Raw genomic sequence first — 54,347 nt, forward strand, 5'->3', positions numbered from 1 at the left:
CTGCGGCCCATCGACCTGGAGGCGCTGCCCCGGATCGACGACGCCCTGGAGGCGGTGGCCGCCGACGCCAGTCCGGCCACCGTCGAGGCGGTTCCCGCCTGGGTGCCCGAGACGCACTGGTGGTGGTGGGAACCGGCCCGACAGCGCGGTGAGGAGACCCCTTCGCACACCCGCGCCGACAGCGGCACCCTGGACGCCGTCACGGACTGACCGGCGGTTCCCTCAGGGAGTCGAACCCGCCCCGGGCCGGGACCAGGTGCACCTCTCCGGGCCGTGCGGTGTCCACCGTCTCCTGGAGGTGCAGCATGAGCAGGTCGAAGGCCTCGACCAGGCCGCCGTCGCGCCGGGTGCCGAACGCGGTCACCGCGTCCTCGACCAGGTCGCGCAGGAGTGCCGTCAGGGCGGGCGGGTCCAGGTGCAGCACCAGGGACTCCTCCAGTTCCCGGCCCCGGAAGCAGACGATCCGTACCCCGCGCTCGCCGGGCAGCACCTCGGCCCGTCCGGCGGCCCGGTAGGTCACCGGAGCGCCGATGCCGCTGGGCCGGACCACGGTCTCGGCGCCCTCGCTCAACTCTCTGACCAGCAGGTTCCAGGTCTCGCGCTCGTCCATGCCCCCATGGTCACCCCTGAGGCCGTGTGACGCCAGAGGCGGGCGGGGTTCGTTTCTCAGCGCACGCCCCGAACGCCCCAGACGGCGGCCGCTCCCAGCAGGGAGACGATCCCGCAGATCGTGTACAGCACCGGGTAGCCGCCGAAGTGGACGACCACCGGACCGGCGAGCGCGGGGGCCACCACCTGCGGGCCGGTGCTCGCGATGTTGACGATGCCGAGGTCCTTGGCCCGTCCCTCGGCGGTCGGGAGCACCTCGGTGACCAGCGCGTTGTCCACCGAGAGGAAGACGCCGAACCCCACGCCGAGGACCACCGCGCACACCAGCACGGTGCCCCAGGTGGGGGAGAGGGCCAGCGCGAACGCGGGCAGTCCCATCACGGCCCCGGCGAGGGCGACCAGGCCGCGGCGCCGCCCGATCCGATCCGAGACCATCCCGGCGGCCACGGTGGTGGCCACGACCGCCGTCGTGTACACGAGGATGAGCGTGAGCAGCCCGTCCGTGGCGGAGGAGCCGGGGAACAGCTCCTCGTAGCCCACGGCGTCGCGCAGGAAGTAGAGCAGGTAGAGGACGAACATAGCGTTGCCGGTGCCGATGAGGAACCGGGTGAGGAAGGCCCACGCGAAGTCCGGGTGGCGGCGGGGGGAGACCCACAGGCTCCGGACGAGGTCGCGCCAGGGCGGTCGGGCCGCACGCGGCAGCGGGGGGTCGGGGGAGAGCAGGGCGAAGGGCAGCGCGCACACGAGGGTGAGCACGCCCAGGAGCGTGTACCCGGGCGAGATCTCGGTGACGACCACGGTGACCAGGAGGACGGCCGCTACCACCCCCGCCGACTGGGGGATGCCGATCCATCCGGAGACCGCCCCGCGCTGGCGTCGGGGCACGTGGTCCGGGACGGCGGCGAGCAGGGTGGCGTTCAGGCACGACAGCGCGGTCTGCACGAACGCCCAGCCCAGCAGGACGCCGCCGACGCTCTCCTGGGCGCCGAGGACGACCAGCCCGACACCGCCGAGCAGGGCACCGGCCAGGACCCAGGGCCGTCGGCGGCCCAGGGGGCCGGTGGTGCGGTCCGACAGCGCTCCGGCCAGCGGGGTGGCGACCATGGCCATGGCCGCGCCGATCCCGGTGACCCAGGCCAGGGCGGTCTCCTTGTCGGTGGGGCTGACCCGGCTGATCTGTTCGGGCAGCAGGACCTGGAGGGGGCCGAAGAAGGCCATCCACATGCCGAGGTTGGCCAGGCTGATCCCGGCCACCCACAGGGCGCGGACGTCGCGTGTGGGTTCGGCGAGGGCGCGGGGCGGCGCCGGGGGTGTGCGCACAGTGTGACCCACCTAACATGAGGTTGGTTCATGTTAGTCCGGTCTGGTCGGCGGGGGAAGGACGCGGGGCGATCCCCTGGCAACTAGTCAAGTTTGACTAGTACTGTGGGGGGATGACGGAGACCATGCGCCCCAACGAGACCACCGTGCCCGGCCTGCACACCCACGACCCCCAGGCCACGCTCGAGTTCTACGAGTCACTCGGCTTCGAGGTCACCTGGAAGCAACTGAAGCCCTACGTCTTCCTGGCGTTCCGGTGGAGCGGGTTCGAGCTCAACTACAGCGCCGCGCCCAAGAACCTCGACATCGCGGAGGAGAACACCGGCGGAGCGCTGGTGATGGTCGACGCCGTGGCCCCCTACCACGAGGCCGTCACCGCGGCCATGCGCGCGGCCCACGGCAAGGTGCTCTCCCGGGGTCTGCCGCGTGTCACGCGGCTGCGGCCCGGCGCCAGCCGCTTCACCCTCATGGACCCCTCCGGGAACAGCCTCATCTTCATCCGGCGCGACGAGCCCGAGGGCCTGGACTACGGCGGCTCGCCCGAACTGGAGGGCGTCGCCAAGGCACGTGACCAGGCGCGGATCTACCGCGAGTTCAAGAACGACGACCGCGCCGCCTACCGCCACCTGAAGTCCGCCCTGCGCAGGCACGCCGCGACCGCCACCGCCGTGGACCGGGCCCTGGCCCACGCCACCCTGGTCGAACTGTCGCTGGCCCTGGACGACCCGGACCAGGCACGGACCTGGCGGGCCGAGCTCGCGGCGGTGGAGCTCACGGAGGAGGAGCGCCAGCGGGTCGAACGGGAACTGGACCACGCGCTGCACCTGGAGGAGTGGCGGGACGGCGACGGCCCCCGGGGGTGAGGACGGGGCACCCGGCACCGGGGGTCAGCCCCCGGTGTCGGGCGCCAGCACCCCCGCGAAGGGGGTGCCCCCCTCACCGGAGAACGTGTACGCGCCGCCCTCGATCCGCGCGACCAGCCCCCGGGTCCACGCGGTCTCGGAGTCCGAGGTGTGCACCCACAGGTCCATGACCTCGCCGATGTGCCCCAGCGGTTCCGGGCCCCGGTCGGGGTCGTAGTACCGCACCACCTCGGACCGCCAGCGCTCGAGCCCCGCCAGCCGCCTTCGCAGCAGGACGAGGACCTCCTCCCGGGGCAGGTTCACGGCGAAGCCCAGCCCCGCGGCGAGCACGTCCGGCCGGGTGTCGTGCGACGACAGCGCGGAACGGAGCAGGGCGAAGTACGCGTCGGCGCCACGACCGGTGATCTCGTACTCCACCCGGGGCGGCCCCCCGGCGGTGGACGGCGCGACCTCGTGCGCCACCAGCAGTCCCTGCCGGGCCATCTGCTTGAGCGCGTGGTAGACCGATCCGGGCTTGGCGTTCGACCACTCGTGCGCGCCCCACGCCTCCAGGTCGTTGCGGACCTGGTAGCCGTGGGCCCGCCCGTGGAGCCGGACCGCCCCGAGCACCAGCAAGCGGATGGCCGACATTCCCGCACCCTTCACCCCGTGTGGTCAACGCCGACCAGCCTACGGGGTGAGGGGAGGGGTGGGCCGGTCAGGCCTCCCGGCCGGCGGCCAGCTGCTCCTCCTGGCGCCGGTGCTCGGCGCCCAGCGCGATCGGCGCGCCCAGCCACTCGTCACGCAGGCCGAACGCGTCGACGAGCTGAACCGCGTACGGACGCAGCCCCCGGCACAGGTCGTTCACGGCGGAGGTGACCGCCTTGGTACGGGCCGTGGAGAGCCGCTCGTGCTCCAGGAACCACGCCCGGTCCTCCTCGATCACCGACAGCACGTACAGGTCGCACAGCCGGTTGAGCAGCTTGGCCGTGGACTGGTCGCCGCAGCGGTCGATGCCCGCCACGAACGCCTCCAGCACGATCCGGTCCATGTGCGCCCGACCGGCCGCGAGCACGTGGTCCTGGGCCGCGTTGAACGCCTCGAACGCGTCGCCGCCGTCCTTTCCGGCCCGCCGCAGCCGTCCCGCGAGACCCTCGATGACGTGCTTCTCGCGGTCCTCCAGCAGCTCCAGGTGCCAACCCCGGTTGTACAGGCTCCCCTCCCGGCCCGGTGACGCGGCGACCAGCCTGTCGATCAGCGGGATCGCGGCGGTGCGCTCGATGACCGTCTCGAACACCTTCCCCGCCATGAACCGGGCCAGGCCCAGCTGGTCGAGGTCGCCGAAGGAGTCCTTGAAGTTGGTCAGCAGCGCCTTGGTGAGCTGCTGCAACAGGACCGTGTTGTCGCCCTCGAACGTGGTGAAGATGTCCGAGTCCGCCTTGAGCTGCGGAATGCGGTTCTCCGACAGGTAGCCGGCGCCGCCACACGCCTCGCGGCAGGTCTGGATGGTCTCGGTGGCGTGCCAGGTGGCGACGGCCTTGAGCCCGGCGGCCCGCGACTCCAGCTCGCGCTGGGCGTGCTCGTCGCGCTCCGCGGACCGCGACAGCTCGTGCAGGCGGGTGACCAGCTCCTCCTGGGCGAAGTGCAGGCCGTAGGTGCGGGCCAGCGCGGGCAGGAGCTTGCGCTGGTGCGCCAGGTAGTCGAGCACGCGCACCTCCCGCTCCGGCTGGGAGTCCGTGGCCGGACGGGTGAACTGGCGGCGGGTGTCGGCGTAGCGGATCGCGATCCCCAGCGACGCCTTCGTGGCGGTGCCCGCGCCGCCCGCCACACTGATGCGGCCCCGGATCAGCGTGCCCAGCATGGTGAAGAACCGGCGGTTGGGGTTCTCGACGGGACTGGAGTAGGTGCCGTCCGCGGCCACGTCGCCGTACCGGTTGAGCAGGTCGGTGCGGGGCACGCGCACCCCGTCGAACCACAGGCGGCCGTTGTCCACACCGTTGAGTCCGGCCTTGGGGCCGCAGTCCTCGATGGTCACCCCGGGCATCGGAGCGCCCCCGGCGTCCCGGATCGGCACCATCAGCGCGTGCACGCCGTGCTCGTCGAGCCCGCCCCCGGAGTTGGGGGTGCGCAGCTGGGCGAAGACCACGGCCATGCGGCCGTCGCGCGCGGCGTTGCCGATGTAGTCCTTGCGCGCGGCCTCGTCGGGGGTGTGGACCACGAACTCCCCGGCCTCGGGGTCGTAGGTGGCGGTGGTGCGCAGCCGCTGCACGTCCGAGCCGTGTCCGGTCTCGGTCATCGCGAAGCAGCCGGGCAGCGCCACCGTCATGACGTCGGGCAGGTACCGGCGGTGGTGGGATTCGGTGCCCAGGGCCCGGATGGCGCCGCCGAACAGGCCGAACTGCACACCCATCTTCACCATGAGCGACATGTCCGCGACGAGCATCTCGAAGGCCACCACCGAGGCGCCGATGTCGTCGGTGCCCCCCACGGACTCGGGGAAGCCGTAGGCGGGCACGCCGGTCTCGGCCAGCGCCATGAGCTGGCGGAGGGTGCGGGCGCGGTGGTCCTCCACCGACAGGCCGTACACCGGGGCGAACTCCTCGCCGCGGATGACGTCGCGGGCGCGCTCGCGTACGTGGGCCCACCGCCCGTCGAGCAGGCCGCGCAGTTCGGCCTCGTCCAGCTTCAACAGAGCCTGTTCGCTCATGTGCTCCCCCTGTGGTCGTCGTTGACGCGACCCTCACCTGTTACCACTCCGCGCCGGAGGGCTGCCGAGTACACGCCCGGGTCACGGGTGTGTGGGTCCCAACGTAGGGGGTGGCAGGCGGAACTTCCCCTTCGACTGTTTGTGGTCGAACGAGAACGGTATTCACTGACCAGGACGGAGGTGGTGGAGTGAGGGAAAGGGAAGCGGGTGTGGTGGACGGTCACGACCGGGGGCGGCCGCCCCTCGGGCGCGTCCTGGTGGCGGGGTGGTTCTCCTTCCTGCACGGGGAGGCCACAGCGGGCGACGTCGGCGCTGCCGAGGCGGTGGGCGCCGCGCTGCGGTCGGCCGGAATCGGGCACGACGTCGCGTGGAGCCCCGTCTTCAGACCCGGGGGCCTCTCCTTGAACGAGGCGGAGCGGCGTGACTACTCCGCGCTGGTCTTCGTCTGCGGGCCGGTCAGCGGTGAGCAGGTACGCGACCTGCACCGGCGGTTCCCGCGGTGCCGACGCGTCGCGGTGGGCGTCTCCGTGGTGGACCCGGGCGATCCCGCCTTCCTCGGCTTCGACACGGTCCTGCCCCGGGACGGAACGGGGGCACGGCCCGAGCGCGATCTGGCGCCCGGCGCTCCGAGGAGGGGGCGGGAGCTTCCGGTCGTCGGGGTGATCCTCGCGCCGGGGCAGCCCGAGTACGGTGCCCGCGCGGCTCATGACCGGGTCCACCACACCTTGGGCGCGTGGTTGGTCTCCAAGGACTGCGCCCGTGTGTCCCTCGACACCCGACTCGACCGAGCCGACTGGAGGCACTGCGCGGACCCCCGTCAGTTCGACGGCCTGGTGCGCCGCACCGACCTCGTGGTGACCACTCGCCTGCACGGTCTCGCCCTTGCCCTGCGCAACGGTGTGCCCGCGCTCGCGGTGGACCCCGTCGTCCACGGGGCGAAGGTCGCGGCGCAGGGCTGGGCCTGGGACTGGCCGGTGCTGACGGTCGCGGACCACGTCCGGGGCCCGGACCCCGCTTCGCTGGACCGGTGGTGGGAGTGGTGTCTGGAAGAGGGGCGTGTCGAAGCCGGACTCAGGGCGGCGGACACGGTCTCGCCGCTGGGGGGCCGACTGGTGGAGGTTCTCCGTGGAGAGGGGACCGTCCTCGGCGGGAGTTGAACGGTCCGCGTGCGCACGCCGTGCCGGAGTCCCGGCATACGTCGACCGGAGGCGGTCAGACGGCGATGCCGGGCAGGGGGGCGGGTACGGCGGTGGGGGCCGGCGCGGCGTCGACACCGTTCAGCAGGGTGTCCAGGGAGAGGCCGAGGGTGGCCGCGACGGCCGCGACGGTGAAGAAGGCCGGGGTGGGGATGCGGCCGCCCTCGATCTTGCGCAGGGTCTCCACGGAGATCCCCGCGTGGCGGGCCACGTCCACCATGGTGCGGTCGCCGCGCGCCTCGCGCAGGAGGGCGCCCAGGGCGCGGCCGCGTGCGATCTGCTCTTCGGACAGCGGTTCTCGAACCATGCGCCGAGTCTATCCCGCCCGCTCGGAGTCGTATTGAAATACCGGTATAGTCATTCGCACACCGTCCCGGAAACACCGTCCCGGAAAGGGAAACACGTGGTCGAGATCAAGACCCCCGAGGAGATCGCCCTCATGCGCGAGGCCGGACGCGTCGTCGCCCGAGCGCTCGCCGCCGGCCGCGCGGCCGCCGCACCGGGCCGCACCACCGCCGACCTCGACCGCGCCGCCGCCGAGGTGATCACCGAAGCGGGCGCCGAGCCGCTCTTCCTGGGCTACCAACCGGCGTGGGCGCCCACGCCCTTCCCCGGGGTGGCCTGCGTGAGCGTCAACGACGAGATCGTCCACGGGGTCCCCGGCGACCGGGTCCTGCGCGACGGCGACCTGGTCAGCCTGGACTGCGGGGCGCGGCTGCGCGGCTGGTCCGCCGACGCCGCCGTCAGCTTCGTGGTGGGCGAGGCCGACCCGGCCGACCTCGCGCTGATCACCGCCACCGAGGCAGCCCTGGCCCGGGGCATCGCCGCCGCGCGGCCCGGCGACCGCGTGGGCGACATCGGACACGCCATCGCGACCGAGGCCCGCGCCGCCGGGTACGGGCTCACCGCCGACCACGGCGGACACGGCATCGGACGCACCATGCACGAGGCGCCCGACATCGCCAACGACGGACGCCCCGGCCGTGGGTACCGGCTGACCCCGGGGCTGGTCGTGGCGATCGAACCCATGCTGGTCCGCGGCGGCTCCGACGGCTACGCGCACGGCGACGACGGATGGACCGTGCTCAGCGACGACGGCACCAGGGCCGCCCACTGCGAACACACCGTGGCCGTCACCGAGGACGGTCCGGTGGTACTCACCCTTCCCTGAGGGCCGGTGGGGGTTCGCCCGAAACCCCCACCGGCCGCCCCGCGCGGGGTCACACCAGGCCGGGGAGCTTCAGCTCCAGGGTCCCGCCGTCGGCGTCCAACACCGCCGGAACCCCCAACGGCACGGTGAGCTGTGCGGCGCAGTGCCCGAAGTCCAGACCCCACAGCACCGGGACCCCCAACGGCTCCAGACGGTCCCGCATCAGCTCGGCGACGACCTTCAGGTCGGGCGGACAGTCCGTCCACGTACCCAGGGCCACCCCGGCCACACCGTCCATCCACCCGGTCCGCAGCAGGTGGGTGAGCATCCGGTCCAACCGGGCCGCGTCCTCGTTGACGTCCTCCAGCACCAGGATGCCGCCCGCCGCCGACAACCGGCTGTGCGGCGTGGCCAGACCGTCGTTGAGCAGGCTCAGGTTCCCGCCGAAGGTCACCCCCGACGCCCGGCCCGGCACCAGGGCCCGCGTGTCCGGCGACGTCAGCAGCGTGCGCAGCTCCGGGGAGAACAACGTGGTGCGCAGCTCCCGCTGCGCCACGTCGTCACCCACGAAGTAGCGGGTCCCCGCCACCGGGCCGTGCACCGTCGCCACACCCAGTTCCACGGCGAACGCCTCGTGCAGCGCGGTGATGTCGCTGAACCCGACCAACGCCTTGGGCGCGGCCCCCCGCATCGCCCCGAAGTCCAGGTGGTCCAGCATCCGGTGCGCGCCGTCACCGCCGCGCGCGCAGAACACCGCTCGTACACCGGGATCACACCACGCCGCCTGGAGGTCCCCGGCCCGGTCCCGGTCCTCACCCGCCAGGTACGGCAGCACCGGATGGCGGTCGCGCACGTGCGGGGCCAGCTCGACCTCCAGACCCCACCCGCGCAGCACCTCCACCGCCGCGTCCAGCTGCTGCTCCGGAACCGGGCTGCACGGAGCGACCAGGCGCACCCGGTCACCCACCCGCAGCCTCGGCGGGCGGGTCAGAGCCCGCGCCCTCCGGGACTCCTCCAGGGGCTCGGGGCCCCCGCCGCGCACCTCGGTCACCGACTCACCCACGTTGGTCCCCATCCCCTCGTCCGTGCCCGCTCACGCGCGCAGGAAGCTGTCCAGCACGCGCACTCCGAACCGGAGCCCCTCCAACGGCACCCGCTCGTCCACCCCGTGCAGCAGGCCCGGGTAGTCGACGCCCCCGGGCAGCCGCATGGGGGAGAAGCCGTAGCAGTCGATCCCCAGCCGCGCGAACACCTTCGCGTCCGTCCCCCCGCCCAGACACACCGGCACCACCAGACCCTCCGGATCGTGCGCCAGGACCGCCGCGCGCAACGCGTCGAAGGCGGGCGAGTCCACCGGGGCCTCCACCGGCGGAGAACCGTGCGCGTACTCCCACTCCACACGGTCGCCGGTCAGCGCGTCCATCGTCTCCTCGAACCGCTCCCGGCCCCCGGGAAGGACGCGGCCGTCCACACCCGCCGTCGCCGTACCCGGCACCACGTTCACCTTGTACCCGGCCGAGAGCATCGTCGGGGCGGCGCTGTTGCGCACCGTCGCCGACACCAGCGGCGCGGCCGTGCCGAACTTCGCCACCAGGGCGTCCACGGCCTCGTTGGTCGCGGTGTCGCCCGGTACGCGCTCCACCCCCAGCGCCCGCGCGATCGCGTCGATCGCCTCCTCGGTGACCGGGGTCAGGTGCAGCGGCCAACGGTGCTGGTCGACACGGGCCACCGCCGCCGCCAGCGCGCCCACCGCGTTGTCGCGCGGCGGCCGCGAACCGTGCCCGGCCGTCCCGTGGGCGCGCAGCGTCAGCCAGGCGCTGCCCCGCTCGGCCGCGCCGATCGGGTACAGCCGCACCGGGTCGCCCCCGGTGGTCCGCGCATGCACGGTGTGTCCACCGCCCTCGCCGATCGCCACCGCGCAGCCCTCGAACAGGTCGGCGTGGCCGCGCACCAGGTAGTCGGCACCGTAGGCGGCACTGTCCTCCTCGTCCGCCACGAACGCCAGCACGATGTCGCGTCGGGGACGCAGGCCCGTCCGCGCCCAGTACCGGACCACGGCGGTCACCATTCCCACCGTGTTCTTCATGTCCACCGCGCCTCGTCCCCACAGCGAGGGGACACCGGTCACCGGACAGTCCGCGATCTCCCCGGCGAACGGCGGGAACGTCCAGTCGTGCCCGTCCGCGGGCACCACGTCCAGGTGCCCGTGTACCAGCAGGGCCCGCGCGTCCGGATCGGTCCCGGGCACGCGCACCACCACGTTCGCGCGCCGGTCGGCGGACTCGAGGACCACCGGCGACAGCCCGGCCTCCCCGAGGGCCTCGGCCGCGAACTCGGCGGAGGCGCGCTCGTCGCCCACGCCCCGTCCGTGGTTGGTGGAGTCCCGCCGGATCAGTTCCCGGGTCAGGTGGACGGCGTCCTCTCCCGCCTCGGACAGCGCGGTCTCTCTGTCCGTCAGGGAGGTGTTGGTGTGGCCCACGGGCTCGGCCTCTCTCAGGGTGCGGGGGTCGTTCACTTCAGTCAGTTCTACCGGCTCGCGATCCCTCGCGAGCGCAAGTCACCCGTAGTCCTTCTCCATGGCGTTCGAGATCAGGGTGCAGACGGCCTTGAACGTCCGGATCATCTCGTAGGCGTCGGGCGACGTGTACTCGACCCGTCGCGGGGTCGTACGCGTCACCCCGGGCACGATCGCGGCCGCCTGCGCCAGCTGCGCGGAGTCGACCTCGACCTCCAGCGTCTTGGGCGAGCGCTCCACCGACTCGCCCCGCCCCGCCAGGGCCACCGCGCCCCGTGCCGCCTCCCGGATGTCCGCGGCCGTCCGCGCGGGCGGACGGCACCGGGCAGCGTACCGGCTCACGTGGTCCTTGACCGCCACCGTCGGAGCCGAGGGCGCGTACCGGGCCGCGTCCGCGCACGCCAGGTCGTCGCCGGTCACCAGGATCACGGGGGTGCCGTACTCCGCGACGACCGCCGCGTTCAGGTAGCCCTCGCTCGCCACGTGGCCGTCCAGCCACACCCCGGTGAGCGCGTTCGGCAGGTAGGTGTGGGCGAGCACGCCGTCCTCGCCCGCCGCGCAGTGGTATCCGAGGAAGACGATCCCGTCGACGTCTCCCGACTGGACGCCCTCCACCATGGAGAGCTCCTTGTGGCGCCCGGTGATCATCGTGGCCCGCTCGTCCAACCGCTCCAGGAGAAGGTTGCGCATGGTGGAGTGGGCCTCGTTGACGAGCACCTCGGTGGCGCCGCCCTCGAACAACCCGCCGATCGCGGCGTTGACGTCGCTGGTGAACAGGGAACGGCAGCGCTGCCACTGCTCGGTCCCGGGCTCGCAGTCGGCGGGCCAGGTGACGCCGGTGGCGCCCTCCATGTCCGCGGAGATGAGGATCTTCATCCAGCAGACCCTAGCCTTCCGCCCCGGAGAAGGGGAGCCCCTGTGCGGCCCCGCTGGAGGGGCACCGCCCGGTTCGGGTGGCGCTCGCGCGCGCCGTACCCCGCGAACGTCAGCGTGCGCGCCCGACAATTCCTCCCATGATCGGATGAAACGCCCGGGTGCCGTCCCCGCGGGGATTCCGTCACGGCCTGACCGGGTGCACGGGTCCGCCTCCGCGTGTGGGTCCGCCTGGTGGCCCGCCTACGGAACCACCCACCTCCCGTCGGCGGGCCAGCGCCCCACACGCGGAGTCGCGCGCGTCTCCAACGCCAGCCCGGCCGCCTCGCGAACCTTGTGGTCCGGGTCCCGGGTCATGCGGGACAGGAGCGCGTCCACCCCGGGGACGGTCCAGTCCGCGATGGTCTCGGCGAGGGTGGCGCGCACCAGGGGCTCGGGGTGGCCGGTCAGGGAGGCTATCCGGTCGAGGGGCCCGCGCCGCCGCCTCCCGATCAGGGCCAGGGCCTCGCGCAGCGCGGCCGTGTCCCGGCGTTCGCAGGCGTCGGCGACGAGGTCGATCGGCAGGGGGGCGTCGCGCGGATGGGGGCGGGTCTCGGCCAGTCGGCGGACCTCTCGGATGCGGTGGACCTCGCCGCGGCCCACCCGTCGAGGTATGAAGACCTCCCAACCCCGGGGCTCGGGGAGTCCGGCGACGATGCGAACGGCCTCCGCCGCCCCCACGCGTCGGGGCCCGTCGCTGTCATCGTAGTGACCCACGGTGACCGGTTGCTCGTCGGCCAGGGTCAGGTACACACCGACCAGGCCGCGTGGGCCGTGGTGGCCGGTCAGCTCGCGCAGCCACTGGTGGGTCACGGTGTAGGACGGGAGCACGGGGAAGCAGTACACCCCGGGTGTGCCTCCGGGCCCTGTGGCGGTGTCCGGACCGGACCTCCGGACCCGGGAGATGTTGGCGCGGGGGGTCAGGTGGACGAACATCGCCATGGCTTGGTTCCTGTGTGTAGATGGGACGTGACGGTGGGTTGATGGTGTCGGGGATCAGTCAATCCACAACAGCGCTCCTGACGCAGGGGTTTTCCGGGTTTTCCTCGCCCGTTCGGTGCCGAATCCGTGGTGCGGCCCGGTGTCCGGCGCTCACCGGTGCGGTCCCCCGTGAGGCGGGGTCCGGCTCGTGGGGGGCAGGGTGCCGTTCCGGGCCGTCGGCTCCGTGGGCGCCGCGCGAGTGAGGGCCCCGGCGCCCGTCGGTGGCCAGGGCCCTGGGGAAAGGGAGCATCAGGTGGTCGACCGGTCGCCCCGGACGCGAACGTGGTGCACCCGGGGTCGCCGATGCCGGGGTGTCCGAGTTCGCGGTGGCGCGAATCCCGCACAGCATAGGATGCCGTGTCGTCACTGTGTGTTCCCGATTCGACACACGCAACTCGGGGACTGCCCCGGTCGACCTGGCCGCCCTGACCGCCCCGGCGGGACTCGACCCGCGTGCGTTCGCGCGGTTCGTCGGCGCCACCGTCCGTTGTCGCACCGACCCCGCCCCGCTGTCGCGGTGGAAACCGCCCGCGGGATACCAGCACAACGTGTCTCCGAACATGAGGAATTCACTGTTCCTTTGCGGGTGATGATCCGATGATTTCCGTCGGGACCGAGTTGTTCCGGAGCCACCGTCTTCTGCTCCGATATGGCCCGTGGTGTGCGGAACTCCGGACTGTTAGCCTTGTGGGCGACCGGCCGCAGGGAGAATGCCCATGGATATCAACAAGGTTTTGAAGCTTAAAAAAATTCGCGTGGTGGGAAAGGAAGGTCGTGAGGAATGGAGGGAACTTGACCTCCGGGGTCAGGTTCGCGTGGTGGAGGCGCTGGAGAACGTCAGTGAGCGGGGGAGTGTCGACTGGTGGTTCAACTACTACAGCTTGAACACCAAGCCCAGGACTCCGGAGTGGATCGCTCGGCTGGTAGGCCGGGCCTTCTTCTTCGAGCCGGTTCCGGGAGAGCCCGGAAAATGTGTGGTGGCGGCTGTGCGGAAGAGCCGGGACCCTTCCGCGCCACCGGAGTTCGACATCCTGGGGATCGCGGACGCGGAGAACGTCTTCTCCGACGGGAGCGGGCGGATGCCCGCAATGATGAGAAGGCTTCTCCGAACCCCCGAGGCCTGGGGGGCGGGGGCCAGTGCTCGGGGAGGGGTCAAGGACTGGGTCAACGAGGATTTCTTCCCCTACCGGAATTTCACCACCGTGGAGCAGGCGAAACGGGAGGGAGGGCGTGAAAGTGTCCTGGCCAGATCCAGGCACGCCTTGGGGGGCCGCAGGTACGGCGGAAGAGAGGCCGAAGCCGCTGCGGAGGCACTCACCCGAACGATCGAGATCCTGTACAGCGTGGCGGGTGACATGCATCGCATGCAGCCGACGGTACTCCGTGAGTACTTCGCGAAGGCTGACAAGGCGTACCACGCGCTCCCTCGGCACCATGGTGAGGTGCTCGAGAACGCCGATCTCGTGGTGGCGAAGGCCCGGCGCGACTACGTGGCCTTGAGGAACCAGGTGCACCTCCTGGTGGACAAACTGCCGCCCCTCGGGGGCAGGGTGAAGCCTCCCCGACCCGTGAGCCCCCGGGACCCCGGCTTCCGGAGGACCGCGGCGGAGTTCGCGAATGCCTCGAGGTACTGGAGCTACGACATGACGAGGCAGCTGAACCTGGCGCTGGGACAGTGCTGCCCCGACGCGACCGCTCTGGAGGAGGTGGGGGTCGACGGCGCGTCGGTCGAGCGCGCCTTCGAAAAGTTGGGCGGGTCCATGCAGAAAAGGGTCCTCTCCCGCCACCAGGATCTCTTCGTGCCCGCCCTCCAGGAGGCCCAGAAGGCGTCACCGGACCCGCAGGGCGCCCCCCAGCGGGTCGCTGACCACCTGAGGGACGACCGCGGGAATCCGTCGGTCCGTGTCCCGACGGGACTGCTCAGGGTGCACACCTTCCCGGAGTCGGGCTTCGCCATGGTGACCGCGAGGACCCTGGAACGCCTCCCCGGCGACGACGTGTCCGGGGAGGGGGCGCGCTACAGGTCGGTGCTGGTGGACGTGATCCCGATGCGGGCCAAGGAGCTCGGCGACACGGGACCGGCCCTGCGGTGGGCCGAGCGCGCGCTGATCGCGGACGCCAAGCGGCAGGGCGTGCGTCTGGACCAGATCACCGACCCGGAGTACTGCCCCTACCTCGTGACCCCGGCGGTCGACCCGACCACGGGCCGCGTCTGGCCCGCCAGCCGCCGGGCGCCCAGTCCCGAGTTCACGGTTCGGACCGAGGAGGTGGAGGCCCGAAGGGTCAACCAGCAGGAGCGGAGGGAGAACCTCCCCGCTCGGAAGGAAGAGGAGAAAAGGCGTAGGCAGTTGGAACAGATGGCCGAGTGGGCGCGCCCTTCCCCTCGGGACCGGATCTACTTGGACACGAAGAAATCCGGGGCGGACCATCAGCTGAGCGGGCCCGGCTGACCAGGACGGCACTCACCGCGTGGAGTCGGTGGTGACCAGCGCGCTCGAACAACGCCGCCCTCCTCTCTGGTCGGTGGTGTGCTCGCATCGCGCGCCCGCGCGCGGCGATTCCCCTACACGGCGAGCCCTCCTCATGCGGGGCCGCGTTCGGAAGGAGAGGTCAGAGTGACCGTTCGCTACTCACATGAGGACAACGTACTTCGTATCCGGGAATTCCGGGCGACAGTCGGCCGTATCTACCGTGATGCGCCGGCCATGGTCCCGGTGGAGGGAGTCGCCGGGCTCTTCTCGAAAACCGATTCCATCTACCGCTCCTTTGCGTCACATCCTGGTCTGAGTTCAGCGGAAGCGGAGGAGCTGGAAGGGTTCCGGGAAGAATACGAGAAGATGAGGATGATGGTGCATCATCTTGTGACTCCGTTACCTCGTTTTGCTGGACAGAAGTTGAAAAAGCCCGATGAGTACTCGATCGTCGGTGTTCCCCAAGAGGAGATCTCTGCCTACCAAGAGCGCTCGAGGGACAGGACGACTCAGCCCATTTCGCCGAGTGTCTATCACGGTAGTCTGGGGAGATTCGTTCCCCACAGGGGGTTCCTTAATGGCATGGGAATCGAGCCCGACTCGGTGCTCCGGGAGTACGGGCGCCGTGGCGGAGGCGACGAATCACCCCTGTCACCCGCGCGTTTCGGCACGCTTCTCGCGGCACTCCTGCACGCTCGGAGCGACCACCAAGCGGAACATCCTCCCGAGTATCTGGTCGATGATCGTAGGAACCCGAAGGTCCGCTTCCCGGACGGGATGCTCGCTCTGCGACGTCTACCCGAATCGAACTACGGGGTGGTCACGTGGCAGATGCCTGAAGAACTCCCCGGTGACGTGTTCCTGCCGCCCGCCGACGGCTCGGGCCATCGGAGCGCGCTGGTGGGACTCGTCGAGCTCGGGCCGGACGGTGAGGTTCTCCATCCCCACCGACTCCTGCGTCAGGCCGAGCGTGTGGTGATCGAAGAGGCTGGGCGGCAGGGGCTGCCACCCCAGGATCTCGTGAAACCGGGGAGCGGCTTCCGCCTCGTCCGCGACTCCCAGGAACAGGACGTGGGCCGAAACTCCGAGGCCAAAGCCCCCGTCAGCGCTCCAGCGCACGGGAAGACGGGGCTTGGGGGACAGTTGGCCAAGCTCGCGTCGGGAGGCAGGAGTAGGAACGCGGTTACCGGGACTCCGAACGCGCACGACCGCGAACCGGGTTCCTGATGAGTCCGGTCGTCTGACGGTGTGCGGGCCCCGTGTACCCGGGCCGCCCGACCGGCGTACGGTCGACCGACCCGGGCTGTGCCTACGGCAGGGTGAGGATCTCCGCGCCGGAGTCGGTGATGACCAGCGTGTGCTCGAACTGCGCGGTCCACTTCCGGTCGGCGGTGACGGCGGTCCACCCGTCGTCCCACATGTCGTACTCCACACCGCCCAGGGTGATCATGGGTTCGATCGTGAAGGTCATGCCCGGCTCCATCACCGTGGTGGCGCGCGGGTCGTCGTAGTGCGGCACCACCAGACCGGAGTGGAACTCCGGGCCCACGCCGTGGCCGGTGAAGTCCCGCACGACCCCGTAGCCGAACCGCTTCGCGTACGACTCGATGACCCGCCCGATCACGTTGAGCTGGCGCCCAGGGCGGCAGGCCCTGATGGCGCGCGTCGTGGCCTCACGGGTGCGCTCGACGAGGAGGCGGTTCTCCTCGGAGACGTCACCGGAGAGGAACGTGGCGTTGGTGTCGCCGTGCACGCCGTCCTTGTAGGCGGTGATGTCGATGTTCACGATGTCGCCGTCGCGGACCACCGTGTCGTCGGGGATGCCGTGGCAGATGACCTCGTTGAGCGAGGAGCACAACGACTTCGGGTAACCCTTGTACCCCAGGGTGCTGGGGTAGGCGCCGTGGTCCAGCAGGAACTCGTGGCCGATCCGGTCGAGTTCGTCCGTGGTCACTCCGGGCTGGACGTTCTTGCCGACCTCTTCCAGGGCCTGGGCGGCGATGCGCCCCGCGACCCTGATCCGCTCGATGGTCTCCGGGGTCTGGATGTCGCCCAGGACACCCTCCACCGGACGCTTCTGACCCACGTACTCCGGCCGGACGATGTGCGAGGGGACCGAACGTTGGGGCGAGATGCGCCCAGGAACCAGCGGAGTAGTCATGAGCACTGATTGTAGTTCGTGGGCGGGGGTGAGGAGCGCCCGGTGGAGGGTAGGTGCCCCTCGTACCCGGAACGACGAGAGGTGGTTGGTCGTGAGCGACGCCCAGCAGGACGGTTGGTGGTACTGCCTCCGCCACCGCGCGGTGGAACACGGCGCGGGATGTCCCAACTCCGAGCGGCTCGGACCCTACGACGACGAGGCCACGGCGGCGCGGGCGCTGCGCATCGCGGCCGAACGCAACGAGGCCTGGGACGAGCAGGACGAGAACGAGGGCAACGGCTGACGGGCGCGACACTGTGCGGGCCTGACACCTGACGGGACGCGGGGCCGGGCACACCGGCCCTGCGCGTTCCCCCTCGGGGCCCGTTCTGACAGGATCGGCCCATGAGCGAACACGACACCGACACTCGGCAGGGCGCGGACACCACCATCGCGGTTCTGGGCGGGACCGGAGACCAGGGGCGCGGGCTGGCCCGGCGCTTCGCGCTGTCCGGGCTCACCGTCCTCGTGGGTTCACGGAGCGCCGAGCGCGCGGCCGGGGTGGCGCAGGGCCTCGTGGAGGCCGAGTCGACCCGGGTCGACGTGCGGGGGCTGGCCAACACGGACGCGGCCGAGCGCGCGGACGTCGTGATCGTGGCCGTGCCGTGGGAGGGTCACCGCGAGCTCCTGGTGTCGCTGGCCGACCGCCTGGCGGGCAAGATCGTGGTGGACTGTGTGAACCCGCTGGGCTTCGACAAGAAGGGCCCCTTCGCCCTGGACGTCCCCGAGGGCAGCGCAGCCCAGCAGGCCGCCGAGGTCCTGCCGGGCAGCCGGGTCACCGCCGCGTTCCACCACGTGTCCGCGAAGCTCCTCCTGGACCCGGAGGTCGAGAGGATCGACCTGGACGTGCTGGTGTTGGGTGAGGACCGCGAGGCCACGGACACCGTGCGCGCGCTCGCGGAGCGCATCCCCGGGGTGCGGGGCGTGTTCGGCGGGCGTCTGCGCAATGCCCACCAGGTCGAGGCCCTCACCGCCAACCTGATCGCGGTCAACCGGCGCTACAAGACGCACGCCGGTCTGCGCATCACCGGCCTGTGACCCGTCGGGCCGTCAGGCGGCCCACTCCTTGACCTTCTCGATGAGCCGGGCGGGGTTCTCGCCGACCGGGGTCACGTTGAGCTGGGTGACTCCGGCGGCGCGGAAGGCCTCCACGCGTTCGCGCACGTGGGACTCGGGGCCGACGAGGTTGGTCAGTTCCACGAACTCGTCCGGGACCGCGGCGGCGGCCTCGTCCTTCTTCCCGGCCAGGTACAGGTCCTGGATTCTCTCCGCGGCCTCCTCGTAGCCGTACCTTCGGGCCACCGTGTTGTAGAAGTTCTTTCCCTTGGCGCCCATGCCTCCGACGTACAGGGCGATGAGGGGCCGTGTGAGGTCGGCGAGCGCGCGGGTCCCCTCGTCCTCGCCGATGGCCAGGAGCCCGCCCGCGGAGATCTCCAGTTCGCCCAGTCCGGGGTCACGGTTCGCCCTTCCCCTGGCCAGGGACGCGCCCCACACGGTCTCGGCCTTCTCCGGGATGAACAGGTGCGGCAGCCACCCGTCGGCGATCTCGGCGGTCATCTCCACGTTCCTCTCGCCGAGTGAGGCGACGTGGATGGGGATGCGCGGCCGCACCGGGTGGTTGATGATCTTCAGCGGTTTGCCCAGGCCGGTGCCCAGCTCGGGGGGCAGCGGAAGCTGGAAGACCCCTCCGTCGTGGGTGAGGCGCTCCTCGCGGGCCCACACCTTGCGGCAGATCTCGATGGTCTCGCGGGTGCGGGCGAGCGGCTTGGTGTAGGGGATTCCGTGGAAGCCCTCGATCACCTGCGGACCGCTGGCGCCCAGGCCGAGGACGGCGCGCCCGTCGGAGAGGTAGTCGAGCCCGGCGGCGGTCATCGCGACCAGGGCGGGGGTGCGGGTGTACATCGGCAGGATGGCCGAGCCGATGGTGACCCGTTCGGTGCGGGCGGCCAGGTATCCCATGAGGGTGGGGCTGTCGTACCCGTAGGCCTCGGCGACCCACACCGTGTCCAGCCCGGCCCTCTCCAGTTCGACCACCTGCTCGACGGCGTCCTTGGGCTCACCCGCGTACTGGAGCGGCATCGCGATGCGCATGTGCTGTCCTCCCGGCGGGCCGGAACCGGCCCGCGTCGGTGCTCGGTGTGCGGACACTGTACTACCGAGCCCCGTTCGGTTTCTGGCTGCTCCCCGGGGTCCCGACCCGGCGCCCGGCCCCACACTCCTGCCCAGCGCGTCGTGGCCGACACCTCCCAGTGCCGCCCACCGGTCGTCTCCTGTCCGCCACCTCATGCCCAACATCTCTTGGCCAAGACATCTTGCCCAAGAGATGTTGGGCCTCTAGGGTGCGGGTATGAACCCCAACGCGGACGAACACGACGACACCCCCCGATCCCACGGCGGGGGCGTTCCGGACCCCTTCGAGAACGCCGCCGTCCTGGACGCCCGCTCCCTGCGGGGCCTGGCCCACCCCCTGCGCATGCGCGTCTACCAGCTGCTCCAGAAGTCCCCCGCCACCGGCAAGGCCGTCGCCGAGAGGCTGGGCGTCTCCTCGGCCTCGGCCAGTTACCACCTGCGCCAGCTGGAGGCCTACGGGTTCATCAGCGAGGACCCGGCGCTGGGTACCAGTCGCGAGCGCTGGTGGCGCGCGGACCACAGCGGCTTCCGCCTCCCGGAGCGCCTGGACACGGAGGCCCCCGAACTCACCACCGCGCTGCGGCACGCCATCGCCGCGGGGTGGACCGAACGCCTGCGCGCGGCGGTCAACGAGTGGTCGGCCCAGCCCGAGGGGTGGCGCGAGGCCCAGCTCATGTCGGACCGCACGCTGCGCCTGACCCTCGGACAGATGGAACGCCTGCGCGCGGAGCTGGTCGAGGTGCTCGACCGGCACACGGCCGAGGGCGGAACGGGTGAGGCGGGGGAGCGCACGGTCCGCGTCCAGTTGGCCGCCTTTCCCGGAGCCGACCCGGACCCGGCCTCGGACGAGGCCGTACCCGAGGACGTCGCCACGACCTCGGACGAGGCGCCGCCCTCCGGCGCCTCACGGGCCCTGTGACGGGTCCGGCTCCAGGAGTGCGGTCCGTGACCCCGGCCCCCTGATCCCGCCCGCGCCGGGTCCCCTTCCCCCACCGACCCCGTAGCGCCCCGCATCCCCGCATCCCCTCCCCGAGGAGTCCCCGTGAGACCGGTCGCCGCGCTCGTCGCCTCCGAGACGTTCGCCTACACGGGAACGAGGCTGGCCATGATCGCCCTGCCGTGGTTCGTGCTGGAGACCACCGGAAGCCCCGCCCACATGGGCCTGGTCACCCTCTTCGAGCTGGGCGCCTACACCCTGGCCCGGCTGTTCGTCGGCCCGCTCCTCGACCGGGTGGGACAGCGGTCGGTCAGCGTCAGGGTGGACCTGCTGGCCGCCGCCGCGCTCGCGGTGGTGCCCCTTCTCTTCTCCGCCGGGCTGCTGCCCTTCCCGGTCCTGCTGCTCCTGGTCACCGTGATCGGGCTGGCCACCGGCCCTTCGGAGGCGGCCAAGGTCTCGCTGTCACCGTTCGTGGCGGCCGCCTCCGGCGTGCGGCTGGAACGCGTCACCGGGCTCACCGGGACGGTCGACCGGCTCTCCATGACGGTGGGTCCGGTCGCGGCCGGCGCGGTGGTGGCCGCCCTGGGCGCGCTCACGGCCCTGTACGTGAACGCGGCGCTCATGGTGCTGGCCGCCCTCGTGACGCTCCTCCTCCTGCCCCGTGACGTGGAGGAGCGGGGGAGGAGCGGTGCGGACCCCGAGGAGGGCGACGGCTACCTGACCCGGTTGCACGCGGGCTGGCGGGTGGTCTGGGGCGACCTGCCGCTGCGCACCCTGGTCGTGATGATCATGGTGACCAACGTCGTGGACGTGGCGGTCATGAGCCTGGCCCTGCCGGTGTGGGCGTCCGAGGGAGGCTGGGGTCCGCAGGCGGTGGGGCTGGTGGCGGGGGCCCTGGGCGGAGCGTCGGTCCTGGGGTCCCTGCTGGCGGTGGCGGTCGGCCACCGCCTGCCCCGCCGCGCCGTCTTCCTCGCCGCGATGGTGCTGGGCGGTCCGCCCCGCTTCCTCGTCCTGGCCCTGGACGTCCCGCTCTGGGCGGTCGTGGCGGTGTGGGCGGTCTCCGGGGTCGGCGGCGGGCTGATCAACCCGATCCTGTCCGCCGTGATCTTCGAGCGCCTGCCCGCGCGCCTGGTCGGCCGGGGCACGTCCATGGTCGGGGCGCTCACCCGGGTCGGTGCCCCGGTGGCGGCCCCGGGCATCGGAGTGCTGATCGGCCTGTACGGGGTGGCCCCCGTGCTGGTCGGCGGGGCGGTCCTCTACCTGGCGGCGGTGTGCCTACCCGCCTTCGGGCGGGCGGCGCGGGGGATGGAGCGGCCTCCGGCGCGACCGGAGACCGCCCCGTCACCGGATCAGCTGGCGTAGGTGTGCTCCTCGGCGGGGAAGCTCCCGCCGACGACCTCGGACGCGTAGTCGGTGGCGGCCTCGCGTAGCGTCTCGGCCAGGTTGGCGTAGGTCTTGACGAACTTCGCCACCCGGGGGCTCAGCCCGGCCATGTCCTGCCACACGAGCACCTGGGCGTCGGTGGACGGTCCGGCGCCGATCCCGATGGTCGGGATCTCCAGCTGCTCGGTCACCTCGGCGGCCAGGTCGGCCGGTACGGCCTCCAGCACCACCGAGAACGCGCCCGCGCGCTCCAGCTCCTTGGCGTCCTTGAGCAGGCTCGCGGCGGCCTCGCCCCGGCCCTGCACCCGGTAACCGCCCAGAGTGTTGACGGACTGAGGGGTGAGGCCGACGTGCCCCATGACCGGGACGCCCGCCGAGGTGAGCAGCTCCACCTGGGGTGCGACGGCGTGGCCGCCCTCCAGCTTCACCGCCTGGGCGTTGCCCTCCTTCATGAACCGGGAGGCCGCCTCCAGCGCCTGCTGGGGGGAGCCCTGGTAGGAGCCGAAGGGCAGGTCGGCCACGACCAGCGCACGCTTGGTGGAGCGGGTGACGGCGGCGGTGAGCGGGATCAGCTCGTCCACCGTCACCGGGACGGTCGAGTCGTAGCCGTAGACGACGTTGGCGGCGGAGTCGCCGACGAGCAGGACGGGGATGCCCGCCTCGTCGAAGATGCGGGAGGTGAGGGCGTCGTAGGCGGTCAGCATGGGCCACCGCTCGCCGCGCCGCTTGGCCAGGGCCAGGTCGCGGATGGTGACACGCCGGTTGGTGACCCCGCCGTACAGGGCGCTGCCGGCGGAGGGGGTCTGGGCTGTGGTGCTCATGGTGGTTCTTCCTCCGTTGTCTCGAAGCACCCGCTGGGGGTGTCCCCGGACCTGTGGACGAAAACTGGTGTCGTGCGCTCGCGCGCGGTTCCCCGAAGGGAGAGGCTCCTCGGAGGGAACGGTGTGCCGGGGCGGGATGTTCCCCGTCCCGTCCCCGCCCGCCGTGTCCCTGTCCACCCGGCGGGGCCGGTGCGGTGGGAGCGGTGGCGCGGGGCGCACGCAAGCATCATCGCACGGGACGGCCGCGGCGTCCTCCCCCGGGAGTGGACTGTTTCCGGCCCCCGTTTTCCGTACCCGTTCGGCCGGTCCGCTGCGGTTCGCCCGGCGGCTCCGGCCACGGGTGGTTAGCATGACCGCGTCACCGGGCGGAGCGGCGGAAGAGGGTGTTCGTGGACCAGCAGACAGCGTATCGGCGCAGGTGGGGCGGGCTGGCGGTCCTCATCATCTGCCTGCTGGTGATCGTGGCCGACAACACGATCCTGAACGTCGCCCTCAAGACCCTCTCCGACCCGCAGCGGGGGGTGGGCGCCAGCCAGGCCCAGCTGGCGTGGGCGATCAACGCCTACACACTGGTCTTCGCCGGCCTGCTGTTCACCTCCGGTGTGCTCGGAGACCGGTGGGGGAGGCGGCGGATGTTGGTGGCCGGGTTGACGGTGTTCGGTGCCGCGTCAGCGCTGACCGCCTACTCGCAGAACCCGGAGCAGCTCGTCGCCGCGCGCGCGGCCATGGGGTTCGGTGCCGCCATGGTCATGCCGCAGACCCTGTCGGTGATCACCAACGTGTTCCCGCCGGAGGAGCGGGCGCGCGCGATCGGGCTCTGGGCGGGAGCGGTGGGCCTGGCGATGGCGATCGGGCCGTCGGCGGGCGGTCTCCTGTTGGAGAACTTCTGGTGGGGTTCGATCTTCCTGGTCAACGTGCCCTTCGTACTCCTCGGGCTGGCGCTGATGTTCGTGCTCATCCCGGAGTCGAGGAACGAGGACGCGGGTCGGCCGGACGTGCTGGGCGTGCTGCTGTCCATCCCGGGCCTGGTCCTGGTCGTGTACGGGATCATCACGGCGGGGCAGCGGGCCTCGCTGTCGGACTGGGACGTGTACGGCGCGCTTCTGCTGGGCGTCGCGATCCTGGCGCTGTTCGTCTTCCACGAGTCGCGCACCACCGACCCCTCGCTGGACGTGCGGTTCTTCCGCGACCCGCGATTCAGCGTGTCCGTCGCCACGATCATGGTGCTGTTCTTCAGCATGGCGGGGATCATCTTCTTCCTCAGCTTCTACTGGCAGAGCGTGCGCGAGTTCCCGCCGTTCGTCGCGGGCCTGCTGGTGCTGCCCGCCGCTCTGGGGCAGATGATCTTCGCCCCGCTCAGCCCCACCCTGGTCCGGCTGGTGGGGCCCCGGGCCCTCGCCCTGGCGGGGGTGGCGACCGTGTGCTGCAGTTTCGCCTTCTACACCCAGATCCGGGTGGACACTCCGCTGTACATGATCATCACGTTCTTCTTCCTCCAGACCTCCGCGATGGCCGTGGTCCTCACCCCCGCCACCAACGCGATCATGTCGTCCGTGCCGCCGGGGAAGGCCGGAGCGGGCTCGGCGGTGCAGAACACCGCGCGCCAGATCGCCACCGCCATGGGGGTGGCGGTCCTGGGAGCGGTCATCTCGATCCGCTACCGGGCGGACATGGAGGGCGACCTGAACGCGGTGGCGGAACGGTCCCACGACGTGAGCCCGAAGGACGTGCAGACGGCCGCCGAGTCCATCGAGGCGACCATGACGCTGGTCCAGCGACTGGGTCCGGCGGGCGAGGCGCTGGTCGCCCCGGCCAAGGAGGCCTTCGTGGCGGGTCTGCACCTGGCCGCTCTGGTCTCGTTGTGCTTCGGACTGCTCGGCCTGGTCGTGGTGTGGGTATGGATGCCCGGGGACCCTCCCAGCCACGAGGAGGACGACCGGGAGGCGCGCACCTCCTAGGCCTTTGGGCACGGCTGACGCGTCAGCGGCCATACTGGGCGATATGCAGGTCCACGAGCCCTCTCCCGTCTTCGTCGGTCGCGACCACCACCTGTCCCTCCTCGCCCGGGAGGCCCGCCGCAGCGTCTCCGAGGGAGCCCGCACCGTCCTGGTCTGCGGCGGCGCCGGGGTCGGCAAGTCCCGTCTGCTCACCGAGCACCTGCGACGGGTTCCCGACGCCCCCGCCGCCGTGGGCGGCTGTCTGGAGCTGGGGGCGGAGGGCCTGCCCTTCGCCCCCTTCACCGCCCTGCTGCGCGATCTCGTCCGCTCGGGCGGGCCCGCCGCCGACCCCACCGGCGACCTCGTACGGCTGCTGCCCGAGCTCGGGGGAGCGGCCGGGATGGCGGGCGAGGGCCGCGCCCGCCTGTTCGAGGCGGTCCTCACCTTCCTGGAGGGGCGTGCCGCCCCCGCCGGGCTCACCCTGGTGATCGAGGACCTGCACTGGGCGGACGCCTCCACCCGCGACCTGCTCGTCTTCCTGCTGCGCAACCTCGGCTCCGCCCCCGTCCACCTGCTCGTCAGCGTCCGCACCGACGACCTGCACCGCACACACCCGCTGCGTGGCCTGCTCCCCGAACTCGAACGTCAGCCCGGGGTGGGCCGCCTGGACCTGGAACCGCTCTCCCGCGACGAGGTCGGGGCCCAGGCCGCCGCCCTGCGCGGCCGGCCCCTCGACTCCGCCGACCTCGACCTGTTGTACGAGCGCAGCGGCGGCAATCCGCTCTTCGTGGAGTCGTTCCTCGCGGCCGGGCAGGACCCCGCCGGGGCTCCCCTGCCCGACGGTCCCCGGGACCTGCTGCTCTCCTCGGTCGACCCCCTGCCCGAACCCACCCGCCGCGTCCTGGGCCTGGCGGCCGCCGCCGGTACCCGGGTCCGGCACACGCTCCTGGCCAGCGTGGCCCACCGCGCCGGGACCGGCGAGGAGGAGCTCGACACGGCCCTGCGCCCGGCCGTCGACGCCCAGGTCCTGCGCCTGACGGCGGACGGCTACGCGTTCCGGCACGCGCTGCTCGCCGAGGCGCTGCTGGCCGATCTCATGCCGGGCGAACGCGTGCGCGCCCACCGCCGCTACGCGGAGGCGCTCCAGGAGGGGGTGGAGCGCATGCCCGAGAGCGAGCGCGCCCTCCAGCTCGCCCACCACGCGCACTGCGCGCACGACCAGCCCCTGGCCCTGGCAGCCGCCTGGGAGGCGGCCGAGCACGCCGCCGCCGTGGACGCCTACCCCGAACACCTGGCCCTGCTCGAAAGAGTGCTGGAACTGTGGGACCAGGTGCCCGACGCCGCCGAGCGGGTGGGACTCCCCAGGGACCAGGTCCTGGTCCGGGCCTCCCGGGTGTCCCTGGTCGCCGGTTCACCGCGTCGCGCCGTCGGCTACGCCACCGAGGGGCTGGACGAGCTGGGGGTCACGGGGTTCCACGACCCCCTGGGGGCGCGCAGGGAGAGCCACGAACGCGTCTCCCGGCTGCGGCACGCCCGAGGGCGTGCGCTCAAGGAGATGGGCCGCGACGGCGCCATGGAGGACCTGGCCGACGCCCTCGTGCTGCTCGCCCACGACCACCCCGAAGAGACGGCGGTGGGCTCGACCCTGGCCGCCACCCTGATGATGCGCGGGCACCACGACGAGGCGGCCCGGATGTCCCGCCGGGTCCTGGGCAACGCGCGTGAGCGCGGCGACCGTAGAAGCGAGGCGGACGCGCTCATCACCCTGGGCAGCCTCAGCGGACCGCTCGACGTCGAGGAGGGCCTGGAACTGTTCGCCGAGGGCATCGCCCTGGCCCGGGAGGTCGGGGACGTCCCGACCGAGATCCGCGGGCTGATCAACCTCAGCGGTCACCTCAAGAACCTCGACCGGCTGGAGGAGAGCGCCCGGGTCTCCCAGGAGGGGATGCGGCGCTGCCGGGCGTTCGGGCTGACCCGCACCCAGGGCGGGGCGTTCGCGTGCGGGCTGGCGGTCACCCGGTTCTACCAGGGGCGGCTCTCCGAGAGCGAGGAGCTGTTGGCCGGGATCACGGAGGACGGTGTGACGTGGGCGCGGGCCCTCACCCTGCGCATGCACCTGGAGCTGTACCGCTGGCGCCCGCAGGCGCTCCGAGCCACCGTCGACGAGTTCCGCCGGGTACTGCCCGAGCACGTGAGCTCGCCGGTGGAGTACCTGCCGGTGTACGTGGTGCTCCAGCAGCTGGCCGTGCACGAGGGCCGCCTCCTGGACGCCGGACGGCTCACCCGGGACCTGCTCGTCAGGGCCGTGTCGGACCGCTCGCCCTCGCCCATCGCCCACGGCCTGTACCGGTCCACCGTGGTCGGGCACGCGTCGGTCGCCGCCCGGCTGGCCCGGGAACCGGGCGAGGAGGAGCGGCGGCTGGCCGAGGAGATCGGCGCACTCCAGCGGAGGCTGCCCAGGGACCCGGAAGGCACCGAGACCAACCCGGCGCGGTGGGCGGCCGAGGCCTGCCGCGCCGAGGACCCGGAGGAGTCCCTGGCCCTGTTCGAGGCGGCCGTGGAGGCGGTCGCGCCCACCGGTCACGTCGTCGTCGCAGGCGAGTACCGGCTGGGCGCGGCGGAGGCGGCCCTGCGGGCGGGGCGCCGCGACCGCGCCGCCGAACACACGGCCGCCGTCCACCGTCAGGCGGTCCGGCACGGCATCACCCTGTTCGAGCGGCGGACCCGCGCGCTGCGGGTCCGGCACGGCCTGCCCGATCCCGACGCGCCCGGAGCGGCGGGCCCCGCCACGGAACCGGCCGCGCTCCCCGTGGGGGCGCAGAGGTGCCCGACCCCGGACGCCGGGCCCTCGTCGCCGCTCACCCCGCGCGAGCTGGAGGTGCTCGCCGAGGTGGCCCGGGGGTCGAGCAACGGTGAGGTGGGGAGGGCGCTGTTCATCTCGGCGAAGACGGTGAGCGTGCACGTCACCAACCTCATGGCCAAACTCGGGGTGCGCAACCGCACCGCCGCCGTGGCGCGGGGGCGCGAACTGGGTCTGTGCTGACCCGGACCACTGCCCTGCGCCGGGGCATACTGGGCGTATGTCCCCCTCCCTCTCCGCCTTCGTCGGCCGCCGACCGCACCTGGACCGCCTCCTGTCCGAGGCGGCCCGGGCTCGGGAAGGCGCCGCGCGCACCACCCTGGTGGTGGGCGACGCCGGGATCGGCAAGACCCGGCTCATCGCGGAGTACCTGGAGCGCGCCCCGCTGGGCCTGGGCGCGGTCGGGGGCTGCCTGGAGATGGGGACCGAGGGGGTCGCCTTCGCCCCCTTCGCGGCCGTGCTGCGCCATCTGGTCCGCGACACCGGGGCCCGGCGCGCGGCCGGCGGCGAGCTGGCCCGGCTGGTCCCGGGCCTGGGCCCGGCCCCCGAGGCCACCGAGGACAGCCGGGCCCGGTTGTTCGAGGCGGTGCTGACCTTCCTGGAGGGGCGCGCGGAACCGGACGGCCTCAGCCTGGTGGTCGAGGACCTGCACTGGGCGGACGCCTCCACCCGCGACCTGCTCGTCTTCCTCCTGCGCAACCTCGGCTCCGTCCCCCTCCACCTGGTGGTGTCCGTACGCGCCGACGATTTGCACCGCACACACCCGCTGCGGCGCCTGCTCCCCGAGATCGAACGCCTGCCGGGGGTGGGGCGGCTCGACCTCGCGCCGCTCACCCGGGACGAGGTCGCCGCCCAGGCCGCCGCGCTGGGCCGTCTCGACTCCGGCACCGACCCGGACCTGCTGCACGCGCGCAGCGGCGGCAACCCCCTGTTCGTGGAATCACTGCTCGCCGACCCGGGACCCCTGGGCACGGCCCTGCCGGACGGTCCCCGCGAACTCCTGCTGCGTGCGGTCGAGGCCCTGCCCGAGGCCACCCGCACCGTCCTGGGACTGGCCTCCGCCGCGGGGGTGCGTGTGGAACACGACCTGCTCGCCGCCGTCGCCTCCGGTACGGGGATCGGCGGCGCCGACCTCGACCGCGCCCTGCGCCCCGCCGTCGACGCCCGGGTGCTCCGCGCGACCGGCACCGGGTACGCCTTCCGGCACGCGCTCCTGGCCGAGGCGGTCTACGCGGACCTGCTGCCCGGGGAACGCGTCCGGGCGCACCGCGCCTACGTCGACGTCCTCGCCCGGACCGGGTCCGGCGCGGTCTCCGGCGAGGCCGCGGCCCAACTCGCGCGGCACGCCCACGCCGTCCACGACCACCCCCGGGCGCTCACCGCCGCCCGGGCCGCGGCCGAACACGCCGAGGCCACCGCGGCCCACCCCGAACTCCTGGCCCTGCTCGAACGCGTGCTGGAGCTGTGGGAGCTGGTCCCCGACGCCGAGGAGATCCTCGGGCTGACGCACGGGGAGCTCCTGCGCCGCGCCAGCCAGTCCGCGCACGTCTCGGGGAGTCTGCGCCGCGCCGTCGCGCACGCCACCGCCGGGCTGCGCGTCACCGATCCGGACACGCACCCCGATCTGGTCGGGGAGTTGCTCATGGTGCGGGGGAGGATTCGCAACGACGAGGGGCGCGCCGACGCGCTGGACGACCTCCGCGCGGCCTCCCGGTACCTGGACCACGACCACCCCCGGCGCCCCGCCCTGGACGCCACCAGCGCGACCGTCCTCATGCGGCTGGGCCGGTTCGACGAGGCCGAACACGCGGCGCGGGTGGCGCTGGTCTCGGCCCGGCGCACCGGTGACCGGGCCAGCGAGGCGGACGCCCTGATGACCCTGGCCAACCTGCTCGGCGAGGTCAGCGGGGTGGTGGACGACCCCATCGGATGGCGGCCCGCCCGGAGTCGCTCACGCGGGACGGCGGACGGGGACGTCGAGGGGGAGGCGGTCCTGGCCATGCTGCGCCGGGCGATCGACCTCGCCCAGCGGTCGGGCCTGGTGCGCCTCGAGGTGCGGGCCTGGCGCAACCTGGCCGCCCACCTCGACAACGAGCTGCGGCTGGAGGAGGCGCTCCGGGCGGCCCAGCGGGGCCGGGAACGCTGCGCCGAACTCGGGGTGTCGCGCAGTCAGGGGGTGGGCTGCGGCGCGATGGCGGCCGCCCTGCTCTGCGCCCTGGGACGCCTGGACGAGGCCGAGGAGCTCCTGGACCGGCTCCCCCACGGGGAGTCCCGCCAGCAGGCCTACCGGCTGAGCCTGGTCGCCCAGCACCACGTCATCCAGGGGCGCTGGGAGCGCGCGGAGGAGGCCCTGGAGGAGTTCACCCGGTTCCTGCCCCGGGAGACCGCCTCACCGGTCGACTACCTCAACCACTACTACACGCGGTTCGCCCTGCTGCTCTTCCGGGGGGAGCTGGTCGAGGCCGCCCGGGTGGTGGAACGCGCGCACGACGACATCGGGATGCTGGACCCCGGACGGTTCCCCTTCAACGGGCTCTCGGCCGTGGGCAACCTGGTGTTCCGGCTGCGCCGCGCGGGCGGCCCCGAGGCGCGGCGGTGGGCCGACCTGCTCTCCGCCCGGTTGAGGACGGCCCTGGAACACGATCGCGGCCGGGTCTCCCCGCTGGAGGCGCTGGGCCGACGACTGACCGAGGGGTACCTGGCCGAGGACCCCGCCGAGGCGCTGGCGCACCTGACCGAGGCGGCGCGCGTCTGTGAACGCGCGGGTGACCGGGGGCTCCGCCTGCGGTCGCTGATCACCGCCGTGCAGGTGGCCTTCGACCTGGACGACCCCGCCCGGGCCGGGGCGCTGCTGGAGCGCGCGGAGTCGCTCCTGGGCCGGGGGACGGCGCTGGCGCTGCGCCGGGAGGTCGAGGACCTGCGCCGGACCGTGGCGGAGGCCGTGTCCGCGCCCCCGGCCACGCCCGCGGGCCTGACTCGGCGTGAGGTGGAGGTGGTGGCGGAGGTGGCCAAGGGCGCGAGCAACCGTGAGGTGGGGGAGGCGTTGTTCATCTCGGCGAAGACGGTGAGTGTGCACCTGAGCAACGCGATGGGCAAGCTGGGGGTGGCCAACCGGACGGCGGCGGTGGCGCGGGCCAGGGAACTCGGTCTGCTCTGACCGGGGCATACTGGGGCGCATGTCCCCCTCAGCGCTCGTCGGCCGCCGACACCAGGTCGACCACCTCCTCTCCGACGCCGCCCGGGCCCGCTCCGAGGGGGCCCGAACGGTCCTGCTCTGCGGTGACGCGGGGATCGGCAAGTCACGGCTCCTGGAGGAGTACCTGGAGCGCACGCCCCTGCGCCACCGGGCCCTGGGCGCCTGCCTGGAACTGGGGGCCGAGGGCATCGCCTTCGCGCCCTTCACCGCGCTCTTGCGCCAGCTGGTCAGGGAGGGCGGCCCGCTCCCGGCCGCCGGGAGCGAGCTCGGCCGCCTCCTGCCCGGTCAGGTGGCCGACCCCGCCGGGCGTGCGGGCTCCGGCGACCACGACCGGGCCCGGTTGTTCGAGGCGGTGCTGACCTTCCTGGAGGAGCGCGCGGAACCGGACGGCCTCAGCCTGGTGGTCGAGGACCTGCACTGGGCGGACGCCTCCACCCGCGACCTGCTCGTCTTTCTCCTGCGCAACCTCGGCTCCGCCCCGGTGCACCTGGTGGTCTCGGTACGCTCCGACGACCTGCACCGCGCCCACCCCCTGCGCCGCGCCCTGCCCGAACTGGAGCGGCTGCCCCGGGTCACCCGGCTGGACCTGGCCCCGCTCGACCGGGAGGCCGTCGCCGCGCAGGCCGCCGCGCTCAGCGGGTCGGTGCCCGACTCCGACGCCCTGGAGCTCCTGTTGGAGCGCAGCGGCGGCAACCCCCTGTTCGTGGAGTCCTTCCTCGCGGCGCCCGACGGCGGGGTCCCCGACGGCCCCCGCGAACTCCTCATGCGCCGTGTCGAGCCCCTCACCGCCATCACCCGTAAGGTCCTCGGGCTGGCTTCGGTGGCCGGGGACCGGGTCGACCACGCACTGCTCGCCGAGGTGGCGGAGGCCTCCGGAGTCGGTGAGGACGACCTCGACGAGGCGCTGCGCGAGGCGGTCGACGCCCGGGTGCTGGGCGCCACCGACACCGGGTACGTGTTCCGGCACGCACTGCTCGCCGAGGCGGTCAAGGGTGACCTGCTTCCGGGACAGAGGGTGCGGGCCCACCGGCGCTACGCGACCGCCCTGGAGGCCGGGGTGCCGGGACCGGCCGGGACCGAGGCCGTCGTCCAGCTCGCCCACCACGCCTACTCCGCGCACGACCACCCCCGGGCGCTGACCGCCGCCTGGGAGGCGGCGCGGTACGCGCGGGTCGCCAGCGCCCACCCCGAGCGGCTGGCGCTGCTCGAACGCGTGCTGGAGCTGTGGGAGCTGCTGCCCGACCCCTCCGGGCTGATCGGCCGCACCCACGGGGAACTCCTGCTCACGGTGTGCGGTGCCGCGCAGGTCGCGGGGGACCACCGCCGGGCGGTCGAACACGCCGGTGAGGCCCTGGCCGACCTGGACCCCGCGGCCGAACCCGAGCTGGTCGCCCGCCTCCTGGTCACGCGCGGGCTCTCCTACAAGGAGCTGGGGCGGATCGAGGCGCTGGACGACCTGAGGGCCGCCGCCGCCCTGGTTCCCGACGACCACCCGGAGCGGGCCGTGGTGAGCGCGACGACGGCGGCGGTGCTCATGCTGCGGGGCAGCGACGCCGGAGCGGAGCGGTTCGCCCGCGCCGCCATCGACCAGGCACGGGCCAGCGGGGACCGGGCCAGCGAGGCCGACGCGCTCGTCACCCTGGGCAGCCTGCTCCACCACACGGGGTCGGAGGAGGCCCTGGAGCTCCTGCGCGAGGGGGTCCGGATCGCGCGGGAACGCGGCTACGTGCAGGTGGAGATGCGCGGACTGAACAACCTCGGCAGCAACCACAGCAGCCGGTTCGAGTACGAGGAGTGGCGGGCCAGCTCGGAGGAGGCCCTGGCCCGCAGTGCCGAGCTGGGGTTGGCCCGCAGCCAGGGGAGCTGGCTGGTCAACGGTCTGGTCAGCGCGCTCATGAACCTGGGGCGGCTGGACGAGGCGAGGGAGAGACTGCACGCGTCCGCGGTGGGCCGCGATCTGGCCGGTGCGCGGCGTCAGAGCGTGGTCGCCCAACTCGCCGCCCTGGAGGGCGACTGGGAGACCAGCCGACGCGCCCTGGAGGAGTTCGCCAGGCTGCTGCCCCGGGAGACCGCCACCTGGGTGGAGTACATGCCGCCCTACTACACGCGCGTCCTGCTCCTGCTCTTCGGGCCGGGGGAGCACTGGGTGGAGGCGGCCCGGACGGTCCTGGAGGGGGAGCGCGAGATCGGCATGCTCTCGCGGGTCCGGTTCAGCGCCGGCGGGCTGTCCATGATGGCGATGGCGGTGTGGCGGCTGCGCCGCCGGGCCGGAGAAGGGGACCGGGAGGTGGCCGAGGAGCTGGCGGCGGCGCTCCGCTCCGCGCTGGAACGGGACGACTGGCCGACCTCGCCGGAGGGCGCCCTGAACCGCCACGCCAGCCTGGGCTTCCTGGAGGAGGATTCCGAGCGGGCGCTGGAGCACTGGGAACGGGCCCTGCCGCTGGCGGAACGGGCCCTGGGGCTGAACCGGGGGCACTGCCTGTTCGGGGCCTTCTGGGCCGCGCACGACGGCGGCGACAGCGCGCGCGCGCCCGTGACCTGCTGCGCCGGGCGGAGGCCGGGCTGGCCGAGTTCGACGTGTACACCGTCCGCGTCCTGGTGGAGGAGATGCGCGCCGCCCTCGGTTCGGGGCCCTCAGCGGTCCCGCCCGCGGGTCTGACACCGCGTGAGGTGGAGGTGCTGGTGGAGGTGGCCCGGGGGGCCAGCAACCGTGAGGTGGGGGAGGCGCTGTTCATCTCCGCGAAGACGGTGAGCGTGCACCTGAGCAACGCGATGGGCAAGCTGGGAGCGGCCAACCGGACGGCGGCGGTGGCCCGGGGCCGCGAACTCGGCCTGCTCTGATCCGGACCGAGCCCGACCGGTCGTCCCGGAGCCCGGCCGCGCGACGCACCGGTCAGGGGGTCGGCGGCTCGACCGCGCCCTGGGTGTCGCCGTGCATGGCCGCGTACACGAGCTCGGCGTACCCCTCCAGGGCGTCGGCGCACGCGCGCAGCCGCTCGGCGGCCTCCCGGGCCTCGGGCAGGGCGAGGACGTCGCGCCGTCGGAGGTCGCGGAACCAGCTGCGCGGGCGTTCCAGGCTCTGTTCCCCCTCCAGTTTGGCGGAGGTGGACTTCTCCTTGGTGATCTCCTTCGCGATCTCGGCCTCGAACCGGCCGCAGTCGGTGGCGAACGGTCGCGCAGCCCGTCGTCGGACGCGGGAACGACCGGGGCCGGATCACCGCACGCGACGGGGGCGCGGCCGGACTCGGCTCGGCCGCGGCCGCCCTGGTCGTGCTGGCCCTGGCCCCGAACCGGTGACGCTGACCGTGGCGGCCGTGGCCATCGGACTCAAGGTCGGGACCGTCACCCCGCTCGCCTTCGCGCACCTGGCCGAGAACACGCCGGAGGAGCGGCTGGGCCGCACGATGGGCAACGCCGAGCTCGGCAGGGAGGTCGGGGACGCCGGAGGGCCGCTCGCCGTCGGCGCGATCGCGGCCGCCACGAGTCTGCCGATCGCACTCACGGCGCTCGCGGCGGCCGGTCTGGCCAGCGGAGTCCTCGGGAGGGTGGCGCTCCGGGACGACGGACGGGTCAGGCCCGCGAACCCGCCCGGCTGATCCGCGCCAGGGAGGCCTCGACGTCGACCCGCTCGGTCGGCCGGTTGTAGGGGAGCTTCGAGAGCAGGTGGGCCATCGCGCAGGTGTTCGTGATCCCGGCGAAGGCCAGCCCGGCGCCCACGAACGCCGCCACGAACACGGCGGGGGTCCACACCAGGCTCAACAGCGCCGCCACCAGGACGACCGTGCCGGCGACCAGGCGCACCTGGCGGTCCAGGGCCCAGCGCTCGGGCCCGTGCACCGAGGGCCCGTCTGCGGCCGCCCAGGCGTTCATCCCGCCGGTGAGCACCACGGCGTCGTCCAGCCCGGCGGCGGCCAGCCTCAGCCGGGCCCGTTCCGCCCGGGGGCCGGACTGGCACACCAGCACGATCGGCTCCGAGGCGTCCCGGGCCACGCGCCCGGCGTGGTGGTCCAGCTCGCCCAGCGGGAGGTTGACCGCCCCGGGGATGTGCGCGCCCTCGAACTCGGCCGGGGTGCGCACGTCCACCAGGAGCGGGGCGGACCCGCTGTCGAGCCGGGCTCTGACGGTGGCTGCGTCGACGGAAACGCTCATGGGTGTCTGACTCCAGAAGGGGAGAAGGGATGTCGACAGGTATGGTAGGAATTATACCCCCCGGGGTACGTGACGCGCTTGTCACCGATTCCGGGAATATCCCCCTCTGTGGAGTTGGATGCGAGCTGATCCTGGTCAGAGCGTCGGCAGGTACCTCTGGAGCTCGTACGGAGTCACCTGGCGGCGGTAGGAGTTCCACTCCGCCTTCTTGTTGCGCAGGAAGAAGTCGAAGACGTGCTCGCCCAGCGTCTCGGCGACCAGCTCACTGTTCTCCATCAGACGCAGCGCCTCGTCCAGGCTCTGCGGGAGCGGCCTGATCCCCAGGGCGCGGCGCTCCGCGTCGGTCAGCGCCCACACGTCGTCCTCGGCGCCCGGCGGCAGCTCGTAGCCCTCCTCGATCCCCTTCAGCCCGGCCGCCAGGATGACCGCGTACGCCAGGTACGGGTTGGCGGAACTGTCCAGCGAACGGATCTCGATCCGGCTGGAGTTCGACTTGCCCGGCTTGTACATCGGTACGCGGACCAGCGCCGAACGGTTGTTGTGCCCCCAGCAGATGTAGGCCGGAGCCTCACCGCCCATCCCCGCCGAGGCGGCCGGGTCGTCCCAGATCCGCTTGTACGAGTTCACCCACTGGTTGGTGACGGCCGCGATCTCGTCGGCGTGCCGCAGCAGACCCGCTATGAACCCGCGCCCCACCTTCGAGAGCTGGTACTCGGCACCGGGCTCGTAGAAGGCGTTGCGGTCGCCCTCGAACAGCGACAGGTGCGTGTGCATGCCCGACCCCGGGTACTGGGTGAAGGGCTTGGGCATGAAGGTGGCGTACACGCCCTGCTCCATGGCCACCTCCTTCATCACCAGACGGAAGGTCATGATGTTGTCGGCGGTGGTCAGCGCGTCCGCGTACCGCAGGTCGATCTCCTGCTGGCCCGGCCCGCCCTCGTGGTGGCTGAACTCCACCGAGATCCCCATGGCCTCCAGCATGTTGATCGCGTTGCGGCGGAAGTCGTGGGCGCTGTTGTGCGGGGTGTGGTCGAAGTAACCGCCCGAGTCGTTGGGCTCGGGGAACTCCCCGTGCTCGGGGAACTTCTTCAACAGGTAGAACTCGATCTCGGGGTGCGTGTAGAACGTGAACCCGAGGTCGGAGGCCTTGCCCAGCTGGCGCTTGAGCACGTGCCGGGGGTCCGCCGGGGACGGCGACCCGTCGGGCATGAGGATGTCGCAGTACATGCGCGCGGTGCCGTGCGGTTCGTTGCGCCAGGGCAGGACCTGGAAGGTGGAGGGGTCGGGCTGGGCGAGCATGTCGGCCTCGTACACGCGGGCGAAGCCCTCGATCGCCGAGCCGTCGAACCCGATGCCCTCGGAGAAGGCCGCCTCCAGTTCGGCGGGCGCCACCGCCACGGACTTGAGGTACCCGAGCACGTCGGTGAACCACAGCCTCACGAACCGGATGTCACGCTCCTCCAACGTGCGGAGCACGAATTCCTGCTGTCGATTCACGATCAACCCTCCTCGATGCCGGTCGGTCCCGGCCCGGTCCGCGCACGCGCGCGGGCACCCGGAACGGTGTCCCGGGGCCAGTCTGCCGTGCGGATATTTCCGGGGTATTTCCGCACACGCCAAGACGCCTGCCCGGTCCTCCCCGCACAGGCATTATGACCGTTGGGAGAGGGGGTTCGGGACGGTCCCCGACAGGCCGAGTTCCCGGGCGCGCGCCCCGGCGGTGGCGCGGTTGGGCACACCGAGCTTGCCGAGGATGTTGGACACGTGCACGCTCGCCGTCTTCGGGCTGATGAACAGCGCCTCCGCGATCGCCGCGTTGGTCGCGCCCGTGGCCAGCAGACGCAGCACCTCCGTCTCGCGCGCGGTCAGCCCGGCGGGCGCCGGAGGCGGCACCGCGTCGCCCGCCAGCCCCGCGCCGAGCCTGCGGGCGAGGTCCTCGGCGGCGCGGGCCAAGGGTGACGCACCGCACTCGGCGGCGACCGCGTGGGCCAGGCGGACGAGGTCCACGGCGCGGGCGCGGTCCCCGACGCCGACCAGCGCCTCCGCCTCGCGCAGTCGCGCCCGGGCCAGGTACAGCCGCAGGGGCGTGGCCTCCCACCGGGCCACCGCCTCGGACCACAGCGCGGCGAGTTCCTCGGGCACGGCCCCTTCCGCCTCGGCGAGCAGCGCCCGTACCGACGCCGCGTACGCGGGACGTACGGCGCCACTGACCTGGAGCCTCTCCGCCGTTGCCCGGACCAGTCCGGCCACGGTCCGGGCCCGCTCGACGATCTCCGGCGCTCCGTCGGGTGCCACGCGCCCCTGTTCCCGGCCCAGGAGCACGGCCACGGCCATCTGTTCCATCAGCGGCCACGAATACCCGGGGGAGCGCTCCAGGGCCACGCGTTCGGCCACCTCCAGGGACAGCGACAGGGCTTCGGCCAGGTCCCCCTCGGCCAGTGCGGCGTCCAACATCGCCATGCACCCCAGCTGCACGACGTTCATGCGGTGCGCCTCCAGCATGGAACGGTCGCCCCGGGGGCCCGCCCCGGCCCGCGCCGCCGCGACGTCGCCCATCGCGGCGGCGGCCCTGGCCTCCACCGCCTGGATGAAGTAGACGTTCTTGTGGTCCCACTGGTCACGGACACGGTTGTTCCGGAACAACGCGCGGGTTCCGGGCAGGTCACCCATCTCCAGGAGGATCTCGGCCCGGTTCTGGTAGTTGAACGCCTTGCGTACCGGGGTCCAGCCCAGGGCCTCGTGCCGGGCCAGGGACTCCTCCAGTACCCGTAGCCCGTCCTCGTGCTGACCGATCTCGCGGAGGAAATGGCTGAGATTGCCCGCCCCGCGTGCCTCCAGGTAGGGCTCGGCCAGCTCCTTGGCCGCCTCGATCCCCCGTTCCAGCAGGGGGCGCCCGCGGTCGGCGTCGCCCTCCTGCATGAAGGCGCCGCCCAGGGTGATCAGAGCGTCCGCGGTGGCGATCCGATCGGTGGGGGAGTCGCTTCCGGCGGCCGCGATCGCCATCTCGGCCAGGGCGAGGGGGCTCCTTCCGGTCGCGGCGAGCTCGTGCAGGATTCTCCGGTTGGGGGTGTCGGTCCGGTCCTCGCGGGCCAGGGCGCACTCCCGGGCCAGGATCGCCAGAAGCTCACCGTACCCCGGCATGTCCGCCGGATGGAGCTCCAGGGCACGGACCAGGTCGGGGATTCCGCTTCCCCGCACGTCGTAGGCGCGGGCCTCACCGCGCTGGCGCAGAAGTACCGCCCGGGTGGCGCGGGTCGCGGCGTCCTCGGGCTCCTCGGGCAGGGTCGCCAGCGCCTCGTCGACCAGCTCCAGCGCGCGCCGGTTGCGGTGGGCCGAGAGCGCCGCGTTCGCGGCCCGGCTCACCACCTCGGCCCAGCTGAGCCCCTGCACCCTGTCGCTGGGGTCGGGAACCCGGTCCCACAGGGACAGAACGCGCTCCAGCATGGTCAGCCGCTCCGCGAAGGCGAGCGTCTTCCTCGCCTGGATCGCCGCCCACCAGGCCGCCTGCATCGCCCGCGGCAGGTCCTGCGCCGCCTGGTAGTGGTGCGCCTGTTCGGAGGCGCGGCGGTCGACGGGTACGGCGTCGGGGTGCTCGTCGATGAGCTGGGCGAACCGCAGGTGCAGCCGGGAGTGCGGTCCGGGCAGGATCTCCTCGTGCACGGCGTCGCGCAACAGCGCGTGCCGGAAGCGGTACCCGGTGCGCTGGGGGCGCAGCACGTTGGCGTCCACCAGGACGTTCAGCGCGGCCTCCAGCTCCTTCTCGGGCAGTTCGGCCGCGCGGTGGAGCACCTCGTGGTCGATGCCGTCGGCCACGGCTCCCACCGCCGCCACCCGCAGGACGTTCAGGGTGGTCTCGTCGAAGCGGTGGACCGGTTCCAGGAGCAGGTCGCGGAAGTGGTCGGGCAGGTCGGGGTCGTCGTCATCGGGACAGGACTCGGCGGAGGCCAGTGCCTCCACGAACAACGGAACGCCCTCGCTGCGCCGGAAGAGCGTGTCCAGGGCGTCGCGCCCCAGTTCCTCACCACGGATGGCGGTGGCCTGGAGGCGCACCTCCTCACGAGTGAACGGCTCCAGTACGATCCGGCCCACACCGGGCAGGCGCTCCAGCTCGGGCAGCAGGCGTCGTAGCGGATGGGACCGGTGCAGGTCGTCACTGCGGTAGGTGGCGACGACCTGGGTGCCGGGGCGGCTGAGGTTGCGGGCCAGGAACACGAGGAGGTCCCGGGTGGCGCCGTCGGCCCAGTGGAGGTCCTCCAGGACCACGGTGATCCCGTCGTCCCCGGTGACCTGGTCCAGCAGCCGCAGGAGCTGCTCGAAGAGGATGCCCCGGTTCTCCTGGCGGTCCGACGACGGCTCACCCAGTTCGGGGAGGAGCCGGGCGAACTCGCCCACCCCTCCCGGCGCGGCCGTGGCGAAGGGGGCCGGACCGCGTTCGCGCAGGATCTGGCGGAGCACGGCGGTGAAGGGCGCGTAGGACAGGCCGTCCACACCGAGTTGCAGGCAGGCTCCGACGAACACCGTCCCGGCGGGACGGGTGGCGGCGAACTCGGTGACCAGCCTGCTCTTGCCCACCCCCGCGTCACCGCCGACCAACAGGATCTCCGGCGGTCCGGTGCGTACGCGCTGGGCCTGGTCGGCCAGGAGGCGGAGGTGCCTGCGGCGCCCGACGAAGACGGGGCTGGTATCGCTGAACAGGGGCATACCGCCCATTATGCTCGCCCCGGCCGCGGGCGTTCCCGGTCGCTTCCGGCCCTTCGGTCCTCACGCTGGCGGCGGGCCCGGCGGCGGAGCTCGGCCTGGCGGAGCCGCTCCCGGCTGAGCGCGTGGGCGGTGGCGGTACGCAGGTCGTCGAGTGGCATGTCGGTGTCCGTTCCGTGGTGGTCGATGGTGGGGGTGCGGTGCGGGGTCAGGAGGCCCGGCGGCGGCGCTCGGCGGCCTTCTCGCGGGCCCGGGCGCGGGCCTCGGCCCTGGCCTGGCGCGCCGCCGTGAGCTGTTCACTGCGGCGGGCGGCGGCCTCGGAGCGGGCGCGGTCGTTCGTGAGGAGCGGGTCGGGGTGGAACACGGTGCTGTCCTCGGGCTCTGCGGCGGGACCCGTGTCCCGCCCGACGGCTTCCACGATCCGGCTGAGAACCCGGTCGGCGCATCGGGAGGAATCAGTGGATCGGACGCCAAAGCGTCGGACGACGCCCTAAGAGGGGCGGGAACCGCCCTAAGAGCCCTCCCGGGTGCCGCCGATTCGCCAAACGCCCCGGCGCTTCCTTGACTCCGGTGGCTCGGGCCGGGCAAGTGTGTGGAGGCTGGGCGTCTCCTCTCGGAGGTGCTCCGGCCAGCACTGATGGCGGATCTCAGGAGGTCGTGGGATGACACGGGTCGCTTGCGGGACCGATCGGCGGGACGCGTGCGGGCGAAGGGTCGCAGGGGTCGCGGCGGGGTTGGTCGTCGCCGTGCTGTGCGCCGCTCCGGCCGTCGCGGACGGCGGCGGGGCCGGTGACACGGGCACGGTGGGCCTGTCGTTGTCCGGGGCGGACCCGGCACCGCTGCCCGGGGACGAGGTGGTCTACCGGGCCACCGTGGTCAACGGGGGAGGGGACCCGGTCGAGAGGGGCCTGCTCGCCCAGCACGTCCCCGAACCCCTGGTGGTCGGGGAGGTCGGCCAGGGCGGGATCGTGGAGGAGGGCGTGGCCAACTGGCTGGTGGACCTGCCCGAGGGCGGAGAGGGCCTGTACACCGTGCGCGTCCTGGTTCCCGAGGACGCCGAACCGGGGGAGCGGGTGGTGAGCACGGCCTGCCTGCTGGTGGACCGGGACGCCGAACCGGTCGCCTGCGCGAGTGACACCCTGGTGGTCGGCGACCACACGGTGGCCTCCCGGGTGGGGGCGCTGATGGACCGGGACGGCCTGGTCCGCGCGGCGGGTGTGGGAGTGCTGATGCTGCTGGTCTGGCTGCTGTGGCGTCAGTGGGGAGCCGCCCGCAGAACCTGACGCCGCACCCGGTGTCCGATTTGTTACGTCAGGGCGTCAGTAAGACGGAGGGAAGAACTACAACGCGTAGTAGTCTGGGGGTATGGACTTCCTTTACTCCGCGCTCGTGTTCCTCCACATGATCGGCCTGGCCGGGATCATCGCCGGTTTCCTCATGCAGCTGATGACCGACAACGTCAAGGCGACCAAGGTGCTGCTGCACAGCGCCCTGCTCCAGTTCGTCACGGGCCTGCTGCTGGTCGGCGTGGCCGAGATGGGCGACATCACCGAACTCAACCACGTCAAGATCGGCGTGAAGCTCGTCATCGCCCTGTCCGTCGTGGTCGTCGGTGTGCTCAACCTGCGCAAGCCCGCGAAGAACCTGGCGATCATCGCCGGTGTGCTCGCCATCGTCAACATCGGTCTGGCGGTCTTCTGGTAGGCGCCGCCCGAGCCTTCCGCCCGACCCGCCCGCACGGGTCCGCCGGGGGCGGTCCGGAACACGTTCCGGGCCGCCCCCGGCTTTCGTGTTCGAGAAAAATCTTGCAGGCGCTGACGTCCAGATCAGAGGCGCGTTTCCGCTTCCTTGCGGGGTGACGGGCTGTTCATGGGGTGTTCACAGGCGAAGGGCGTTCTGTTACCTTCGTCACCTCAATGCAAACTCTTGCGGAAACTGCAAGAGAATGCGGCGGGGCAGCGTGGCCCCGCGGCACCTCCCCCCAAGGAGCGCACATGAGAACACCCCGTATCGGCGCCCTCGCCGGGGCGGCCCTGATGGGAGCCGCCCTGCTGGCGGTCCCCGGACCGGCCGCCTCCCACGACGCCGCCCCCGTCTCCGCCCAGGACCCCGTCCCCGCCCAGAACGGCAACGCCGACACCATCGTCCACCTCTTCCAGTGGAACTGGGACTCCGTCGCCGCCGAGTGCGCCGACTTCCTCGGCCCCGCCGGATACGGCGGGGTCCAGGTCTCCCCGCCCCAGGAACACGTCGTCGTCCCCTTCTCCGAGGGCGGCAACTACCCATGGTGGCAGGACTACCAGCCGGTCTCCTACCGCGTCGACAACACCCGCAGGGGCACCGCCGAGGACTTCCAGGAGATGGTCTCCACGTGCGCCGACAACGGCGTGCGCATCTACGTGGACGCCGTCGTCAACCACATGACCGGCCCCAGCGACGGCCCCTCCACCGGCAGCGCCGGTACCGGATGGGAGCGCTACGAGTACCCCGACCTGTTCGGCGACGGCACGGCCGCCTACTCCTACGGCGACTTCGGCCCCTGCTACGACACCATCGAGAACTGGAACGACAAGGACGAGGTGCAGAACTGCCAGCTCCTCGACCTGGCCGACCTGGACACGGGCTCCACGCACGTCCGCGACCAGATCGTCCGCTACCTCAACGGGCTGGTCGCCATGGGCGTGGGCGGGTTCCGGGTGGACGCCTCCAAGCACGTCCCCGAGGACGACATGGGCGCCATCATCGGGGCCTTGGACGAGGTGCCCGGCTTCGGCGGCGCCCCGAGGGTCTTCCACGAGGTCTACGGCGACCAGACCATCCCCTACACCGCCTACACGCCCTACGGCCAGGTGACCAACTTCGACTACAAGCGCTCGGTCGCCTCGGGCTTCGCCAACGGTGACATCGCGGGCCTCACCGACATGCCCGACCACGGCGGGCTCACCTCCGACGAGGCCGTGGTCTTCGTCGACAACCACGACACCCAGCGCTACGAGCCGACCCTCACCTACGTGGACGGCGGCCGCTACTACCTCGCCACCGCCTTCATGCTCGCGCACCCCTACGGCACCCCCGTGGTGATGTCGAGCTACGACTTCGAGGGCAACGTGACCGAGGGGCCGCCCAGCACCGGCGGCCAGGACGGCAATCCGGCGGGGTGGATCACCGCGGACAGCGACTGCTCCAGCGCCGAGTGGGTCTGCGAGCACCGCAACGAGGCCGTCAGCGGCATGGTCGCGTTCCGCGCCGCTGTGGGCGGCACCGGGATCACCGAGCGGCTCCGCGACGGCTCCTCCCGTGTGGCCTTCGACCGGGGCGAGGCCGGGTTCGCCGCCTTCAACGCCTCCGGCGACCCCTGGACGCTGACCGCTCCCACCTCGCTCCCCGATGGCGAGTACGACAACGCCTCCGGTCCCGGCGGGGCCACCGTCTCCGGCGGCCGGATCAGCGCGACCGTCCCCGCCGACGGCGCCCTGGCACTGCACGTGGGCGGCGAGTGCGAGCAGGACTGCGGTGGCGGCGACCCGGGTGAGCCCGGTGACCCCGACACCCTCACCGCGACCGTCGAGACCGTGCCCGGGCAGGAGGTGTACGTGGTCGGTTCCACGCCCGAGCTGGGGTCCTGGAACCCGGCCGACGGCGCCCCGCTGAGCACCGACGCGTCCACCTACCCGCAGTGGTCGGGCCGGGTCGCCCTCGGCCCCGACACCGAATGGAAGCTGGTCCGGGTGTCCCCGGGCGGCGGTGCCGACTGGGAGCCCGGCGACAACCGGGTCGGCCCGGCCGCCGCCGTCACCTGGGGGCAGCGCTGAGACCGCCGGGCACCCCCGCCCCCTCGGGGGTGCCCGGTCCGGCTCACTCCGCCGAGGCGTCCTCCAGCGGCGCCGGGCAGGTCCCGCCGGGCTCCACCGCGAGCTCGTAGTGCCACACCTCGTTGGCGTAGGTCTGGCAGAGGCCGAACCGCGCCCCGTGCCGGGCGAACCAGTACGCCGCGTCGGTGCGGCCCACGTCCACCGCCGCCCCTGTGACATGGGACGAGTCCTCCGGGGAGGCCACCCACCGGGCCGCCTCCTCCTCGCTCCCGTACACCTCCACCGCCGCGTCCCGCAGGAACCGCTGGTAGCGCTCGCTTCGCCAGCCGCTGGTCACCACCGTGCCGATCCCGTCCTCCTCCAGCGCTGCCGCCGCGGCCTCGCGCACCGCCGCCAACAGCTCGGGGTCCAGCCCGGACAGGGCGGGCACGTCGTCACCCGGGTCCAGACCGCCGCCCTCGGGCACGTAGCCGTCGTCGTCGCCCAACGGGCTCAGCCGTGTGACCGGCAGGCTCTCCGACCAGGTGCGCCCCGACGGCCCCCCGGAGGACCCGCCCCCACCCGCCGCGCCGTCACCGGCCCCGGCGGTCGCGCAGCCCGCGAGCAACAGCGCGGCCGTGACCGCGGCGGCGGTCAGAACGGTCGGTCGACTCCCCATGGCACGCCCCCCTCACCGGCCCGGACCCCGTGTCCGGCACCGAGGACCCAGGTCACCAGGGACGACGTTGCGCCGATGTGTGCCGCCGATCCAACACTTCCGCAACACCCCATCCGCCTAGACTGGGCCGCCGACCGAGTGACGGGGGAACCACATGCGCGTACTGGTCGTCGAGGACGAGGTCTTCATGGCCGAAGCCCTCCAGGCGGGACTGCGCCACGAGGCCATCGCCGCCGACGTGGCCCTGGACGGCGACGCCGCGCTGGAGCGGATCGGCGTCAACGACTACGACGTGGTGGTCCTCGACCGCGACCTCCCCGGGACCCACGGAGACCAGGTGTGCGCCGTCATCGCCCGCGACCACCCCGGCACCCGCGTGCTCATGCTGACCGCCGCCACCCGGCTCCGGGACAAGGTGGACGGGTTCTCCCTGGGCGCCGACGACTACCTCACCAAACCCTTCGCCGTCGAGGAGCTGGTCGTGCGCCTGCGCGCCCTCGCCCGGCGCCCCACGGCAGCCGTCCCGCCCGTGCTGGTGAGCGGCGACCTGAGGTTGGACCCCTACCGCAGGGAGGCCTACCGCTCCGGCCGCTACCTGCGTCTGCCACGCAAGCAGTTCGCCGTCCTCGAACTGCTCATGCGGGCCGACGGGGGAGCGGTGAGCGCCGAGACCCTCCTGGAGAAGGTGTGGGACGAACACGCCGACCCCTTCACCAGCGCGCCCCGGGTGACGGTGTCGCAGCTGCGCCGGGTGCTCGGCGATCCGGACCCGATCGTGACCGTCCCCGGGGTGGGCTACCGTCTGGTCGCCCCCGGAGCGGACGTGTGAACGGCGCGCCGGTGCGGGTCAGCGCCCGCCTGCGCCTCACCCTGGGGTACGCGTTCTTCCTGGTCGTGGCGGGCCTGGCCGTGCTGGCCGGGGTGTACGTGGTCGTGCGGTACGTGCCCAACTACCCGCTCACCCCCGCCAACCCCAGCGACCTGGGACAACCCGTTCCCGCCCGGCCCCAGATCCTGGAGGCGCTGGTCCGGGTCTCCGGCGGCGTCCTCCTGGTCCTGGCCGTGTTCGGGCTGGTCGGGGGGTGGTTCCTGTCCGGGTGGGTGCTGCGCCCCCTCCAGCGGATCAACGACGCCGTCCTGGTCGCCGCGACCGGGAACCTGGGGCACCGGGTGGCGCTCACCGGCCGCAACGACGAGTTCCGGCAGCTCGCCGACGCCTTCGACCACATGCTGGACCGCCTCCAGGACGCCTTCGAGGCCCAGGAGAGGTTTGCCGCCAACGCCTCCCACGAACTCCGCACTCCGCTCGCCGTCAACGCCACCCTCCTGGACGTGGCCCGGCGCGACCCCGGGGGACAGGACTACCCGCGCCTGCTCGAACGGCTGGACCTCACCAACGCGCGGGCGATCGGCCTCACCGAGTCGCTGTTGCGGCTGGCCGACGCCAACGCCGTCACCGCCGTGTCCGCCCCCGTCGACCTCGCCGCCCTGGCCCGCGACGCCGTGGACGAGGGCGAGGAGGAGGCGCTGGGCCGGGGTGTTCGGGTGGAGCGCGCGCTCCACCCCGCCCCGACGGTCGGCGACACCGCGCTCCTCGCCCAGCTCGCCGAGAACCTGGTGCGCAACGCCCTGCGCCACAACACCCCCGGACCGGACGGAGCGCGCACCGCCCTGGTCTCCACCGGGCGCGACCCCCGCACCGGTGACGCCGTCCTGAGGGTGGAGAACACCGGCGCCGTGTACACGCCGGAGGCCGCCGCCCGCCTGCGCGAACCCTTCCTCCGGGGCGCGGGTCGGGTCGGAACCGGCCAGGGCCACGGTCTCGGCCTGGCCCTGGTGGACCGGGTCACCAGGGTGCACGGCGGCACCCTCGACGTGCGCCCGCGCGGGGCCGATCGGGGCGGGGGGCTCGCGGTCACGGTCACGCTCCCCGCCGGGGGCGCCGCTCAGTCGTCGTAGAAGGCCCGCTCCATCACCGCGCGCGCCCGCCGCGTGGTGCGCAGGTAGGCCTCGGTCAGCTGCTCCGCCGGTCCCTCCGGCTCGGGGCCCTCCACCGCCGGGCCCTCCTCCTCTGCCGTGCCGTCGCCGTCCGAGTCGTCCTCGTCGGCGCCGTACCCCATGGCCTGGGCCAACGCCGCGCGCACCCGGGGATCGTGCGGGATCGAGTCACCGGCCCGGCCGCGCACCAACATCACCATGCCGCGCACCCGAGAGGCCAGCCGCCACGACCGCTCCAGCGCCACACCGTCGTCCGCGGCCAGGAAACCGTGCGCCACCGCCACGCCCAGGGCCGGGAGCGTCTGCGGGGTACGCAGGTCCGGGAACTCGTGGGCATGCCGCAACTGCACCAGCTGCGCCACCCACTCCACGTCCGACAGCCCGCCCCGGCCCAGCTTCGTGTGCAGGGTCGGATCGGCGCCGCGCGGCAGCCGCTCGGCCTCCATCCGGGCCTTGAGCTTGCGGATCTCCACGACCGCGGAGGGGGAGACCCCGCCCTTCGGGTAGCGGATCGGGTCGATCAGCGCCACGAACGCCGAACGCAGTCCCTCGTCCCCGGCGATCGGCCGCGCCCGCAACAGCGCCTGGCTCTCCCACACCTGGGACCAGCGCCCGTAGTAGGCGGCATAGGAGTCCAGCGTGCGCACCACCGGGCCGCTGCGGCCCTCCGGGCGCAGGTCGGTGTCGACCTTCAGCGCCGGTTCGGCCTGCGGCATCTCCAGCAGCCGGGCCAGCTCCCGCACGATCGCCATGGCCTGCCTGGTGGCCGCGTCCGTGTCCACCCCCGGCATCGGGTCGTGCACGTACATGACGTCGGCGTCGCTGGCGTAGGTGAGTTCCCCGCCGCCGAACCGGCCCATCGCGACCACGCACACCCGTGTGAGTTCCTCGCCGCCGGACTCGGCCACCACCTTGGTGTAGGCCGCCCGCAGCGCCGCGTCGATGGTCACCGCCGCGATCCCGGTGAGCGCCCGGCCCACCTCCTCCACCGAGCACACGCCCAGCAGGTCGGCGGCGGCCGTACGCAGCAGCTCCCGGCGGCGCAGCGCGCGCACCGCCGACACCGCCTCCTCCGGGGTGTCGTACCGGCGCAGCGCGGCGTCGGCCTCGGCCATCAGCGTCCGGGTCTCCCGCCGCCGCAGGTCGGCGTCGTCGCCCAGCATCGCCACCGCCTCGGGGGCGCGCAGCAGCAGCTCGGTCACGTACCGGCTGGTCCCGAGCAGCCACGCCATCCGCTCGGCCACCCGGACGTCGTCCCGCAGGAGCCGCAGGTACCAGGGGGTGGTGCCCAGGGCATCGCTGACCTGCCGGAAGCCGAGCAGCCCGGCGTCCGGGTCGGGGGAGTCCGCGAACCAGCCCAGCATCACGGGCAGCAGGGTGCGCTGGATGGCGGCCCGCCGTGACAGCCCCGACGTGAGCGACTCCAGGTGACGCAGTGCCCCGCGCGGGTCGACGAACCCCAGGGCGCCGAGCCGTTCCACCGCCTGGTCGGCGGAGAGCCGGATCTCGTCTTCGGGCAGCGCCGCCACCGCGTTCAGGAGCGGTCGGTAGAAGAGCTTCTCGTGCAGGCGGCGCACCTCTGCCGACACCCGCTTGCGGGCGCCGGTCAGCTCCCTCTCGGCGTCGGTCGGGTAGCCCAGCGCGCGGCCCAGCTGCCGCAGCCGTGCCGGGCCGTCGGGCGCCTTGGGGTCGGGCATCAGGTGGGTCCGGCGCAGCCGTTCCAGCTGGAGCAGGTGCTCCACCCGGCGCAGGAAGCGGTAGGCGTCGGCCAGGCCGGCCGCGTCCCGTCGGCCCACGTAGCCGTGCTCCGACAGCGCGGTCAAGGCCTCCAGGGTGTTGCCCGAGCGCAGCCGGTCGTCCGAGCGGCCGTGCACCAGCTGGAGCAGCTGCACCGAGAACTCGATGTCGCGCAGGCCGCCCGGACCCAGCTTGAGCTCGTGCTCGGCCTGGCCCGCGGGGATGTGTGCCACCACGCGACGGCGCATGGCCTGCACGTCCTCCACGAAGTCCTTGCGGGCGGAGGCCTCCCACACCAGCGGGGCGATCGCCTCCGCGTACGAGCGGCCCAGCGCCACGTCCCCGGCGATCGGCCGGGCCTTGAGCAGGGCCTGGAACTCCCAGGTCTTGGCCCAGCGCTCGTAGTAGGCCAGGTGCCCGGACAGCGGCCGCACCAGCGGACCGTTGCGCCCCTCCGGCCGCAGCGCCGGGTCCACCTCCCACAGGGTGCCCTCGGCGTCGGTCTGCGCCGGTACGCGCATCATCGCCGTGGCCAGCCGGGTCGCGGCCCGCTGGGCCTCCTGGTCGTCGGCGGGGAGCCCGTCGTCGCCCGGGGCGGGTTCGGCCACGAACACCACGTCCACGTCGCTGACGTAGTTGAGCTCGCGGCCCCCGCACTTGCCCATGCCGATCACGCTCAGACGGCACAGCGCCGCGTCCTCGGGAGCCTCCGCGCGGGCCAGCGCCAGGGCCGCGTCCAGGAGCGCCGCGGCGAGGTCCGACAGTTCGGCGGCGACCTCCTCGACGGTGTTGACGCCGGTCAGATCGCGTCCGGCCAACCGCAGGACCCGGCGGCGGTAGGCCACCCGCAGCGTGTGCCGGAGCGCCTCGACGGGGTCGCCGTCGTCGCCCTCCCCCAGGGAGAGGTCGGCCACCGGCGCCGCGTCGTCGGGCCGCGCGCCCACGGTGTGCAGCAGCCCGTGGCGCAGCTCCTCACGGTCCGGTGTGCGCGCCGCGTCGGCCCCGCGCAGCTCGCGCCAGTCACCGGGGTGGCGCACCAGGTGGTCGGTGAGCGCGGTGCTGGCACCCAGGACCCGGCTCAGCCGGGTCCGCAGGTCCCGTTCGTCCCGCAGGGCCGCGCGCACCTCCTCCGGGTCCGGTGCGGCCTCCAACAGCCGGAGCAGCCCCAGCAGAGCCTGGTCCGGGTCGGCGGCGGCCGCGAGGGCGCCGATCACCTCGGTGTCGGCCCGGGCGTCCAGCCCGGCCTCCTCCACCAGCCGCAGGGCCCGGGTGCTGTCACTGAAGCCGCGCCGAGCGAGTGCTCCCGCTGTCATGTTGCTCTTTCCGTCCCATGCCACGCGTCCACGGTAGCCGTCCCGGGAGCCCGGCCCCGGAACCGGCTCGGGGCCGGTACCCGAACTGGATACCGGCCCCGAGGGGGTGTCGCCTAGATGTCGTAGTAGAGCTCGAACTCGCGCGGGTGGGGGCGCAGACGCAGGGAGTCGATCTCCTCGGTGCGCTTGTAGTCGATGTAGGTCTCGATGAGGTCCTTGGTGAAGACCCCGCCCTCCAGCAGGAACTCGTGGTCGGCCTCCAGGGCCTCCAGGGCGGCATCCAGGGACGCCGGGACCGTCTCGATCGCCGCGGCCTCGGCCGGGGGCAGCTCGTACAGGTCCTTGTCGACCGGCTCCGGCGGCTCGATCTTGTTCTTGATGCCGTCCATACCGGCCATCAGCATGGCCGAGAAGGCCAGGTACGGGTTGGCCGAGGGGTCGGGCACCCGGAACTCGATGCGCTTGGCCTTCGGGTTGGACCCGGTCAGCGGCAGGCGGATGCAGGCCGAGCGGTTGCGCTGGCTGTAGACCAGGTTGATCGGGGCCTCGTAGCCCGGCACCAGGCGGTGGAAGGAGTTCACCGTCGGGTTGGTGAACGCCAGCAGTGCCGAGGCGTGCTTGAGCAGACCGCCGATGTAGTGGCGGGCCGTGTCCGAGAGCTGGCCGTAGCCCGCCTCGTCGAAGAACAGCGGGGCGCCGTCCTTCCACAGGCTCTGGTGGCAGTGCATGCCCGAGCCGTTGTCGCCGAAGAGCGGCTTGGGCATGAACGTGGCGGTCTTGCCCGCCTCGTTCGCCACGTTCTTCACGATGTACTTGTACAGCTGGACCTTGTCGGCCTGCTCCAGCAGCGTGCCGAATTTGATGCCGATCTCGGCCTGGCCCGCGGTGCCGACCTCGTGGTGCTGGAGCTCGACCTCGATGCCCGACTCGATCAGCGCCCGCACCATGTCCGAGCGCAGGTCGCTGTAGTGGTCGACCGGCTCGACGGGGAAGTAGCCGCCCTTGAAGCGCGGACGGTAACCGCGGTTGCCGCCCTCGATCGAGGACCCGGTGTTCCAGGCGCCCTCGATCGAGTCGATCTCGTAGTAGCCGGTGTTCGCACGCGTCTCGAACTTGACGTCGTCGAAGATGTAGAACTCGGCCTCGGGGCCGAAGAACGCCGTGTCGGCCACGCCCGAACCCTTGAGGTAGGCCTCGGCCTTACGGGCGACGTTGCGCGGGTCGCGGCTGTACGACTCCAGCGTGAGCGGGTCGTGGACGAAGAACGTCATGTTCAGCGTCTTGTGCTTGCGGAACGGGTCCAGCACGGCGGTGCCCAGGTCGGGCAGCAGCAGCATGTCGGACTCGTGGATGGCCTGGAAGCCGCGGATCGAGGAACCGTCGAACATCTGACCGTCGGTGAACGTGGACTCGTCCACGTTCTCGACCGGGAGGGTAACGTGGTTCACGCCCCCGAACAGGTCCGTGAACCGGACGTCGAGGAACCTGACGTCCTCGTCTCGGATGTAGGCGAGCACCTCGTCGACGCTGCTGAACAAAACGGAACCTCCGTGCAGATAGCTGAGACGGCGGGTTCGCGCCCGCGTCGTCGCGGTCGTGTCGAACCACGCGCCGTCTCCCGGCTTCGTCTTCGAAGCTAGAAGTGCGTGATTTCCACGCCGTGTCTCGATTGTTTCCTGCATGTTACGGACCTCGTCGCCCGGGTGGACCAGTGGTCCCGTACCGGTGATTCCGCCTGTTTCAGGGCCAAACCGGTGTTCGGGAGCCTCGCGGAGTGACCGGCGCCACGCCGCCTCCGGGGGCGTGTCACCGTGCCCGGGCGGGCCCGAGCGCGGGGGGTGACGCGGGGCGGATACCGTGAAAAACATGAGCGACAAGAGCCGGAGCGGCGCCCCCACGGTCTCCGAAGACGACTTCCGTTACCGAGGCAACCGGCTGGGTCTGCCCGAGGACGGGAGCGGTTCGGTGCCCGGGGTCATGCGCCGCCTGGTCGGTCTCGCCCTCGACTGGGCCCTGTCCGCGATGCTCGTCTGGGCCGCGATCCGTCTCGGGTTGATCGGCCAGGAGCTGGCCGCCGCCGCGGCCGCCGGAGGCGACCCGGAGGCCATCGCCCTGACCAACTTCACGACCATGTCGACGCTGGTGGTGTTCGCGGCGATGAACCTCCTCCTGCTCACCCTGTTCGGCACGACCGTCGGCCGCCGTCTCGTGGGGGTGGGCATCACCGCCACCGGTGAGCGCTCCTGGCCCTGGTTCGCGTCCATGGCCGTGCGCACACTGCTGTTGTGCCTGGTGATCCCGGCCGTGGTCTACGACCGCGATACCCGTGGCCTGCACGACCGCGCCGCCGGTACCGTGGCCACCCGGTTCTGATCAGGCGCTCCCGACCCCGCCTTCCGGGTGCGCGGCGCGCACACGCGTGCGCACCCGTGCCGAGCTGCTGTTAGCATCCGTTCACGGCATTCCCGCGGGGACCCGCGACCTCGGGCCGCGCACCGTACGCCGACGCCCCACCGCTCGCACGGGTGCGCCGTTCGCACACACGCCCCGGGCGCCCCGACCCCGCCCCCTCACGGTCTCCTCGCACCTCGAAGGTTCGCATGGCTGGTAGACGCTCCGCCCCACGCAACTCCGGCGCCTTGGGCGCCGCGCGGTTGACCCCCGGACAGTGGATCGCGTGTGTCGCGACCGCACTGGCCATCATCGCCAGCCTGGGAGGGTACGGCTGGTACCAGGGGTTGATCGGCAACATCACGACCGCCCAGGTCGACACCGACGAGTGGGACCGGCCCACGAGCGTCGAGGGCGTCATGAACATCCTCATCATCGGATCGGACGTGCGCTCCGGCGAGAACGCCGAGTACGGAGAGGTCGAGGGCGAGCGTCCGGACACGATGCTCATCGCGAGCGTCAACGTGGACAGCGGGGCCGCCACCCTGGTGAACCTGCCGCGTGACCTCATGGTCGACCTGCCCGGCTGCGAGGCCGTGGAGGGGTACGAGGGCATGCAGGCCCAACAGGGCATGATCAACTCCGCCATGACCTTCGGCGGGGTGGGCTGCCAGTGGAAGGCGGTCGAACAGGTCACCGGTGTGCACCTGGACCACTTCCTCATGATGGACTTCGTCGGCTTCAAGGACATGGTGGACGCCATCGGCGGGGTGGAGATGTGCATCCCCGAGCCCGTGGACGACCCCAAGGCCCACCTGGTCCTGGAGGCCGGACTCCAGACCCTGGACGGCGAGGACTCGCTCGGGTTCGTGCGCTCCCGCTACTCGCAGGGGGACGGCAGCGACCTGTCCCGGATCGACCGCCAGCAGGAGTTCATGGGCGCGATGCTGCGCGAGGTGCTCAGCAGCGACGTCATGACCAGCCCGGTCACCATCACCCGGTTCCTGGGAGCGGTCACCGACTCGATCACCACCGACGAGGACCTGACCGTCGACACCATGGCCGACATCGCGATCTCGATGCGCGAGGTCGACCTGGACCGGGTCCAGTTCGTCACGGTCCCCAACGGCGCCCACCCCGCGGACCAGAACCGCATCATCATGCGCGAGCCCTCCGCCTCGGAGCTGTTCGAGGCGATCAACAACGGCGTGGACCTGGCGGGCGGCAAGGACGACGGGAAGAAGGACGACGACGGGGACGGGGCCGACGCGGTGGAGCCCGGCGACGTCTCGGTCCAGGTCGTGAACAACACCGCGGTCGAGGGTCTGGCTCTGGAGATCCAGGCGGTGCTGGTCCAGGACGGCTTCGTGGTCACCGGGGTCGGTAACCCCGAGACCCGCGCCCCCGAGGCGACCACGGTCTACCACGGGCCCGGCGACGAGGCGGCCGCGAGGCTGCTCGCGGGCACCCTCACCAACGCCACGGTGGAGGAGACCGAGGGGCTGGAGCAAACCCTCGAACTGGTCGCCGGGTCCGACTGGGAGGGCTTCGGCGCGTCCTCGTCCGAGAGTGACCTGTCCATCACCGACGACCTCGGCGGCGTGACCGCCGAGAAGCAGGAGAGCGCCTGCTAGAGGGCGACCGAGGCGTCAGGGGGGGGCGTCGGGCGGACACGGTCCCGCCCGGCGCCCCTGCTCGTGCGCACGGGGCGGGGCGCGACGCGGTCCGACGTACCGAGACCGTTCCGGTACCATCCGGGGGGTTACGTCCGAGTAGTCACGGGGAGCGTCCCGTGACGACCCCTTCGGGCGAGTCCTCCCAGTCACAGAACGGATCGCAGGTGTCCCCTTGGCCCCAAGAAACGTGTCTACGGCCGCCGCCGGGATGAGTCTCGGCAAGTGGGCGGCGTGCGGGATGACCGGCGTGGTCATCGTCGGAAGCCTGGCCGGCTACGGCGTCTACCAGGACGTGTTCGCCATCGACACCGCCGAGATCAACACCGACGGGTGGGGCGACCGCCCCGCCCAGGTGGACGGGCTGCACAACATCCTGCTCCTGGGAACCGACGAGCGCGCGGGCGAGGACGCCAGCTACAACGAGCTCCACGGCGTCCGCCCCGACGTCCTGGTGGTCGTCAGCATCGACGTGGACCAGGGCGGGGTGACCATGGTCAACCTGCCCCGCGACACGATGGTCGAGATCCCGCCGTGCGAGGCCAACGAGAGCGGTGACGGCTGGGCCGGGGGCGTGGACCAGATCAACCACGCCATGACCTACGGCGGCATGGACTGCCAGGGCAACACCGTGGAGACCGTCACCGGCATCCACCTCGACCACATGGTCCTGGTGGACTTCGCCGGGTTCGAGAACATCGTGGACTCCATCGGCGGCATCGAGATGTGCGTCCCGGAGCCGATCGACGACCCCAAGGCGCACCTGGTGCTGGACGCCGGGACGCAGCGGCTCGACGGGGAGCAGGCCCTGGGCCTGGCCCGCTCCAGGGACAGCACGGAGTCCAGGAGCGACCTGGACCGGATCGAGAACCAGCAGCGGATGATCGGCGCGATCCTGCGCGAGGTCACCAGCGGGGAGATCCTGTCGAGTCCGAGCTCCCTCTACGGCTTCCTCGACTCGGTCACCGACAGTCTGGTGACCGACGAGAACCTCACCAACGACAAGATGACCGAACTGGCCGTGGCCATGCGCGAGGTCGACCTGGGGCGGATGAACATGGTCACCGCGCCCGTTGTCGACTACGCGGCCAACCCCAACAAGGTCGCGCTGGAGGAGGGGCCCGCGCAGGAGCTGTTCGCGGCGGTGGCCGCGGGCGAGCTCACCACGGGCCCGGCCGACGACGAGGAGTCGGGTGCCGAGGACGACGGCGGGCCCGAGCCCTCCGAGGTCTCCCTGCGGGTCCTCAACAACACGGGGATCAACGGCCGGGGCAGCCAGGTGCAGGAGCTCCTGGTGGCCGAGGGCTTCGTGGTGACCGAGTCCACCAACCCGGACGTGCGGGCCCCCGACACGACCACGGTCTACCACGGTCCGGACCGGGCCGAGCACGCCGAGGTGCTGGCCTCCGCGCTGTCGGTCGCCGAGGTCGTGGAGGAGCCCTCCCTGGGGGACGAGCTGGAACTCGTCATGGGCGGTGCCGACTGGGACGGACTCGCCACGGGCGGCGCGGAGTCGGGCGGGGGGTCCGGCGCCCCGCTCGGCGACGTCGACACCACCTCGGCGGCCGAGGACGAGGTCACCTGTTCCTGAGCCCACCCCCGGACTCCTGAGCGCACCCCCCGGAGCGAGCACACGTCGAAGGGGCCGTCACACCAGGGCGAATTCTAGGAGTCGTCGCAACACGTAAGGTCAGTTGCTCGTTGTGAGCAGCTTGGCGAGGCGCTCGGCTGGGGTATCCCAGCCGAGCGTT

At 72.5% G+C, this 54,347-nt stretch carries 45 protein-coding genes (1 of these 45 only partly in view); 24 read left to right on the top strand and 21 right to left on the bottom strand.

Annotated elements, in window-relative coordinates:
- On the top strand, positions 1-210 hold the end of the coding sequence (locus ABZ635_RS05630) for a hypothetical protein (RefSeq protein ID WP_357759523.1). 312 nt of this gene lie to the left of the window's left edge; the window shows 210 of its 522 coding nt (coding positions 313-522); its start codon lies off the left edge, out of view; its stop codon occupies positions 208-210.
- On the opposite strand, the gene ABZ635_RS05635 is transcribed toward ABZ635_RS05630, so the two are convergent.
- Both ABZ635_RS05635 and ABZ635_RS05640 read right to left on the bottom strand, forming a co-directional pair.
- Positions 200-610 carry a hypothetical protein gene (locus tag ABZ635_RS05635; RefSeq protein WP_357759404.1) on the bottom strand — a complete coding sequence of 137 codons (411 nt, stop codon included), beginning with the start codon at positions 608-610 and terminating at the stop codon, positions 200-202. The genes ABZ635_RS05630 and ABZ635_RS05635 overlap by 11 nt on opposite strands.
- A gap of 56 nt (positions 611-666) precedes the next feature.
- Positions 667-1,929, bottom strand: a complete 1,263-nt coding sequence (locus ABZ635_RS05640) for an MFS transporter (protein WP_357759406.1) — start codon at positions 1,927-1,929, stop codon at positions 667-669.
- Positions 1,930-2,042: 113 nt separating this feature from the next.
- Between ABZ635_RS05640 and ABZ635_RS05645 the strand changes: the two genes are divergently transcribed.
- Complete coding sequence (locus tag ABZ635_RS05645) at positions 2,043-2,792, top strand: glyoxalase (RefSeq protein ID WP_357759408.1); 750 nt, start codon at positions 2,043-2,045, stop codon at positions 2,790-2,792.
- Between the two features lie 24 nt (positions 2,793-2,816).
- Here the strand turns inward: ABZ635_RS05645 and ABZ635_RS05650 are convergent, their stop codons facing one another.
- Complete coding sequence (locus tag ABZ635_RS05650; protein ID WP_357759411.1) at positions 2,817-3,422, bottom strand: PadR family transcriptional regulator; 606 nt, start codon at positions 3,420-3,422, stop codon at positions 2,817-2,819.
- A 67-nt stretch (positions 3,423-3,489) separates the two neighbouring features.
- Positions 3,490-5,478 (bottom strand): acyl-CoA dehydrogenase, encoded by a 1,989-nt coding sequence (locus ABZ635_RS05655; RefSeq protein ID WP_357759413.1) that lies wholly within the window; start codon positions 5,476-5,478, stop codon positions 3,490-3,492.
- A gap of 188 nt (positions 5,479-5,666) precedes the next feature.
- On the opposite strand from ABZ635_RS05655, the gene ABZ635_RS05660 reads away from it, so the two are divergent.
- On the top strand, positions 5,667-6,635 hold the full coding sequence (locus tag ABZ635_RS05660; RefSeq protein ID WP_357759416.1) for a polysaccharide pyruvyl transferase family protein: 969 nt from the start codon (positions 5,667-5,669) through the stop codon (positions 6,633-6,635).
- 55 nt (positions 6,636-6,690) lie between these two features.
- On the opposite strand, the gene ABZ635_RS05665 is transcribed toward ABZ635_RS05660, so the two are convergent.
- Positions 6,691-6,981 (bottom strand): helix-turn-helix domain-containing protein, encoded by a 291-nt coding sequence (locus ABZ635_RS05665; RefSeq protein ID WP_357759419.1) that lies wholly within the window; start codon positions 6,979-6,981, stop codon positions 6,691-6,693.
- Positions 6,982-7,077: 96 nt separating this feature from the next.
- On the opposite strand from ABZ635_RS05665, the gene map (ABZ635_RS05670) reads away from it, so the two are divergent.
- Positions 7,078-7,845 (top strand): type I methionyl aminopeptidase, encoded by a 768-nt coding sequence (gene map / locus ABZ635_RS05670; RefSeq protein WP_357759422.1) that lies wholly within the window; start codon positions 7,078-7,080, stop codon positions 7,843-7,845.
- Between the two features lie 49 nt (positions 7,846-7,894).
- Here map (ABZ635_RS05670) and ABZ635_RS05675 read toward each other — a convergent pair whose 3' ends face one another.
- The 4 genes from ABZ635_RS05675 to ABZ635_RS05690 all read right to left on the bottom strand — a co-directional run bounded on the left by ABZ635_RS05675 (position 7,895) and on the right by ABZ635_RS05690 (position 12,193).
- Positions 7,895-8,899, bottom strand: coding sequence for an LD-carboxypeptidase (locus ABZ635_RS05675; protein ID WP_357759424.1), 1,005 nt, complete (start codon positions 8,897-8,899; stop codon positions 7,895-7,897).
- A gap of 18 nt (positions 8,900-8,917) precedes the next feature.
- Positions 8,918-10,303, bottom strand: coding sequence for a M20/M25/M40 family metallo-hydrolase (locus ABZ635_RS05680; RefSeq protein WP_357759526.1), 1,386 nt, complete (start codon positions 10,301-10,303; stop codon positions 8,918-8,920).
- Positions 10,304-10,381: 78 nt separating this feature from the next.
- A complete protein-coding gene (locus tag ABZ635_RS05685; RefSeq protein ID WP_357759427.1) occupies positions 10,382-11,215 on the bottom strand; it encodes a M55 family metallopeptidase in 834 nt (277 codons plus the stop codon).
- Positions 11,216-11,455: 240 nt separating this feature from the next.
- Positions 11,456-12,193 carry a HEAT repeat domain-containing protein gene (locus ABZ635_RS05690; RefSeq protein WP_357759430.1) on the bottom strand — a complete coding sequence of 246 codons (738 nt, stop codon included), beginning with the start codon at positions 12,191-12,193 and terminating at the stop codon, positions 11,456-11,458.
- Positions 12,194-12,948: 755 nt separating this feature from the next.
- Between ABZ635_RS05690 and ABZ635_RS05695 the strand changes: the two genes are divergently transcribed.
- Positions 12,949-14,682, top strand: a complete 1,734-nt coding sequence (locus ABZ635_RS05695; RefSeq protein ID WP_357759432.1) for a hypothetical protein — start codon at positions 12,949-12,951, stop codon at positions 14,680-14,682.
- 165 nt (positions 14,683-14,847) lie between these two features.
- Complete coding sequence (locus ABZ635_RS05700) at positions 14,848-15,930, top strand: hypothetical protein (protein ID WP_357759435.1); 1,083 nt, start codon at positions 14,848-14,850, stop codon at positions 15,928-15,930.
- Positions 15,931-16,012: 82 nt separating this feature from the next.
- Here the strand turns inward: ABZ635_RS05700 and map (ABZ635_RS05705) are convergent, their stop codons facing one another.
- A complete protein-coding gene (gene map, locus ABZ635_RS05705; RefSeq protein ID WP_357759438.1) occupies positions 16,013-16,864 on the bottom strand; it encodes a type I methionyl aminopeptidase in 852 nt (283 codons plus the stop codon).
- Positions 16,865-16,955: 91 nt separating this feature from the next.
- Between map (ABZ635_RS05705) and ABZ635_RS05710 the strand changes: the two genes are divergently transcribed.
- Together ABZ635_RS05710 and npdG are read left to right on the top strand one after the other, a co-directional pair.
- A complete protein-coding gene (locus ABZ635_RS05710; RefSeq protein ID WP_357759441.1) occupies positions 16,956-17,147 on the top strand; it encodes a hypothetical protein in 192 nt (63 codons plus the stop codon).
- A gap of 101 nt (positions 17,148-17,248) precedes the next feature.
- Positions 17,249-17,941 (top strand): NADPH-dependent F420 reductase, encoded by a 693-nt coding sequence (npdG, locus tag ABZ635_RS05715; protein ID WP_357759444.1) that lies wholly within the window; start codon positions 17,249-17,251, stop codon positions 17,939-17,941.
- Positions 17,942-17,953: 12 nt separating this feature from the next.
- Here npdG and ABZ635_RS05720 read toward each other — a convergent pair whose 3' ends face one another.
- On the bottom strand, positions 17,954-18,994 hold the full coding sequence (locus ABZ635_RS05720) for an LLM class F420-dependent oxidoreductase (protein ID WP_357759447.1): 1,041 nt from the start codon (positions 18,992-18,994) through the stop codon (positions 17,954-17,956).
- Between the two features lie 256 nt (positions 18,995-19,250).
- On the opposite strand from ABZ635_RS05720, the gene ABZ635_RS05725 reads away from it, so the two are divergent.
- Together ABZ635_RS05725 and ABZ635_RS05730 are read left to right on the top strand one after the other, a co-directional pair.
- Positions 19,251-19,952 carry a winged helix-turn-helix domain-containing protein gene (locus ABZ635_RS05725; RefSeq protein ID WP_357759450.1) on the top strand — a complete coding sequence of 234 codons (702 nt, stop codon included), beginning with the start codon at positions 19,251-19,253 and terminating at the stop codon, positions 19,950-19,952.
- 123 nt (positions 19,953-20,075) lie between these two features.
- Positions 20,076-21,332 (top strand): MFS transporter, encoded by a 1,257-nt coding sequence (locus ABZ635_RS05730; RefSeq protein WP_357759453.1) that lies wholly within the window; start codon positions 20,076-20,078, stop codon positions 21,330-21,332.
- Here ABZ635_RS05730 and panB read toward each other — a convergent pair.
- A complete protein-coding gene (gene panB / locus ABZ635_RS05735; RefSeq protein ID WP_357759455.1) occupies positions 21,320-22,174 on the bottom strand; it encodes a 3-methyl-2-oxobutanoate hydroxymethyltransferase in 855 nt (284 codons plus the stop codon). The two genes, ABZ635_RS05730 and panB, sit on opposite strands and share 13 nt — an antisense overlap.
- A 389-nt stretch (positions 22,175-22,563) precedes the next feature.
- Between panB and ABZ635_RS05740 the strand changes: the two genes are divergently transcribed.
- The 5 genes from ABZ635_RS05740 to ABZ635_RS05760 are packed head-to-tail and all read left to right on the top strand — an operon-like array spanning position 22,564 to position 33,008.
- A complete protein-coding gene (locus ABZ635_RS05740) occupies positions 22,564-24,132 on the top strand; it encodes an MFS transporter (RefSeq protein ID WP_357759458.1) in 1,569 nt (522 codons plus the stop codon).
- Positions 24,133-24,175: 43 nt separating this feature from the next.
- Positions 24,176-27,154: an AAA family ATPase gene (locus ABZ635_RS05745; RefSeq protein WP_357759460.1), complete on the top strand. Its 2,979-nt coding sequence runs from the start codon at positions 24,176-24,178 to the stop codon at positions 27,152-27,154.
- 37 nt (positions 27,155-27,191) lie between these two features.
- Positions 27,192-30,128, top strand: coding sequence for an AAA family ATPase (locus tag ABZ635_RS05750; RefSeq protein ID WP_357759463.1), 2,937 nt, complete (start codon positions 27,192-27,194; stop codon positions 30,126-30,128).
- A gap of 19 nt (positions 30,129-30,147) precedes the next feature.
- Positions 30,148-32,826 carry an AAA family ATPase gene (locus ABZ635_RS05755; RefSeq protein WP_357759465.1) on the top strand — a complete coding sequence of 893 codons (2,679 nt, stop codon included), beginning with the start codon at positions 30,148-30,150 and terminating at the stop codon, positions 32,824-32,826.
- A gap of 11 nt (positions 32,827-32,837) precedes the next feature.
- Positions 32,838-33,008, top strand: a complete 171-nt coding sequence (locus ABZ635_RS05760) for a LuxR C-terminal-related transcriptional regulator (RefSeq protein WP_357759468.1) — start codon at positions 32,838-32,840, stop codon at positions 33,006-33,008.
- Between the two features lie 52 nt (positions 33,009-33,060).
- On the opposite strand, the gene ABZ635_RS05765 is transcribed toward ABZ635_RS05760, so the two are convergent.
- On the bottom strand, positions 33,061-33,303 hold the full coding sequence (locus tag ABZ635_RS05765; protein WP_357759528.1) for a Chromate resistance protein ChrB: 243 nt from the start codon (positions 33,301-33,303) through the stop codon (positions 33,061-33,063).
- Between the two features lie 178 nt (positions 33,304-33,481).
- On the opposite strand from ABZ635_RS05765, the gene ABZ635_RS05770 reads away from it, so the two are divergent.
- Positions 33,482-33,763, top strand: a complete 282-nt coding sequence (locus ABZ635_RS05770) for a hypothetical protein (RefSeq protein WP_357759470.1) — start codon at positions 33,482-33,484, stop codon at positions 33,761-33,763.
- Here the strand turns inward: ABZ635_RS05770 and ABZ635_RS05775 are convergent.
- From ABZ635_RS05775 to ABZ635_RS05795, 5 genes are all read right to left on the bottom strand, one after another.
- Positions 33,738-34,316, bottom strand: coding sequence for a rhodanese-like domain-containing protein (locus ABZ635_RS05775; RefSeq protein ID WP_357759473.1), 579 nt, complete (start codon positions 34,314-34,316; stop codon positions 33,738-33,740). The two genes, ABZ635_RS05770 and ABZ635_RS05775, sit on opposite strands and share 26 nt — an antisense overlap.
- Before the next feature lie 135 nt (positions 34,317-34,451).
- Positions 34,452-35,813, bottom strand: coding sequence for a glutamine synthetase family protein (locus ABZ635_RS05780; protein WP_357759476.1), 1,362 nt, complete (start codon positions 35,811-35,813; stop codon positions 34,452-34,454).
- 153 nt (positions 35,814-35,966) lie between these two features.
- Complete coding sequence (locus tag ABZ635_RS05785; protein ID WP_357759478.1) at positions 35,967-39,026, bottom strand: AAA family ATPase; 3,060 nt, start codon at positions 39,024-39,026, stop codon at positions 35,967-35,969.
- Positions 39,026-39,175, bottom strand: a complete 150-nt coding sequence (locus ABZ635_RS05790; RefSeq protein WP_357759481.1) for a hypothetical protein — start codon at positions 39,173-39,175, stop codon at positions 39,026-39,028. Before ABZ635_RS05790 ends, ABZ635_RS05785 begins: the two co-directional genes overlap by 1 nt.
- Positions 39,176-39,222: 47 nt before the next feature.
- On the bottom strand, positions 39,223-39,378 hold the full coding sequence (locus tag ABZ635_RS05795; RefSeq protein ID WP_357759484.1) for a hypothetical protein: 156 nt from the start codon (positions 39,376-39,378) through the stop codon (positions 39,223-39,225).
- A 298-nt stretch (positions 39,379-39,676) separates the two neighbouring features.
- On the opposite strand from ABZ635_RS05795, the gene ABZ635_RS05800 reads away from it, so the two are divergent.
- From ABZ635_RS05800 to ABZ635_RS05810, 3 genes are all read left to right on the top strand, one after another.
- Positions 39,677-40,297, top strand: a complete 621-nt coding sequence (locus ABZ635_RS05800) for a hypothetical protein (protein ID WP_357759487.1) — start codon at positions 39,677-39,679, stop codon at positions 40,295-40,297.
- Between the two features lie 82 nt (positions 40,298-40,379).
- Positions 40,380-40,718 carry a hypothetical protein gene (locus ABZ635_RS05805; RefSeq protein ID WP_357759490.1) on the top strand — a complete coding sequence of 113 codons (339 nt, stop codon included), beginning with the start codon at positions 40,380-40,382 and terminating at the stop codon, positions 40,716-40,718.
- Between the two features lie 290 nt (positions 40,719-41,008).
- Entirely contained in the window at positions 41,009-42,826 is a 1,818-nt protein-coding gene (locus ABZ635_RS05810) for a carbohydrate-binding module family 20 domain-containing protein (RefSeq protein WP_357759493.1), read from the top strand.
- Positions 42,827-42,869: 43 nt separating this feature from the next.
- Here ABZ635_RS05810 and ABZ635_RS05815 read toward each other — a convergent pair whose 3' ends face one another.
- Entirely contained in the window at positions 42,870-43,484 is a 615-nt protein-coding gene (locus tag ABZ635_RS05815) for a M15 family metallopeptidase (protein WP_357759496.1), read from the bottom strand.
- Positions 43,485-43,638: 154 nt separating this feature from the next.
- On the opposite strand from ABZ635_RS05815, the gene ABZ635_RS05820 reads away from it, so the two are divergent.
- Together ABZ635_RS05820 and ABZ635_RS05825 are read left to right on the top strand one after the other, a co-directional pair.
- Positions 43,639-44,313 carry a response regulator transcription factor gene (locus tag ABZ635_RS05820; protein WP_357759499.1) on the top strand — a complete coding sequence of 225 codons (675 nt, stop codon included), beginning with the start codon at positions 43,639-43,641 and terminating at the stop codon, positions 44,311-44,313.
- On the top strand, positions 44,310-45,443 hold the full coding sequence (locus ABZ635_RS05825; RefSeq protein WP_357759501.1) for a HAMP domain-containing sensor histidine kinase: 1,134 nt from the start codon (positions 44,310-44,312) through the stop codon (positions 45,441-45,443). Before ABZ635_RS05820 ends, ABZ635_RS05825 begins: the two co-directional genes overlap by 4 nt.
- Here the strand turns inward: ABZ635_RS05825 and ABZ635_RS05830 are convergent.
- Positions 45,431-48,532: a bifunctional [glutamine synthetase] adenylyltransferase/[glutamine synthetase]-adenylyl-L-tyrosine phosphorylase gene (locus tag ABZ635_RS05830; RefSeq protein WP_357759531.1), complete on the bottom strand. Its 3,102-nt coding sequence runs from the start codon at positions 48,530-48,532 to the stop codon at positions 45,431-45,433. The genes ABZ635_RS05825 and ABZ635_RS05830 overlap by 13 nt on opposite strands.
- Before the next feature lie 113 nt (positions 48,533-48,645).
- Positions 48,646-50,070, bottom strand: coding sequence for a type I glutamate--ammonia ligase (glnA, locus tag ABZ635_RS05835; protein ID WP_357759504.1), 1,425 nt, complete (start codon positions 50,068-50,070; stop codon positions 48,646-48,648).
- Between the two features lie 328 nt (positions 50,071-50,398).
- Here glnA and ABZ635_RS05840 point away from each other — a divergent pair, with 328 nt between their 5' ends.
- The 3 genes from ABZ635_RS05840 (at position 50,399) to ABZ635_RS05850 (ending at position 54,187) form a co-directional block, all read left to right on the top strand.
- Complete coding sequence (locus ABZ635_RS05840) at positions 50,399-50,905, top strand: RDD family protein (protein WP_357759507.1); 507 nt, start codon at positions 50,399-50,401, stop codon at positions 50,903-50,905.
- Positions 50,906-51,132: 227 nt separating this feature from the next.
- Positions 51,133-52,557 carry an LCP family protein gene (locus tag ABZ635_RS05845; RefSeq protein ID WP_357759508.1) on the top strand — a complete coding sequence of 475 codons (1,425 nt, stop codon included), beginning with the start codon at positions 51,133-51,135 and terminating at the stop codon, positions 52,555-52,557.
- 229 nt (positions 52,558-52,786) lie between these two features.
- On the top strand, positions 52,787-54,187 hold the full coding sequence (locus ABZ635_RS05850) for an LCP family protein (protein WP_357759511.1): 1,401 nt from the start codon (positions 52,787-52,789) through the stop codon (positions 54,185-54,187).
- Positions 54,188-54,347 lie beyond the last annotated feature (160 nt).

The organism is Nocardiopsis sp. NPDC007018 (assembly GCF_040635075.1).
Classification (GTDB): Bacteria; Actinomycetota; Actinomycetes; order Streptosporangiales; family Streptosporangiaceae; genus Nocardiopsis.

Coding starts and splice junctions, on each gene's coding strand:
- ABZ635_RS05810 (WP_357759493.1), top strand. CDS start 41,009: ATGAGAACACCCCGTATCGGCGCCCTCGCCGGGGCGGCCCTGATGGGA.
- ABZ635_RS05725 (WP_357759450.1), top strand. CDS start 19,251: ATGAACCCCAACGCGGACGAACACGACGACACCCCCCGATCCCACGGC.
- panB (WP_357759455.1), bottom strand. CDS start 22,174: ATGAGCACCACAGCCCAGACCCCCTCCGCCGGCAGCGCCCTGTACGGC.
- map (WP_357759438.1), bottom strand. CDS start 16,864: ATGACTACTCCGCTGGTTCCTGGGCGCATCTCGCCCCAACGTTCGGTC.
- npdG (WP_357759444.1), top strand. CDS start 17,249: ATGAGCGAACACGACACCGACACTCGGCAGGGCGCGGACACCACCATC.
- ABZ635_RS05840 (WP_357759507.1), top strand. CDS start 50,399: ATGAGCGACAAGAGCCGGAGCGGCGCCCCCACGGTCTCCGAAGACGAC.
- ABZ635_RS05635 (WP_357759404.1), bottom strand. CDS start 610: ATGGACGAGCGCGAGACCTGGAACCTGCTGGTCAGAGAGTTGAGCGAG.
- ABZ635_RS05815 (WP_357759496.1), bottom strand. CDS start 43,484: ATGGGGAGTCGACCGACCGTTCTGACCGCCGCCGCGGTCACGGCCGCG.
- ABZ635_RS05830 (WP_357759531.1), bottom strand. CDS start 48,532: ATGACAGCGGGAGCACTCGCTCGGCGCGGCTTCAGTGACAGCACCCGG.
- ABZ635_RS05675 (WP_357759424.1), bottom strand. CDS start 8,899: ATGGGGACCAACGTGGGTGAGTCGGTGACCGAGGTGCGCGGCGGGGGC.
- ABZ635_RS05690 (WP_357759430.1), bottom strand. CDS start 12,193: ATGGCGATGTTCGTCCACCTGACCCCCCGCGCCAACATCTCCCGGGTC.
- ABZ635_RS05655 (WP_357759413.1), bottom strand. CDS start 5,478: ATGAGCGAACAGGCTCTGTTGAAGCTGGACGAGGCCGAACTGCGCGGC.
- ABZ635_RS05775 (WP_357759473.1), bottom strand. CDS start 34,316: ATGAGCGTTTCCGTCGACGCAGCCACCGTCAGAGCCCGGCTCGACAGC.
- ABZ635_RS05665 (WP_357759419.1), bottom strand. CDS start 6,981: ATGGTTCGAGAACCGCTGTCCGAAGAGCAGATCGCACGCGGCCGCGCC.
- ABZ635_RS05805 (WP_357759490.1), top strand. CDS start 40,380: ATGGACTTCCTTTACTCCGCGCTCGTGTTCCTCCACATGATCGGCCTG.
- ABZ635_RS05695 (WP_357759432.1), top strand. CDS start 12,949: ATGGATATCAACAAGGTTTTGAAGCTTAAAAAAATTCGCGTGGTGGGA.
- ABZ635_RS05745 (WP_357759460.1), top strand. CDS start 24,176: ATGCAGGTCCACGAGCCCTCTCCCGTCTTCGTCGGTCGCGACCACCAC.
- ABZ635_RS05685 (WP_357759427.1), bottom strand. CDS start 11,215: ATGAAGATCCTCATCTCCGCGGACATGGAGGGCGCCACCGGCGTCACC.
- ABZ635_RS05755 (WP_357759465.1), top strand. CDS start 30,148: ATGTCCCCCTCAGCGCTCGTCGGCCGCCGACACCAGGTCGACCACCTC.
- ABZ635_RS05845 (WP_357759508.1), top strand. CDS start 51,133: ATGGCTGGTAGACGCTCCGCCCCACGCAACTCCGGCGCCTTGGGCGCC.
- ABZ635_RS05790 (WP_357759481.1), bottom strand. CDS start 39,175: ATGCCACTCGACGACCTGCGTACCGCCACCGCCCACGCGCTCAGCCGG.
- ABZ635_RS05720 (WP_357759447.1), bottom strand. CDS start 18,994: ATGCGCATCGCGATGCCGCTCCAGTACGCGGGTGAGCCCAAGGACGCC.
- ABZ635_RS05820 (WP_357759499.1), top strand. CDS start 43,639: ATGCGCGTACTGGTCGTCGAGGACGAGGTCTTCATGGCCGAAGCCCTC.
- ABZ635_RS05785 (WP_357759478.1), bottom strand. CDS start 39,026: ATGGGCGGTATGCCCCTGTTCAGCGATACCAGCCCCGTCTTCGTCGGG.
- ABZ635_RS05800 (WP_357759487.1), top strand. CDS start 39,677: ATGACACGGGTCGCTTGCGGGACCGATCGGCGGGACGCGTGCGGGCGA.
- ABZ635_RS05750 (WP_357759463.1), top strand. CDS start 27,192: ATGTCCCCCTCCCTCTCCGCCTTCGTCGGCCGCCGACCGCACCTGGAC.
- ABZ635_RS05650 (WP_357759411.1), bottom strand. CDS start 3,422: ATGTCGGCCATCCGCTTGCTGGTGCTCGGGGCGGTCCGGCTCCACGGG.
- ABZ635_RS05645 (WP_357759408.1), top strand. CDS start 2,043: ATGACGGAGACCATGCGCCCCAACGAGACCACCGTGCCCGGCCTGCAC.